Source organism: Glycomyces niveus (genome assembly GCF_017592475.1).
In the GTDB taxonomy this organism is placed as follows: domain Bacteria; phylum Actinomycetota; class Actinomycetes; order Mycobacteriales; family Micromonosporaceae; genus Glycomyces; species Glycomyces niveus.
In genome coordinates this window covers 350,704-407,880 of sequence record NZ_JAGFNP010000001.1, presented here as the reverse complement: position 1 = coordinate 407,880, position 57,177 = coordinate 350,704, and the positions used below count along the sequence as shown (strand labels likewise).

The 57,177-nt window shown below is 69.3% G+C and carries 48 protein-coding genes, 1 tRNA gene and 3 pseudogenes (2 of these 52 cut by a window edge); 21 read left to right on the top strand and 31 right to left on the bottom strand.

Annotated elements, in window-relative coordinates; translation table 11 throughout:
• Together J5V16_RS01920 and J5V16_RS01915 are read left to right on the top strand one after the other, a co-directional pair.
• On the top strand, positions 1–1,328 hold the 3' portion of the coding sequence (locus tag J5V16_RS01920; protein ID WP_208494253.1) for a sensor histidine kinase. 55 nt of this gene lie to the left of the window's left edge; the window shows 1,328 of its 1,383 coding nt (coding positions 56–1,383); the start codon falls outside the window, past its left edge; the stop codon is at positions 1,326–1,328.
• A 75-nt stretch (positions 1,329–1,403) separates the two neighbouring features.
• Positions 1,404–2,561 carry a low temperature requirement protein A gene (locus J5V16_RS01915; protein WP_208494252.1) on the top strand — a complete coding sequence of 386 codons (1,158 nt, stop codon included), beginning with the start codon at positions 1,404–1,406 and terminating at the stop codon, positions 2,559–2,561.
• Here J5V16_RS01915 and J5V16_RS01910 read toward each other — a convergent pair.
• The 3 genes from J5V16_RS01910 to J5V16_RS01900 are packed head-to-tail and all read right to left on the bottom strand — an operon-like array spanning position 2,527 to position 5,425.
• Positions 2,527–3,303 carry an ABC transporter ATP-binding protein gene (locus J5V16_RS01910; protein WP_408612360.1) on the bottom strand — a complete coding sequence of 259 codons (777 nt, stop codon included), beginning with the start codon at positions 3,301–3,303 and terminating at the stop codon, positions 2,527–2,529. The genes J5V16_RS01915 and J5V16_RS01910 overlap by 35 nt on opposite strands.
• A 17-nt stretch (positions 3,304–3,320) precedes the next feature.
• Positions 3,321–4,361 carry a FecCD family ABC transporter permease gene (locus tag J5V16_RS01905; protein ID WP_208494250.1) on the bottom strand — a complete coding sequence of 347 codons (1,041 nt, stop codon included), beginning with the start codon at positions 4,359–4,361 and terminating at the stop codon, positions 3,321–3,323.
• The gene (locus tag J5V16_RS01900; protein ID WP_208494249.1) at positions 4,358–5,425 is read right to left on the bottom strand and encodes a FecCD family ABC transporter permease; all 1,068 of its coding nucleotides are present in this window, start codon (positions 5,423–5,425) and stop codon (positions 4,358–4,360) included. Before J5V16_RS01900 ends, J5V16_RS01905 begins: the two co-directional genes overlap by 4 nt.
• Positions 5,426–5,521: 96 nt before the next feature.
• On the opposite strand from J5V16_RS01900, the gene J5V16_RS01895 reads away from it, so the two are divergent.
• Entirely contained in the window at positions 5,522–6,562 is a 1,041-nt protein-coding gene (locus tag J5V16_RS01895; RefSeq protein WP_208494248.1) for an ABC transporter substrate-binding protein, read from the top strand.
• A 156-nt stretch (positions 6,563–6,718) separates the two neighbouring features.
• Positions 6,719–7,750: an ABC transporter substrate-binding protein gene (locus tag J5V16_RS01890; protein WP_208494247.1), complete on the top strand. Its 1,032-nt coding sequence runs from the start codon at positions 6,719–6,721 to the stop codon at positions 7,748–7,750.
• A 56-nt stretch (positions 7,751–7,806) separates the two neighbouring features.
• Here the strand turns inward: J5V16_RS01890 and J5V16_RS01885 are convergent, their stop codons facing one another.
• The gene (locus J5V16_RS01885; protein WP_208494246.1) at positions 7,807–10,044 is read right to left on the bottom strand and encodes a hypothetical protein; all 2,238 of its coding nucleotides are present in this window, start codon (positions 10,042–10,044) and stop codon (positions 7,807–7,809) included.
• A gap of 208 nt (positions 10,045–10,252) precedes the next feature.
• Positions 10,253–12,577: a rhamnogalacturonan lyase gene (locus J5V16_RS01880; protein WP_208494245.1), complete on the bottom strand. Its 2,325-nt coding sequence runs from the start codon at positions 12,575–12,577 to the stop codon at positions 10,253–10,255.
• A 223-nt stretch (positions 12,578–12,800) separates the two neighbouring features.
• On the opposite strand from J5V16_RS01880, the gene J5V16_RS01875 reads away from it, so the two are divergent.
• Positions 12,801–12,875: transfer RNA gene (locus J5V16_RS01875), tRNA-Val, on the top strand.
• A 57-nt stretch (positions 12,876–12,932) separates the two neighbouring features.
• Complete coding sequence (locus J5V16_RS01870) at positions 12,933–13,214, top strand: hypothetical protein (protein WP_208494244.1); 282 nt, start codon at positions 12,933–12,935, stop codon at positions 13,212–13,214.
• A 123-nt stretch (positions 13,215–13,337) separates the two neighbouring features.
• Here J5V16_RS01870 and J5V16_RS25310 read toward each other — a convergent pair whose 3' ends face one another.
• Positions 13,338–13,784: a universal stress protein gene (locus tag J5V16_RS25310; RefSeq protein WP_307792840.1), complete on the bottom strand. Its 447-nt coding sequence runs from the start codon at positions 13,782–13,784 to the stop codon at positions 13,338–13,340.
• Between the two features lie 193 nt (positions 13,785–13,977).
• Here J5V16_RS25310 and J5V16_RS01860 point away from each other — a divergent pair, with 193 nt between their 5' ends.
• Positions 13,978–14,394, top strand: a complete 417-nt coding sequence (locus tag J5V16_RS01860) for a pyridoxamine 5'-phosphate oxidase family protein (RefSeq protein WP_307792839.1) — start codon at positions 13,978–13,980, stop codon at positions 14,392–14,394.
• A gap of 130 nt (positions 14,395–14,524) precedes the next feature.
• Positions 14,525–14,974: a universal stress protein gene (locus tag J5V16_RS01855; RefSeq protein ID WP_208494241.1), complete on the top strand. Its 450-nt coding sequence runs from the start codon at positions 14,525–14,527 to the stop codon at positions 14,972–14,974.
• A 355-nt stretch (positions 14,975–15,329) separates the two neighbouring features.
• Here J5V16_RS01855 and J5V16_RS01850 read toward each other — a convergent pair whose 3' ends face one another.
• A complete protein-coding gene (locus tag J5V16_RS01850; protein ID WP_208494240.1) occupies positions 15,330–15,494 on the bottom strand; it encodes a hypothetical protein in 165 nt (54 codons plus the stop codon).
• 279 nt (positions 15,495–15,773) lie between these two features.
• Here J5V16_RS01850 and J5V16_RS25670 point away from each other — a divergent pair.
• Positions 15,774–16,549, top strand: a pseudogene (locus J5V16_RS25670) (SDR family NAD(P)-dependent oxidoreductase).
• 76 nt (positions 16,550–16,625) lie between these two features.
• On the opposite strand, the gene J5V16_RS01840 reads toward J5V16_RS25670, so the two are convergent.
• On the bottom strand, positions 16,626–16,904 hold the full coding sequence (locus J5V16_RS01840) for an SHOCT domain-containing protein (protein ID WP_208494239.1): 279 nt from the start codon (positions 16,902–16,904) through the stop codon (positions 16,626–16,628).
• Positions 16,905–17,049: 145 nt separating this feature from the next.
• Positions 17,050–17,478: a pyridoxamine 5'-phosphate oxidase family protein gene (locus J5V16_RS01835; protein WP_208494238.1), complete on the bottom strand. Its 429-nt coding sequence runs from the start codon at positions 17,476–17,478 to the stop codon at positions 17,050–17,052.
• 411 nt (positions 17,479–17,889) lie between these two features.
• Between J5V16_RS01835 and J5V16_RS01830 the strand changes: the two genes are divergently transcribed.
• Positions 17,890–19,122 carry a SpoIIE family protein phosphatase gene (locus tag J5V16_RS01830; protein WP_208494237.1) on the top strand — a complete coding sequence of 411 codons (1,233 nt, stop codon included), beginning with the start codon at positions 17,890–17,892 and terminating at the stop codon, positions 19,120–19,122.
• Positions 19,123–20,154: 1,032 nt separating this feature from the next.
• On the opposite strand, the gene J5V16_RS01825 is transcribed toward J5V16_RS01830, so the two are convergent.
• Positions 20,155–20,757: a TetR/AcrR family transcriptional regulator gene (locus J5V16_RS01825; RefSeq protein WP_208494236.1), complete on the bottom strand. Its 603-nt coding sequence runs from the start codon at positions 20,755–20,757 to the stop codon at positions 20,155–20,157.
• Positions 20,758–20,929: 172 nt separating this feature from the next.
• On the opposite strand from J5V16_RS01825, the pseudogene J5V16_RS01820 reads away from it, so the two are divergent.
• Together J5V16_RS01820 and J5V16_RS01815 are read left to right on the top strand one after the other, a co-directional pair.
• A pseudogene (locus J5V16_RS01820) lies at positions 20,930–21,157 on the top strand (alkene reductase); the annotation flags it as partial.
• An 84-nt stretch (positions 21,158–21,241) separates the two neighbouring features.
• A complete protein-coding gene (locus J5V16_RS01815) occupies positions 21,242–21,952 on the top strand; it encodes an SDR family oxidoreductase (protein ID WP_208494234.1) in 711 nt (236 codons plus the stop codon).
• A 78-nt stretch (positions 21,953–22,030) separates the two neighbouring features.
• Here J5V16_RS01815 and J5V16_RS01810 read toward each other — a convergent pair whose 3' ends face one another.
• Genes J5V16_RS01810 through J5V16_RS01795 form a run of 4 tightly spaced genes read right to left on the bottom strand, consistent with a single transcriptional unit; the run spans position 22,031 to position 25,668 of the window.
• Complete coding sequence (locus tag J5V16_RS01810; RefSeq protein ID WP_208494233.1) at positions 22,031–22,825, bottom strand: hypothetical protein; 795 nt, start codon at positions 22,823–22,825, stop codon at positions 22,031–22,033.
• 32 nt (positions 22,826–22,857) lie between these two features.
• On the bottom strand, positions 22,858–23,727 hold the full coding sequence (locus J5V16_RS01805; RefSeq protein WP_208494232.1) for an alpha/beta fold hydrolase: 870 nt from the start codon (positions 23,725–23,727) through the stop codon (positions 22,858–22,860).
• Positions 23,728–23,778: 51 nt separating this feature from the next.
• On the bottom strand, positions 23,779–24,774 hold the full coding sequence (locus J5V16_RS01800) for an NADP-dependent oxidoreductase (RefSeq protein WP_208494231.1): 996 nt from the start codon (positions 24,772–24,774) through the stop codon (positions 23,779–23,781).
• A gap of 42 nt (positions 24,775–24,816) precedes the next feature.
• Entirely contained in the window at positions 24,817–25,668 is an 852-nt protein-coding gene (locus J5V16_RS01795) for an alpha/beta fold hydrolase (protein ID WP_208494230.1), read from the bottom strand.
• 87 nt (positions 25,669–25,755) lie between these two features.
• Between J5V16_RS01795 and J5V16_RS01790 the strand changes: the two genes are divergently transcribed.
• The 3 genes from J5V16_RS01790 (at position 25,756) to J5V16_RS01780 (ending at position 32,780) form a co-directional block, all read left to right on the top strand.
• Entirely contained in the window at positions 25,756–26,373 is a 618-nt protein-coding gene (locus J5V16_RS01790) for a TetR/AcrR family transcriptional regulator (protein WP_208494229.1), read from the top strand.
• Positions 26,374–27,175: 802 nt separating this feature from the next.
• Complete coding sequence (gene eccCb, locus J5V16_RS01785; RefSeq protein ID WP_208494228.1) at positions 27,176–32,041, top strand: type VII secretion protein EccCb; 4,866 nt, start codon at positions 27,176–27,178, stop codon at positions 32,039–32,041.
• Positions 32,042–32,246: 205 nt separating this feature from the next.
• On the top strand, positions 32,247–32,780 hold the full coding sequence (locus J5V16_RS01780) for a hypothetical protein (protein ID WP_208494227.1): 534 nt from the start codon (positions 32,247–32,249) through the stop codon (positions 32,778–32,780).
• Between the two features lie 717 nt (positions 32,781–33,497).
• Here J5V16_RS01780 and J5V16_RS01775 read toward each other — a convergent pair.
• Positions 33,498–34,255: pseudogene (locus J5V16_RS01775) on the bottom strand (transposase family protein).
• 492 nt (positions 34,256–34,747) lie between these two features.
• Here J5V16_RS01775 and J5V16_RS01770 point away from each other — a divergent pair.
• Positions 34,748–36,343: an asparagine synthetase B family protein gene (locus J5V16_RS01770; RefSeq protein WP_208494226.1), complete on the top strand. Its 1,596-nt coding sequence runs from the start codon at positions 34,748–34,750 to the stop codon at positions 36,341–36,343.
• A 371-nt stretch (positions 36,344–36,714) separates the two neighbouring features.
• On the opposite strand, the gene J5V16_RS01765 is transcribed toward J5V16_RS01770, so the two are convergent.
• Together J5V16_RS01765 and J5V16_RS01760 are read right to left on the bottom strand one after the other, a co-directional pair.
• Positions 36,715–37,530: an Ig-like domain repeat protein gene (locus J5V16_RS01765; protein ID WP_208494225.1), complete on the bottom strand. Its 816-nt coding sequence runs from the start codon at positions 37,528–37,530 to the stop codon at positions 36,715–36,717.
• 117 nt (positions 37,531–37,647) lie between these two features.
• The gene (locus J5V16_RS01760) at positions 37,648–39,696 is read right to left on the bottom strand and encodes a glycoside hydrolase family 30 protein (protein ID WP_208494224.1); all 2,049 of its coding nucleotides are present in this window, start codon (positions 39,694–39,696) and stop codon (positions 37,648–37,650) included.
• Between the two features lie 237 nt (positions 39,697–39,933).
• Here J5V16_RS01760 and J5V16_RS01755 point away from each other — a divergent pair, with 237 nt between their 5' ends.
• Positions 39,934–41,163: a PP2C family protein-serine/threonine phosphatase gene (locus J5V16_RS01755; RefSeq protein WP_208494223.1), complete on the top strand. Its 1,230-nt coding sequence runs from the start codon at positions 39,934–39,936 to the stop codon at positions 41,161–41,163.
• 4 nt (positions 41,164–41,167) lie between these two features.
• On the opposite strand, the gene J5V16_RS25305 is transcribed toward J5V16_RS01755, so the two are convergent.
• Positions 41,168–41,983 carry a helix-turn-helix domain-containing protein gene (locus tag J5V16_RS25305; protein ID WP_208494222.1) on the bottom strand — a complete coding sequence of 272 codons (816 nt, stop codon included), beginning with the start codon at positions 41,981–41,983 and terminating at the stop codon, positions 41,168–41,170.
• Between the two features lie 89 nt (positions 41,984–42,072).
• On the opposite strand from J5V16_RS25305, the gene J5V16_RS01745 reads away from it, so the two are divergent.
• On the top strand, positions 42,073–43,344 hold the full coding sequence (locus J5V16_RS01745; protein WP_208494221.1) for a glycoside hydrolase family 27 protein: 1,272 nt from the start codon (positions 42,073–42,075) through the stop codon (positions 43,342–43,344).
• A gap of 3 nt (positions 43,345–43,347) precedes the next feature.
• Here the strand turns inward: J5V16_RS01745 and J5V16_RS01740 are convergent, their stop codons facing one another.
• The gene (locus tag J5V16_RS01740) at positions 43,348–43,902 is read right to left on the bottom strand and encodes a GNAT family N-acetyltransferase (protein ID WP_208494220.1); all 555 of its coding nucleotides are present in this window, start codon (positions 43,900–43,902) and stop codon (positions 43,348–43,350) included.
• A 73-nt stretch (positions 43,903–43,975) separates the two neighbouring features.
• Positions 43,976–44,839 (bottom strand): GNAT family N-acetyltransferase, encoded by an 864-nt coding sequence (locus J5V16_RS01735; RefSeq protein WP_208494219.1) that lies wholly within the window; start codon positions 44,837–44,839, stop codon positions 43,976–43,978.
• 89 nt (positions 44,840–44,928) lie between these two features.
• Here J5V16_RS01735 and J5V16_RS01730 point away from each other — a divergent pair, with 89 nt between their 5' ends.
• Positions 44,929–45,654: an SDR family NAD(P)-dependent oxidoreductase gene (locus J5V16_RS01730; RefSeq protein WP_208494218.1), complete on the top strand. Its 726-nt coding sequence runs from the start codon at positions 44,929–44,931 to the stop codon at positions 45,652–45,654.
• Here the strand turns inward: J5V16_RS01730 and J5V16_RS01725 are convergent.
• From J5V16_RS01725 to J5V16_RS01700, 6 genes are all read right to left on the bottom strand, one after another.
• Entirely contained in the window at positions 45,651–46,802 is a 1,152-nt protein-coding gene (locus tag J5V16_RS01725; protein ID WP_408612359.1) for an RNA polymerase sigma factor, read from the bottom strand. The genes J5V16_RS01730 and J5V16_RS01725 overlap by 4 nt on opposite strands.
• Complete coding sequence (locus tag J5V16_RS01720) at positions 46,802–47,215, bottom strand: YciI family protein (protein WP_208494216.1); 414 nt, start codon at positions 47,213–47,215, stop codon at positions 46,802–46,804. The genes J5V16_RS01725 and J5V16_RS01720 overlap by 1 nt, the downstream gene beginning before the upstream one ends.
• A gap of 177 nt (positions 47,216–47,392) precedes the next feature.
• Positions 47,393–48,553: a Gfo/Idh/MocA family protein gene (locus tag J5V16_RS01715; RefSeq protein WP_208494498.1), complete on the bottom strand. Its 1,161-nt coding sequence runs from the start codon at positions 48,551–48,553 to the stop codon at positions 47,393–47,395.
• A gap of 16 nt (positions 48,554–48,569) precedes the next feature.
• The gene (locus J5V16_RS01710; RefSeq protein WP_208494215.1) at positions 48,570–49,691 is read right to left on the bottom strand and encodes a Gfo/Idh/MocA family protein; all 1,122 of its coding nucleotides are present in this window, start codon (positions 49,689–49,691) and stop codon (positions 48,570–48,572) included.
• Positions 49,688–50,458, bottom strand: a complete 771-nt coding sequence (locus tag J5V16_RS01705; RefSeq protein WP_208494214.1) for a ThuA domain-containing protein — start codon at positions 50,456–50,458, stop codon at positions 49,688–49,690. The genes J5V16_RS01710 and J5V16_RS01705 overlap by 4 nt, the downstream gene beginning before the upstream one ends.
• Before the next feature lie 64 nt (positions 50,459–50,522).
• Complete coding sequence (locus J5V16_RS01700; protein ID WP_208494213.1) at positions 50,523–51,542, bottom strand: LacI family DNA-binding transcriptional regulator; 1,020 nt, start codon at positions 51,540–51,542, stop codon at positions 50,523–50,525.
• A 132-nt stretch (positions 51,543–51,674) separates the two neighbouring features.
• On the opposite strand from J5V16_RS01700, the gene J5V16_RS01695 reads away from it, so the two are divergent.
• Positions 51,675–52,532, top strand: a complete 858-nt coding sequence (locus tag J5V16_RS01695) for an alpha/beta fold hydrolase (RefSeq protein WP_208494212.1) — start codon at positions 51,675–51,677, stop codon at positions 52,530–52,532.
• A 53-nt stretch (positions 52,533–52,585) separates the two neighbouring features.
• Here J5V16_RS01695 and argG read toward each other — a convergent pair whose 3' ends face one another.
• From argG to J5V16_RS01670, 5 genes are all read right to left on the bottom strand, one after another.
• Positions 52,586–54,034 (bottom strand): argininosuccinate synthase, encoded by a 1,449-nt coding sequence (argG, locus tag J5V16_RS01690; protein WP_208494211.1) that lies wholly within the window; start codon positions 54,032–54,034, stop codon positions 52,586–52,588.
• Positions 54,035–54,212: 178 nt separating this feature from the next.
• Positions 54,213–54,668, bottom strand: coding sequence for a hypothetical protein (locus J5V16_RS01685; protein WP_208494210.1), 456 nt, complete (start codon positions 54,666–54,668; stop codon positions 54,213–54,215).
• Between the two features lie 210 nt (positions 54,669–54,878).
• On the bottom strand, positions 54,879–55,247 hold the full coding sequence (locus J5V16_RS01680; RefSeq protein ID WP_208494209.1) for a hypothetical protein: 369 nt from the start codon (positions 55,245–55,247) through the stop codon (positions 54,879–54,881).
• A 143-nt stretch (positions 55,248–55,390) separates the two neighbouring features.
• The gene (locus tag J5V16_RS01675; protein ID WP_208494497.1) at positions 55,391–56,002 is read right to left on the bottom strand and encodes a VOC family protein; all 612 of its coding nucleotides are present in this window, start codon (positions 56,000–56,002) and stop codon (positions 55,391–55,393) included.
• A 162-nt stretch (positions 56,003–56,164) separates the two neighbouring features.
• The gene (locus tag J5V16_RS01670; protein ID WP_208494208.1) at positions 56,165–56,911 is read right to left on the bottom strand and encodes a GAP family protein; all 747 of its coding nucleotides are present in this window, start codon (positions 56,909–56,911) and stop codon (positions 56,165–56,167) included.
• A 146-nt stretch (positions 56,912–57,057) separates the two neighbouring features.
• Here J5V16_RS01670 and J5V16_RS01665 point away from each other — a divergent pair, with 146 nt between their 5' ends.
• On the top strand, positions 57,058–57,177 hold the 5' end (the start) of the coding sequence (locus tag J5V16_RS01665; protein WP_208494207.1) for a BNR-4 repeat-containing protein. 1,218 nt of this gene lie beyond the right edge of the window; 120 of the gene's 1,338 nt are visible here — the first part of the coding sequence; it begins with the start codon at positions 57,058–57,060; the stop codon falls past the right edge of the window.

Genomic DNA, 57,177 nt, shown 5'->3' with positions numbered 1-57,177 from the left:
TGAGCATCATCGGGTTCGTGACCGTGCAGACGGTGTCCTCGCACCTGGTCGACCAGGTCGACCAGAAGCTGCACGGCCTGATCAAGCAGGGCACCATCCCGATGGACGCCTCGGACGACAACGGTGAGATCCCCTACAAGGAGTTCGCCGTCCTGTTCTTCGACGCCTCCGGCGAGCGGGTCTCGGCGGTGCCCGCCGGGTACAAGAACGACCCGTACCCGCTGCCGGACATCACCACCCCTCCGGCGGACACGGACTACTTCACGGTCTCCAGCGTCGACGGCGAGATGACCTACCGGGCCGTGTCCACCGGCAGGGTCCAGATCACCGGGGCCGAGGGCACGTACACGATCGTCTTCGCCACCTCGCTCGAAGGCGTCGAGGCCACGAGCTCGACCCTCACCCGGACCGTCCTCATCACCGGGTTCACCGTCGGCGCGCTCGGCATCGTCATCGCCTGGATCGTCACCCGGCGAGGTCTGCGCGTGGTCGACCACATGGTGGCCGACGCCGAGACCGTCGCCTCCGGGAACCTCGACCACCGCATCACCGCCGCCGACCCGCGCACCGAGATGGGCCGGTTGTCGTTGGCGCTCAACCGGATGGTCTCGCGCCTCACCGACGCGATCACCCAGCGCGACCGCCAGCACGAGCGGCTGCGCCAGTTCGTGGCCGACGCCGGGCACGAGCTGCGCACCCCGCTCACCGCCATCGGCGGCTACGTCCAGCTCTACGAATCGGGCGCCACGCCACCGGGCGAGAAGCTCGACCGGGCCATGAACCGCATCGGCAGCGAGAACGCGCGCCTCGCGAAGCTCGTGGACGACCTCATGGTCCTCTCCCGCCTCGACGAGGAGGTCGGCGGCGACCGCGAGCTCGTCGAGCTCACCCAGCTCGCGCAGGACGCCGTGGACGACGCCGGGGTGGCCGACACGTCGCACCCGATCTCGCTCTCCGCGCCCCGGCCGCTCACCGTGGTCGCCAACGAGGGCCAGCTGCGGCAGGTGCTGGTGAACCTCCTGACCAACGCCCGCGTCCACACCCCGCAGGGCACCGCCATCGACGTCTCGGTCGCCGAGAACGCCGGGTGGGCGGTCCTGCGCGTGGCCGACCACGGCCCCGGCATCCCCGCCGAGCACCGCCAGAAGGTCTTCGACCGGTTCTACCGGGCCGACCCGTCGCGCTCGCGCGCCACCGGCGGCTCCGGGCTGGGCCTGTCCATCGTGTCGTCCATCGTGGCCGCGCACAGCGGGGAGATCCGCCTCGACAGCGAGCCCGGCGAGGGCACCGCGATCGAGGTCAGGCTCCCGATCGCGCGTCTCGAATAGCCTGGAAAGGGAAGGGCCGCAGGCGTCCTGTCAGGCCGCAGGAACGCCCGGGCACTGCTGCTACGCTCGGTGCTCGTGACACGCCTCCTCCCCGACTGGTTCGTCGAACGCATCAACCCCGTGCCCGACGAGGACGACCTCCCGGTCTCCACGCTGGAGCTGTTCTTCGACCTCATCTTCGTCTTCACCGTCGCCCAGTTCACCGCGCTCATCGCCTACGACCCGCTCATGGGCCTCATCCAGACCGTGCTCATGTTCGGGTTCGTGTGGTGGATCTACGCCGGCTACGCCTGGCTGACCAACGTCATCCCGCCCGAGCGGCCCGCCCGCCGCACTCTCCTGCTGTGCGCCATGGCCGGCTGGCTCGTCATCGCCCTCACCATCCCGGCCGCGTTCAAAGAGGAAGGCGGCGTCTGGATCGCCGTCGGCCTGCTCGTGGTCGTACTCGTCCACGGCCTCATGTACCTCCAGGCCGCACGCGCCTTCGGCCCGGTGTTCATCGCGAACCTCGTCGCCGTCGCCGCCGTCTTCGCCGCCGAGCTCGGCCCCGACGGCGTGTGGCGCTACGCGCTCTGGGCGGCCTCCGCCGTCATCGTGTGGACGGTCCCGATCTGGCACGGCCAGCGCGGCCTCAACCTCCACCCCGCGCACATCACCGAGCGGCACGGCCTCGTCGTGATCGTCGCCCTCGGCGAATCGGTGGTGGCCATCGGGATCGGCGCCGCCGGGCTGCCGATCGACGCGGACCTGCTCGTGGCCGCCGTCCTCGGGCTCGCGATCGGCGCGTGCCTGTGGTGGTCGCTGTTCGTCCACGACCTGCCCCAGACCGAGCACGCGCTCACCGCCACGAAGGACGCGGTGAAGCGGGTGCGGAAGGTCCTCGTGGGCCTGTCGTACGCGTTCATCCCGGTGCTCGTCGGCATCCTCGTCACCGCCGCGGGCCTCAAGCACGCCGTCGGGCACGCCATGGAACCGCTCGACCTCGCCTCCACACTGCTGCTCTCGGGCGGTGTGGCGCTGTTCCTGCTGGGCACGGCCGGACTGCGGGCCTCGATGCCGCTGCCGCGGGCCTGGGAGAGAGTGGTCCTCGCGGTCGCGGTGCTCGCGCTCGCCCCGCTCGGCCTGGTCAACACGGCACTCCAGTTGGGCGCCATCGTGATCGTCCTGGTCGCGGGGCTCGCAGTAGAGCGGAAGCTCGCTACACGGGCGCCGAAGCCAGCGCCTTCGGAATGACCAGCGGCGTCCCGGTCTCTGGGTCGTCGATGATCCGGCACGGCAGGTCGAAGACCTGGTGCACGGTCTCGGCGGTCACGATGTCGGCCGGGGCGCCCTCGGCGACGACCTCGCCGCCGCGCATCGCGATGAGGTGCGTGGCGTAGCGGGCGGCCTGGTTGAGGTCGTGGAGCACCGCGACGAGGGTGCGGCCCTCGCGGTGGAGCTTCGCGCACAGGTCGAGGACCTCGATCTGGTGCGTGATGTCGAGGAACGTGGTCGGCTCGTCGAGCAGCAGCAGCGGCGTCTGCTGGGCGAGGACCATCGCGATCCACACGCGCTGGCGCTGGCCGCCGGAGAGCTCGTCGACGCCGCGCGAGGCGAGTTCGCTGATGTCGGTGGCGGCCATGGCCTCGGCGACGACGCGCTCGTCTTCGGCGGACCACTGCTTGAGGATGCCCTGGTGGGGGTAGCGGCCGCGGGCGACGAGGTCGGCGACGGTGATGCCGTCGGGCGCGATCGGCGACTGCGGGAGCAGGCCGAGGCGGCGGGCCACGGCACGGGTGGGCTGGGAGTGGATGTCCTTGCCGTCGAGCAGGACCTGCCCGGCGGAGGGCTTGAGCATGCGCGCCAGGGCCTTCAGGAGCGTGGACTTGCCGCATGCGTTGGGCCCCAGGATGACCGTGAACTCCCCTTCGGGGATGTCGACGTTCAGGCCGGCGCTGATGGCGACGCGGCCGTAGCCGATGGTGGCGTCTTGCACGACGAGTGGACCAGCGGTCACGACATGACCCCCTTCTTGCGTTGAGCGATGAGCAGCCAGACGAGGTAGAGGCCGCCGACCACGCCGGTGACGACCCCTGTGGGCAGTTGGCGGTCGGCGATCCCGGCGACGGCGATCATGTCGGCGCCGGTGACGATGAGGGCGCCGATGATCGCGGAGAGCATGAAGCTCCTGGTGGATCCGGTGAGGCGGGCGGCGATGTGCGGGGCGGCGAGCGCGACGAACGCGAGCGGCCCGGCGACCGCGACGGCCCCGGCGGTGAGGACCGAGGCGGTGACGAGCGCGGCGACGCGGGTGCCGGTGACGTGCACGCCGAGGCCGGTGGCGCTCGCTTCGCCGAGGCGCAGCGCGTCGAGGCCGCGCGACAGGACCGTCACCACGGCCGCCCCGGCGGCGAGCACGATCGCGACGATCGCGGCCTGGTCCCAGCTGCGGCCCGAGAGGTCGCCGGTGAGCCAGTAGACCGCCCGGAACGCGTCCACGATCGTGGTGCGGGTGAGCAGGTAGCCGTTGACGCCCGCGAGGATCGCGGCGACCCCGATGCCGACCAGGACGAGCCGGTACCCGGACGGGTCGCCCCCGCGCGTGAGGCCCCAGATCACCAGGCCCGTGGCGAGCGCGCCGAACGCCGCGAACACGGCCGTGAGCTGGAGGCCGCCGCTGGTGAGGATGATCGCGACGAGCGCGCCCGAGGTCGCGCCCTGGGTGAGGCCGAGGATGTCGGGGCTGCCCAAGGGGTTGCGGGTGAGGTTCTGGAACAGCGCGCCCGAGAGGCCCATGCACGCGCCCACGGCGAGGCCGGTCGCGAGGCGCGGCAGGCGCAGGTCCCAGAGGATGAACTCGTCGCCCTTGGTGCCCTGGTCGAGCAGGGCCGCCCAGGTGCGGTCGAGGCCGAGCGCGGTCGAGCCGGTCGCGGCCGACCACATGGCGACCGCGAAGAGGACGGCGAGGGAGCCGATGATCGCGGCGACCGTGCGGTGCCGCACGCGGATCGAGTTGCCGCCCAAGCGGAGGACGGTCGAACCTTGGACGCTCACAGCCGGGCCACCTTCCTGCGGCTGACGAGGTAGAGGAAGAACGGGCCGCCCGCGACGGCGCAGACGATGCCCACTTGCACTTCGGCGGGGCGGGCGACGACGCGGCCGAGCACGTCGGCGGCGACGAGGAACGCCGCGCCCGTGACCATCGAGTACGGCAGGACCCAGTTCTGGTCGGGTCCGGTGAAGGCCCGCACCACGTGCGGCACCACGAGTCCGACGAACACGATCGGGCCGCACACGGCCGTCGCGGTCCCGGCGAGCACCGTGATCGCGGCGATCCCCGCGACGCGGAGCACGCGCGGGTCGACGCCGAGGCCGGTCGCGGTCGCGTCCCCGAGGGCCAGGGCGTTGAGCGGGCGGGCGAGCGCCACGCCGACCACCGCGGCGGCGCCGATGAGGAGCACGACCGGGAGCATCGGCGCCACATGCGCGTTCACCAGCGACCCGACCGACCAGAACCGCATCTGGTCGAGCGTGGCCGCGTCCATGAGCTGGATCGCCGAGACGTACGCGTACCCGGCGGCGGTCACGGCGGCGCCCGCCAGCGCGAGCCGCGCCGGGGTCGCGCTGGCGGCCCCGGCGATGAGGTAGACCGCGACGGAGGCGACGGCCGCGCCGAGGAACGCGAACACGATGGTCTGCGTGAACCCGAAGGAGCCGATGAAGTACGAGGCGGTCACGACCGCGGCGGCCGCGCCGGTATTGACGCCCAGGAGGCCGGGGTCGGCGAGGGGGTTGCGGGTCATCGCCTGCATGAGCGCCCCGGCGAGGCCGAGGGCCGCGCCGGCGGCGAGGCCGAGCACGGTGCGGGGCAGGCGCAGCTCGGTGACCACGGGGTAGGCCTTCGAGTCCGCGTCGGTGAGCCCGGCCCAGACCTGGCCGAGGTCCATCGCGCGGGAGCCGACGGCGACGCTGAGCACGGCGAGGGCGGCCAGGACCGCGAGGAGCGCGAGGAGCCCCAGGACCCGGCGGGCCGTGCGGGGACGCGGCACGGCCTCGGTTGCGGCCCTTGGCGAATCGAGCGCCGGGGCCTGCTCCCTGGCGCTGTGGGCGGTTGACAAGTGCGAACTCCGGAGGGATAGTGTCTGCGGTTTTGTTTAGGCTAACCTAACCGCGTCACCCCTGCCATGAACGCTCTCCCTTTGAAGGAGTTCCCCGTGCCACTCCGCCCTGTGCTGGCCCCCTCCGGCCTCAGCCGCCGCACCCTCTTCGCCGCGGGGGGCGGTCTCGGCGCCGCCTCCCTGCTCGCGGCCTGCGGCTCGGACGAGGAGCCGACCGGCGGCGGCGAGAACGCCGCGTCGGGGCCGTTCTCGTTCCTCGACGAGCGCGACCAGACCGAGGTCGAACTGGAGAGCGCGCCCACCACGGTCGTGGCGTTCACCGGCCTCGCGGCCGCCCTGCACGACTACGGCGTCGAGGTCGCGGCCGTGTTCGGGCCGACCACGCTCGCGGACGGCTCTCCCGACATCCAGGCCGGGCGCATGCCCGTCGAGAACCTGACCGTGCTCGGCAACGCGTGGGGCGAGTTCGACGTCGAGAAGTACGCGCAGCTCAACCCGCAGCTCATCGTCTCCCACTACTACGAGGGCTTCGACCTGTGGTTCGTGCCCGAGGAGCGGCTCGAGGAGGTCGAGGCGCTGGCGCCGGGCATCGGCATCGAGGTCTCGAAGCCGACCCTGGACCAGATCATCGACCGCCATGCGTCCCTTGCGAAGGCGCTCGGCGCGGACCTGGAGTCGGCGGAGAACGCCGCGGGCGTGGAGCGCTTCGGCGCGGCCGCGGGCGCGGTGGCGGCCTCGGTCGCGGACAAGCCGCTCAAGGCGATGGCGGTGGGCGCGTGGCCCGACGGGCTGTACATCGCCAACCCGCCCACGTTCAACGTGCTCGGCAAGTGCGTCGAGCTCGGCGTCGACTTCGTCGTGCCCGACAACCCGGACCAGAACGGCTACTGGGAGCTCTTGTCCTGGGAGAACATCGACAAGTACGAGGCCGACGCGATCTTCCTCGACATCCGCACCGGGAACATCGACCCCGAGACGCTCGCCGCCGACTACCCGACCTGGGCGGCGCTCCCCGCGATCGAGGCCGGGCAGCTGTACCGCTGGAACGGCGAGCCGGTGTACTCCCACATCGGCGGTGCCGTTGAGCTGGAACGGATCACCGAAGGGCTCGCCGCGGCGCAGCCGCTCAGCGCCTGACGCCGGCTGGCCGCGGGCCAGTGGCTGACGCCACGTGAGCACCCCAGTTCAGAAGGCCGGATTCTGATTAGGTTAGCCTAACCTCTGATCGGCCGGGCGGTGTCCGCGAGCCGTTCCCAGTCCGGCCCCTCAATGCCCTTCAAGAAGGAGAAACACATGGCTTTCGATGCCAAGCTCGGCCGCCGCGGCCTGCTCGCGGGCGGCGGCGCCCTCGGACTCACCGGCGTGCTCGCCGCCTGCGGCCAGGGCGGCGATGACTCCGGCTCCGGCGACGCCGCCGAGGCGCGGCCGTGGGAGTTCACCGACGACCAGCCCGCGACGGTGAAGCTCGACCAGACCCCTGCCAAGATCGTCGCGTTCACCGGCATGGCCGCCGCGCTGTACGACTTCGGCATCGAGGTCCCGGCCGTCTTCGGCCCCACCACGAACGAGGACGGCTCCCCCACCACCCAGGCCGGGAACCTCCCCGTCGCCGACCTCGAGGTCTTCGGCAACGTCTACGGCGAGTTCGACGTCGAGGCCTACGCCGCCTACGGCCCCGAGGTGCTCATGACGCACTTCTACTACGACCCCGCGACCCTCTGGTACGTGCCCGAGGAGAGCCACGACGAGATCACCGGCCTCGCCGAGGTCACCGCCCTCAACGTGGACGACGGCGCGAACACGCAGGACCAGATCATCGCCCGCCACGCCGAGCTCGCCGAGTCCCTCGGCGCGGACCTCGACTCGGAGTCGAACACCGCCAACAAGGAGCGGTACGACGCCGCCGTGGAGGCCCTCAAGGCCGCCGTCGCCGCGAACCCGGTCAAGGTGCTCGCGTGCTCGGCCGCCGCCGAGACCTTCTACGCCTCGAACCCGGCCACCGGCAACGACCTCCGCTTCTTCGTGGAGCTCGGCGTCGACATCATCGTGCCCGACGCGCTCGACGAGGCCACCGGCAACTACTACGAGCTGCTCTCGTGGGAGAACGCCGACAAGTACGCGGCCGACGTGCTCCTGCTCGACAACCGCGTCCAGGCCCTCCAGCCCGACGCGCTCACCGAGTTCCCGACATGGAACGCCCTCCCGGCCGTCCAGGAAGGCCAGATCGTCGGCTGGGAGGCCGAGCCGATGTACGCGTACGGCCTCGCCGCCGCCTCCATCGAGGCCCTGGCGACCGCGATCCAGAACGCGAAGAAGCTCGTCTAAGGGCAAAGTGAGAAGGGGCGGACCGTTCGGTCCGCCCCTTCGTCATGCCTTGCGCCTTAACGGATGTCGATCGTGACGATCGACGGGTCGTGGTCGGAGACGCCGTAGCGGCCGTAGGCGGGCTCCTCGCCGAAGTCGTACGCGTCGGCCGGGTAGTCCGCGTTGATGTGCGCGGACACCGCGGCCTCGACCTCGCGCAGCAGGGCGGGCGAGACGAACATCTGGTCGAGGGTCTGGGTCTGGCCCATGAAGGTGTAGGAGTACGCCGCCTCAGGGTGCTCCTCCACCATGAGGTCGTGCAGGCTCGACAGGCCCGAGTCCTCGTACAGGCCCGCGAGCTGGTCGGACGGGCCGACCCAGTCGCCCGAGATGACCTGGCCCTCGGCGAACGGGTCGTCGGGGCGCGGGAAGACGTTCAGGTCGCCGCCCGCCAGGACCTTCGCCCGGCGGTCGTGGTCGAGGATCGCGGCGCTGATCGCGGCCAGGTAGTTCGCCTGCTCGGTGCGGTGCAGCACGCGGGTGTTCGGACCCGAGGAGAAGTGGTTGTTGATCAGGTAGATCTCCGAGGCCTTGAAGCCGTGCTTGTCCTTGAGGAAGAACTTCGCGACCTGCGCGGGACGGCTGAAGACGTCGAAGCCGTTGCAGGCGAAGACGCCCGAGCTCTTGCACTGGTCGATGACCTCTTGCGGCAGGGCCGCGTTGAGGGCCTTCGGGTTCTGCACGTCGGCGTTGATCGCGTCGGCCTCGGTCGGGTACTCGACCATCGGCGCGGTGCCGAAGACCGGGTCCCAGCTCTTCACCTTCGACAGGCCGGCCAGCTTGGGCTGGTACAGGAAGCCGGTCATGATGCCGCGGGTGTCGGCCGAGTCGAGGTCGCCGGTCGCGGTGTAGGCCGGGCCGCCGTACTCGGCGATGACGAGCGCGAGCTCCTGAATGGAGTCGGGCGCGCCGTCGCCTCCGGTGTTGGCCTCGCCGGTGTTCACCAGGTCGCACACGAGGCGGTCGGCCCCGAGGTCGGAGTGCTCGGTCCACTCGGGGTTGACCGAGCAGACGTCCTGGGCCTCGCCCTCCTGGGTCATGAGGATCGCGGGGCTGTGCAGGTCCTCGACGATCTGGCCGGCCTGGCGCAGCAGCTGCGCCTCGTACTCCTCATAGGAGGCCGGGACGTAGTCGAACGGGGGCTTGACGTTGCCTTCGGGGTCCTCGGCGTCGGTGCAGCCGGTGTTCCCGGTGAAGTCGCAGCCCGAATTCGGGTTGTCGCGGAAGTCGTAGAGGTTCTCGATGTTGTACGAGGCGATGCTGGCCTCGCCCCGGCCCGCGGGCTCGACCGGCTCGTTCTCGGCCGGCTCGAGGCCGCCTTCGAGCGCGAGGTCGTTCGCGACCTGGATGGCGTACTTGGCGAACGAGAGGTACACGCCGCCGGTGTTCGCCTCGGTGATGACGTCGTACGTCTTGGCCGGGGCGATGATCGTCTCGTTCGTGCCCTCGGTGGCGCGAATGCCCATGTCGCCCATGACGAACAGGTAGCCGTTGCCGTCGTCGAAGTTCCCTTCGACCGTGTCGAGCGGGTGCGCGTCGCGGAAGGCGCGGGCGGCGTAGCCGTCCTGCTGCGCCGCTTCACTGTCGCCGCGCATCGCCCAGACCTCGCCGCCGCTGGAGTACACGTCGCGCCCGGCGGTCACGACCGAGTCGGCCGGGACGGTGAGCTGCATGCCGAGGTGGCGGCGGAAGTACTCGGTAGAGGCCTTCGCGTCGTTCGGCGGGTCGACTTCGACCGTGGCGACCTCGGCGAGCGGGTCCAGGCCGGACTCGACCACGTCGTAGACGAACGTGGAGCCGCCGCTGAACTGGATGTTCCCGAAGTAAGAGCCGACCACGGCGCGGACAACGATCTCGTCGCCGGCCTTCACGGTCCAATTCGCGCCCAGCTCGGCCTGCGCGGGCGAGCCGTTCAGGGTGCGGACGGTCGAGAACTTGTTGTTGAAGACGTAGATGCCGTCCGAGGAGAGCGGGTCGCCGTCCGTCGCGTCGGCCTTCTCCTGCAGGAAGAAGCCCTTGTTGCCGTTGGCTTCCATGGTCAGCTGCGTGACCACGCCCTGCACGTAAACCGTCTGGCCGGCCAGGGGCGAGGTGAAGTCGGTGTCGCCGTCGGCGATCGAGCCCTGGACCGCGCCGATGTGCACGATGTCGACGTCCGCGTAGGCGGACGAGGCGAAGAGGAAGCCGGAGGCGCCGACGATGACCGCGCCCGCGGCCGCCGCCGCGAGCCGGGCTCGCCGTCTGAGGGAACGCACAGGAGAGCTCCAATGCTGTCGTACGGGACCTCGGCGCGAGGGCGCCCGAGGCGGGATGATGGGGGCGGTCTTCACTCAACCGCAACAGCGGGTCGAAAGCAAGGCTTCAGAGTGAATTCCTCGTATCATCCCATGTCTATTTCCGCAGGGGGACGCAGCGGGGCGGGCCGCGCGAAGCGGCCCGCCCCTAAGAACCCGTAAGGTCCGGTCAGCCCCGATAGCGGGGCGCGTAGTAGTCCGGCACTTCGACTTCGCCGAAGTCCATGTCGGACCCCATGTAGAAGCCCGGGTACTGCGGCTGGTTGTAGGTGGTCTGCTGGTTCGCCACGCCGACCCGGTACTGCGGGTCGTGCATGAGGGTGAACAGCTTGTGGCCGGTCACGTCCGTGGCGGTGAAGACGCGGATCGCGCTCGAGTCCGCGGTGCGCACCAGCAGCTCCTCGCGCCAGTCGCCGAGCACGTCGGCGACCAGGCCCGGGTTGCCCTTGGTGTAGTTGTTGGTGAGCGTCCCGGCGGCGTCGAGGACCACGCCGTCCTGGTAGTCGCGGATCGTCGTCTCCTCGACGGTGGCGGCGTCCGCGCCGTGCACGAGCTGGGTCGTCAGGTCGGCGTCCCAGCGGATGCTCATGTTCGTGCCCGGCGTCGCGCCCTCGATCGGCTCGCCGGTCACGGTGAACAGCCCCTCCGGGTTCCCGGCCTGGTCGGGCGGGAGCGATGCCCACGCCTCCATGCCCGGGACCGACGGGTCGATGTCGCCGACCATGCCGCGACCGGTGTCGCGGCCGGAGTAGCCGCCCCACAGGACCTCGCCGGTCTCGGCGTCGCGCATCGCGTACCCGTACGGCGCCCACGCCCCGCCCTCGAAGACCGAGAAGATCTCCAGGCCCTCGCGGGCCGGGTCGAAGTCGCCCACGTGCAGGGCGTCGCCGTGGCCGAGCTTCGCGAGCGTGCCCGGGTTGTTGGCGTTCGGCGGCATCACCGCATACGAGGAGTACAGCAGCGAACCGTCGTCGTCGAGCGTCGCGGCGCCGTAGACGATCTCCTGCTTGCCGTCGCCGTCCACATCGGCCACGCTCAGCGAGTGGTCGCCCTGCGTGGTCAGCGTGCCCCACTCGGGGTCCGGGCCTTCGACGCCGTGCGGCGAGCCGTTGAACGGGTTCGACATCGGCGCGTGGCCGGAGTCGGCCTGCCAGCGCTGCCGCAGGTTCCGGCCGTCCCAGTCGATCGCGGTGATCGTCGTGCGGGTGTAGTAGCCGCGGGCGAAGATCGCGCTCGGGTGTTCGCCGTCGAGGTAGGCGACGCCGGAGAGGAACCGGTCGACGCGGTTGCCCGGCTCGATGCGGGCCATGGCGTAGTCGCCCCACTCGAGGCCGTCGTCGCCGCGGGCCACCGGGAAGTCGATGGTGTCCATCTCGAGACCGGTGCGGCCGTTGAAGACCGTGAGGTACTCCGGTCCGGACAGGACGAACCCGGCGAAGTTCCGCAGCTGGTTCCGGGTGGAGCGCGCGGGCGCGTAGACGTCGATGAAGTGGTCGGCGAGCGTCTCGGCGTCCTCCTTCGCGAGCGGGTACGCGAAGTCGAACTGCGCGTCGGCCCCGAGCGCGGCCTCGATGGTCGCGGGCCAGTCGCCCTTGACGACCTCGGGGTGCTCGTGCCAGCCCATGAACATCCGCACGAGGTGGTCGTAGTAGCCCGCGGCGGAGAGCCGGTAGTCGTCCTCATGCGTCACGCCGGCGGCGACGTCGTCCTCGGGCAGCGTGATGTACCGCTCCTCGTCCTCCACATAGGAGGTCGACTTGGTCCCCGGTGCGGTCTTGAGCATGACCTCGGAGATGCCGTCGCCGTCGAAGTCGTAGACGTCGAACTGGGTGTAGTGCGCGCCGGCCCGGATGTTCACGCCGGGCTCGATGCGCCAGAGGAGCTCGCCCTCCTGGGTGTAGGCGTCGAGGTAGACGGGGCCGGTGTAGCCGACCTGCGAGACGTCCTTGGAGTTCGAGGGGTCCCACTTGACGACGTACTCGTAGTCCCCGTCGCCGTCGAGGTCGCCGGGGCTGATGTCGTTGGCCTTGTAGCGGTACGCCTCGCCCGCGGGCGTGACGCCGTCGGCGGGCTTCTGCAGAGGGATGTCCAGGTAGCCCTCGGACCAGGGCGTGACCGTGTCCGAGACATCCGTGGGCCAGCCCCGCTCGTAGGCGACCACCTTGTACTCGGCGTCGGCGTCGCCCTTGGTGTCGAGGAAGTTGGTGGAGTCGGTGACGGTGGCGATCTTCCGGCCGTCCCGGTAGACCCTGAACGTGGCCCCGGTCAGACCTGAATCGTTATAACCCGACACCTCGTCGGCGAGCAGCCGCCAGCTCAGGAAGACGCCGTCGCCGGTCACGGCCGCGACGAGGCCACGGTCCAGCCGCTCGAGCTGGATGTCGTCGTGCCGACCGCCGCCGTGCGCCTGCGCCGAGGCGGTGACCCCGGCCCCGGCCAGCACACCGACGAGCGACACCGCGACGACCTTGCGAAACATAGTGGGAGGACTCATGGAAGGGGCTCCTCGGAAAACGCACGAGGCCTGCGAGAACGCGTCGGATGCAAGGAGGGGACGCACGGAGGCCTCAATTGAAACGATTTAACGCATCGAAGACTATCGACCTCACCCCGCCCCTGTCAAGCGCTCTCCAAGCCCGCCCCCTGTGACCGCCGGTACGCCCGACCCCCCACATTCGCCCCCCGCAACACACTCCGGTACAGTTCTACCTCGTCCCGGTCGATTAGCTCAGCGGGAGAGCACTCGCTTCACACGCGAGGGGTCACTGGTTCGATCCCAGTATCGACCACCAACAAACAGCCCCGACTGATTCAGTCGGGGCTTTCGCGTAGGAGCCAAAAAGGGAGCGATGGTCACCGGTCGCCTCCCATGGGGCAACACGGTGGTCGCCGGCATCGCACTGGGCGTCATCGTCGCCGTGCCGAACGCGGCACTCGCTGCGGCTGCGCTGCGCGGCAGCGCACGCTGCGGCCCGCTTTCGATCCTCGCGGGTGTGCTCGTGGTCGGCTGGATCGTCGTTGAGGTCGCCTTCATCCGCGAGTTCAGTTTCTTTCAGCCGTTCTATGCGGCACTTGGTCTGTCGCAAGTCTGGTGGGGCTGGCGCATCGGTCGGTCTGACACCAGAACCTGATGACGGCGCTCCGGCCGTCGTTTTTCAACTGCATCTCCTCGGGGCACATCGAGGAGTGGCGCTGGTGGTCTGGGCGGGCGGGCCGCCCGGCGGCCCCACGCCGGACGAAGGTTCGCGGAGCGGTCAGTCGGCGACGCGGACGACGACGACCGGGCAGGGGGCATGGTGGACGCAGTACTGGCTGACCGAGCCGAGCATGGCCCGGGCCACCTCGTCACGGCCGTGCTCGCCCACGACGAGCAGATCGGCGCCCGCGGCGTGCTCAAGGAGGACCGCGGCGGGGTCACCGAGCACGACCAGGCGCGTCACGGCGACGTCGGCGTCGCCCGCGGCGGCCGCGATCGCCGCGTCGAGGGCCGTGCCCGCCTCGGCGGCGATGTCGACCCCCGGCAGCAGGGGCACGGGCGCGCCGAAGCTGATCGGGTACTTCCAGGCGTAGACGGCTTCGACGTCGGCGCCGGTCGCCTTCGCCTGCTCAAGCGCCCAGCGCAATGCCGACCGCGCCGCCGGCGAGCCGTCGACGCCGACGACGATGCGCCGCCGAGGCCGATCCTCGTCTGGTTTGTCCACTCTCGTCCTCACGCTTTCAGGGTGCCGCAGGTCGCGGCCGGGTGTTGGGCCATTGCGCGGATCGCGTGCGGATGCCGTGCGCGACGGATCGGCGTCGCCTCCCGCCTCGTCCTGATAGCGTCGGGATCGAGGGGCATCGCCGCGTCCCGCCGGGGCGGTTCCCGTCGGGAGATGCGCCGGAGGGGGTGGGGACGTGGACACCAAGCGAATCCCGACATCACTGAGTCCTTCGCTCGCGCTGGGCCTGCTCGGCCACGAGGAGTTCGGGCGGGTGGCCTTCGTTTCGGAGGGCCTGCCGACCATCAGGCCGCTCAACCACGTCGTCGTCGAGGGCCTGATCATCGTCCATACAGGACATCACACTGCGTTCGCGCAGGCAGTGCTCGCCGACCCGGGGGTGCACGTGGCCTACCAGGCCGACGCGATCGACAAGCACACCCGGCTGGGCTGGAGCGTCCTCGTCGCCGGGACCGCGGCGGACGTGACCGACAGCCGCCGCACCGAGAGCCTGGGCCCGCGCGTCCACTCCTGGCTACAGCGCCCGCTCGACACCGTCATCGCCATCACCCCGCAAGAGGTCACCGGCTTGCGCCTCACCATCGAGCACTGAGCCTCGGACCGGGCCGTTGGTCAACGAGACCCCGTTACTCGTGCTTCGGTTCGTCTGTGCTCGGAGCTTTGTCGCGACTGAGGTGAGGTCCTGACGGGCGGGTTAGAGTCCGACTGAAAGGGGGATCGATATGACCGTTCCTGTAGCTGGCAACGGGGTTGTCATCGTCGGCGTGGACGGGTCGCCTTCGTCGCGGCGGGCGCTGCGGTGGGCGGTGGAGCAGGCCGGGGCGACCGGTAAGCGAGTAGTGGCGGTGCAGGCGTGGCAGGTTCCTGCGGCGTTCGGCACCGGGGCGATGGTGATGCCTGGGGTCGACTGGGGCGAGGAGGCCCGCACGGCGCTGGAGTCGACCATCGCGTCCGCCGTCGGAAAGGATTCGCGGGCGCGGATCGAGCAGCGGGTCGTCGAGGGGCACCCGGCATCGGCGCTCCTCGCCCAGATCGAGGATGCCAGCGCGGACCTGCTGGTCGTGGGCAGCCGAGGCCATGGCGGGTTCGTCGGCACGCTGTTGGGCTCAGTGAGCCTCCACGTCGTGGCCCACGCGCGCTGTCCGGTGGTCGTCGTCCACGACAAAGTGTGAGCGACAGGCGGTCCTCGGCCGAGCGGCCGAAACCGAACGAGTCGTACAGACCCGCACCGGAAGCGTCGATCTCGGCGGCCGACACGCCGTAGCCGCGGCCGCACAGCTCGGATGCTCGTCGCAGGTCAGCCTCTCGTAGAGAACGGACTCCTGCGGGCGGCACCCGATCCGGTCGGCGTGCCCGATCGTCCCGCCCCGGGCGAGGGCTCCGACCAAGATCTTCATGAACGTGCTTGCCCGAGCCGTTCCGACCAGGCCGACCACCTCGGGGCAGGCCAGTCCGAGGGCCGCGCCGTGCAGCACCGTTATCGCCGCGTCTGCGTCGGTCATCCCTCCCGCTTCGCGGCCTGACCGGTCATCCTCGCCGCTTCGCCGTGTTGGCGGCGTGTGCTCCGGTCAGGTCCAAGGCGATGGCCAGGATCAGCGTCGCCGTCCAGGCGTTCACCGGATCGAAGAGCAGCGGTTCACGGGTGCCCACGAAGTTCGCGATGAGCCAGATGATGAACCATATGAATGTCATGACCGGCGTTCCTTTCGGAATCGCACTCGGATTTCCCTAGCCCGGTGCGCCACCAGACCCTTGAGTGTCGACGTTGCAGGTCGGCGGGTCCCGGCTCTCCCAGTCTCGCAGGCCCTGCTGTACGCGATCGCCGCTTCGTGAAACTCAGCGAAGGCTCGCAAGCGAGCAGGGCCGACTCAGAGCGGGCTGAAGCGTTCTCTCCCTTAGACTCCGGAAGTCAGCCTTCCGAGTTTGGCTGATCTCCGGGACGGGAATCGGTTGGCGGACCACTCTGAAACCATGGAAGCAGCACCGAAGCGGGGTACCGAACGTCTGCAGGGGCGAGTCGCCCTGGTGACCGGCGCCGCGAGCGGGATCGGACGGGCGACCGTTGAACGCCTGGCTGCCGAGGGCGCATCGGTGGTCGCGACCGACGTCCAGAACGATCCCGGCGAAGCGGTCGCGTCGCGGCTTCGTGAACGGGGCGCACGGGCCGTCTTCCAGCACCACGACGTCGCCCACGAATCCTCCTGGCGGACCTGCGTCGAGCGAGCCGTCACCGAATTCGGAAGCCTCGACATCCTGGTCAACAACGCGGGCATCGGCGATATCGCCACCATCGAGGAGACCAGCAGCGACGACTGGGGCGCACGATCGCCGTCGACCAGACCGGCGTCTTCCTCGGCATGAAGACCGCAGCCGAAGCGCTCAAGAAGTCAGGACGCGGCTCGATCGTGAACATCAGCTCCATCTTCGGCGCCTCAGGCGGATTCGGGACCTCCCCGGCGTACCACGCCGCCAAGGGCGCGGTGCGGATCCTGACCAAGAACGCTGCCCTGCACTGGGCGAGGGAGGGGGTGCGCGTGAATTCGGTGCACCCCGGCTTCATCGACACGCCGATGCTTGAGGCCGCCAAAGGAACCGAGTACGAGACCGCGATGATCGATCTCACCCCGATAGGGCGCCTGGGCAGGCCCGATGAAGTCGCGGCATGCGTGGCGTTCCTGGCCGGCGACGACGCTTCGTTCATCACCGGCTCCGAGCTGTACGTCGATGGCGGCTACCTGGCCCGATAGCGCCCGAGGTTGCCGCACCCGGACCGTGGTGGGACGACCCGGGATCGGCTGCTGTCGCGCCTCCCTGGGGTCCGGTTCAGTCGCCTTCGAGCCGGGCGCGCACCTCGCTATAGGTGACGGAGTCGATCTCCCCGGCGGCGTAGCGCCGGTCGAGCGTCTCGCGCGGCGCCTCCCGATGCACGGGGCGTTGAGCTCCGTCAACGGTTCCCTGGCGCGATTCGATCGCCCGGCTGAGTCTGATAACCGCCCAAATGAACACCGCCAGAACAATGACCCAGAAGAGCATCATGAAACCCATCCACCACCAGAGACCGTCCCACATCTGGTCGCCCCGCCAATTCATCATCGTGCCCACCCCCATTTGCCGTTACTTCGGGCCCACATTCAGACTGGCCCCTCCCGGGCGCATGTTCTGGAGATCCGGACTATGGATCAGCCTGTCCGAAGCCGGCGTCTCGCCTTCGCTCAGACCGTCGTTCAGGAGGCCTTTGCAGCAACCCCTAGCGAGATCCCCCGGACCCTGCAGCGAGGCGCAGGCCCGTCACTTTATGCGGTTCGATCGCGATGACCATGTCCAAGGGGTGTTTCATCCAGGACTCGACTTGCAGCCCGATCTGCGCGGCGTGGGGTTCGCGGGAGATATCGGCGGCGGTGCCAGTGACGAGCACGCTCCAGCCGAGTCGGGTGCGCGGTTCGATCCGGTCGGCCTGGTAGGTCACTTGCAGGTCCGCTTGTCGCCGCACCGCTCGCCCGAGGGCTGAGGTGTGTCGCGTGAAGAGGACGATGCGGCTGTCGAGCAGCACGTGGTTGAGCGGCCTGATGGTCGGAATGCCGTCGGCGATGAATGCGATGCGTCCGAACTCGGCGCCCTCGAGCAGGCCAAGCGCGGCCTCAGCATCGAGTTCGACGGGGACCCGCTTGTTCTCCACCGCTTCCCCTCCGAGACAACCTGTGCCGATAGGGTCCGTCCGGCCACCGGCCGGATGCTTCGTGAATCGACCGTACCAAGGTTCCCGGCAGCAGACCTTCAAATGATCGAGCGCACGCCGCGGTGTAGCGCAACTGCCTCGGTGCCTGCCGAGCGCACCATTTGCAGAGCGGCTCAGTCTGAGCCAAGCGGCGATTCGGCGCCGAACAGTCCGTCGGCGATTACCCGGATCACGGTTACTCCTCGTTCGCCGGCTCCATGAGCTAATTCGCAACAAGGCCGGGCCTTGGCACGTTGGCGTCACGAGCCCGTACCAGTCGATTCTCGATCGGCCGTATTCTCATTGCGCCGCCGTACTGATGTGTAGCGTGACAACAGGAATCGGGGAGTCAGGGAGGCAGGACGGTCAGGAATGGCGGATGTGGATTACGCTGCGGTGTTCTTGGCGATGCCAACCCCGTGCGTCCTGGTCACAACTGAATTTGTGATCGTCGCAGCTAATCCGGCCTACATGAAGGCCACCGGAAGGGGAAGTGACGACCTGATTGGGCGAGGGCTGTTCGAGGTTTTCCCCGAGAGCAATCCCGACTTCCGCGGAGAGCGGAACGTCAGGGGATCGCTGAACCGGGTTATGCAGACCGGGAGACCGCACACCATGGCGCTCCAGCGGTACGACGTCCCCGTCACGGGGAGCCCCGGCGCGTTCGAAGAGCGCTGGTGGGCATTGGTCAATGCGCCGGTAGCCGGCCCGAATGGCCCGGTCGAATGGATACTCATCCGGGCCGAAGATGTGACCGCGTTCGTCCGATCCCAGGACCCTCGCCACCAGCCGCCGGTCGAAGAGCCGTCCGAGGCGATGGCGCTGGAGGCCGAACTCTTCGAACGCGCCCGCGAACTGCAGAACCTCAACGTCGAGCTGAGCGAGGCCCAGACGCGCGACCGCCAGGTCGCCGTCACGCTCCAGAAGGCCATGCTGGTAATGCCGGACCTCGAGAAGCATCCCGAGGTCGCGGTGCGATACCTGCCTGCCATCGAAACTATGAATGTGTGCGGCGACTGGTATGACCTGATCGACCTATCGGGCGACCGATTCTCGGTCGGAGTCGGCGACGTCATCGGCCATGGCCTGGAGGCCGCCGCGGTCATGGGGATGCTCCGCAGTGTGCTGAGCGCCGCTATGCGCGCTTTGGAGCGGCCCGCCCACGCACTAGAAGTCCTCGGCTTGTATGCGCACTCGATGGAGAGCGCCCTGAACTCCACGGCCGTCAAGGTGATGGTGGACCCTCGGAGCGGCTTGATCATCTACAGCAACTCCGGACATCCGCCCCCCGTCCTCGTCCACTCGGAGGGCGAATGCGAACTGCTCGACCAGGTCCTCGACCCGCCCCTGGGCGCACGACCCCAGCACGTTCCCTGTTCGCAGGCCGGGCAGCCCTACGCCGAAGGCGACACGCTCGTGCTCTACACGGACGGGCTCATCGAACGGCACGGCGAAGACCTCGACACGGGCCTGAACCGGCTATGCGATGCCCTGGCACGTCACTGCGGCCGAAGCCCGGACCAGATGGCCGATGCGGTGCTGAGGGACCTCGGTGTAGCTGGTGGCACGCATGATGACATCGCCCTGATCATCGTCCGGTTGTGATCGGTCGCGGCCCGCCGGAATGTCAGCAGCAGTTCGAGGTCGGCCAGGCGCCCCTCGAACACGGTGTACGCCTCTGCGGTGATCGCCTCACACCAGTGGGCGTAGACAACGGTCTCAGGTCCGGAGAACGCTCGAAGCACGGCGGCTAACGCGCAGAACGATTCCCAGTCGAGACTGCCTTCGGTGGGCGGTTTGATCGATGCCGGCCACGAGCCCTGACGTCGGGCCGAAGGAAAAGCATGGCGCGAGGGGAACGGGAGGATTGTGGCGTGGTCGAGCGGAACGATCGGATCGCCGGTGCGGTCGGACAGGTCCCGCCAGCGCAGTCGCTTTCCAGCCGGGCCCGGGATGGCCATCCCAGCCGAGCCCGCCACCTGGCACTTTGAGCTGGGGGTGGTCGTGTTCATCGAACGCTCTGGTCCGCCAAGGCTCCACCTCACCAGAGGCCAGGTGACGCCGGTGTTGTTGGTCGTGGGTCTCGTCGCTGTCCGGCTGTTCCTGTTCGTCAGTCACCTCAGCCTCAAGCACACCTCAAGGACAGCACGGGTTCGGCCCACACGCGAGTGCGACCGTGGCAACGCCGGTGTCTTGCGACTGTATGGCGGCGACGAGGTCGCATACCTGGGTCAGCATGACTTTGACCTGTGGTTTTGAGTTGTAATAAGCGACCGAAAGGTCCACTAACCAAATAACCCGGACATTCCAGCGGTTTCAACTCACGCCGAATGATCCGGGTTTGGTTATAAACCAACTGGTCACGGAAGACTTGGTTAGGCACCAACCAGATCACCGCCGGGGTGAACTCATCGTGTAAGCCCCGCTCATCCTCAAATCAAGACCTCCACCACGCACACCGGACATCGGTGTTCCTGCAGCCGAAAACCGGACTACCGCGAATATTGATCGCCGTCGAGCCGCCGGTCAACCGGCGCCGTACGCCGTCCAAAGTTAGAGGGTCTAGGCGGCGGGCGCCTACCGAGCGGGCGCGCTGTGAGCAGGCCGCGTCCGGTGTCCGACCTGTGGCCGCGTCAATCAGCGTGGCAAAAGGACTTGGATCTGCTCGCGGATTTCACTGAGGATGTCGTCGACGGTGTGGCCGATGTTGATGGTGGCGGCCATGCTGATGAACATGATCGCCGAGACGATGTGGGCGAGGGTCGCGGCGGCGCTGGGGTCGATGCGCTGGTCCCGCTGCAGGACGGTCGCGATCGCCTCCTCGGTCTGGAGGGTGAGCGCGAGGGCTTCGCGGTGGTGGGGTTCGGCGGGGTCGCCGAAGACCATCTCCCGCAGGTAGGTCCGGCCGTTGTCGATCTGTTTGCGGTTGCAGGCCACGACCGGGCTGATGATCGCCATCACCGCATCGAGTACGTCGGGGACGTCCTCGGCGGCGGCCCTGCCCTCGACGAGGGCGTCGGCGTACGTGGTGTTCTGCACCAGCAGGAGCAGCTCGCCTTTGTTCTTGGCGTAGAGGAACAGGGTGCCGGTGCCGATGTCGGCCTTGTCGGCGATCTGCTGGGTGGTGACCTCGTCGACGCCGCGCTCGGCGAAGAGCTCACTGGCCGCGGTTGTGATGCGGTCGAGCTTCTCCTGCTTGTTCCGCTCACGTCGCCCGACCCGTTGCGGGGCGGTTGGCATAGTGCATCCTTCCGGAATAGAATCTGATCTTGATCAGTTATGAGTATAGTCGTTACCGTGTGGGCTCGGAAGTGCCTCGGTTCATTCTCCCACGTCGGCGTAGGTCCGTGTGTTTCGCGGCTTGCGGCGGTGGCGTTCCTGACCGATCGATGCAAAGGACCATCTTCATCAGCCCACCGCGCTGTTGGTGCTCCGCTACGGGCGCACCCGCGAGCAGATCGCCGACGAGATCGAGGCGGGCCTGGCCGACATCGCGCCGCTGGGTCGTTTCGCCCTGGCCAACCCCGACATCGTCCAGCGGCTCCGCACAGGCGCCGAACTGAACGAGGTGGACCCCGCAACCCTCTACGGCGGCGGGGCGGCCGGCTACACCGATTACCTGGAACTGAAGTCCGCCTGACCACTGTGTGAGCGCCCGACCGGGCGCTCACACATCTCACCCGCGTCAACCGGCGCGGGTGCGCCACAAGAGAAAGCGACAGTCATGACCGCGATCAACGGAGCCGTCGTCCTCGTCACCGGGGCGAACGGCGGCATCGGCACGCACTTCGTCCACGACGCGCTCGCGCGCGGTGCGAGCAAGGTGTACGCCACCGCCCGCAACCCACGCGAATGGGACGACGAGCGGATCGTCCCACTCGCCCTCGACATCACCGATCAGGCTTCCATCCAAGCGGCGGTCGAGACCGCCGGAGACGTGACGGTGCTGATCAACAATGCCGGGGCCTCCGTCTCCAGCCCGGGCATCCTCACGCACACCGACGAGGAGATCCGCCGCAACGTCGAGACGAACTTCCTCGGCCCGCTGTTCCTCGCCCGCGCCTTCGCGCCGCTCCTGGCGGACAAAGCGCATGCGGCGATCATCGACATCCACTCCGCGCTGAGCTGGTACGCCGTCGGCGGCATCTACAGCGCCACCAAGGCCGCACTGTGGTCGGCGACGAACTCGCTGCGCCTGGAGCTCGCCCCCGAAGGCGTGCAGGTCGTCGGGGTGCACGTCGGCTACGTCGACACCGCCATGGCCGCGCACACCGACGAACCCAAGACTGATCCTGCGGATCTCGTGCGGATCGTGTTCGACGCTGTCGAGGCGGGAGAGCACGAGGTGCTCGCCGACGAGACCTCCGTGCAGGCCAAGGCCGGTCTCAGCGCTCCGCTCGAGGCCGTCTACCCGGAGCTCAAGCCGGCCGTCTGAGCGGTGACGACGACAGCGGCGGACGCCTCGCGTCCGCCGCTGTTCGCTCTCGTGACCGTCGCCGACGATCGTGGCCGGTCATTCCTGGTAGTTCGGAAGCATCCGCCCGCCCTTCACATAGGTGAGGGCCGCCTCGACTTCGTAGGCGTGGACGGCGGAGGCGAAGGCGGGAAGTTTGGACGACAGCTTCGCGACGGCGGCGTCGACGAAGAACGCGCTGCGCGCGTCGGCATCGGTGAAGCCGAGCATCACTGAGGCGTGGAATTGCCGGTCGGCCGGGTTGTCGTGCGCCACGTTCGGCGTGTTCCACAGGCCCCGGCGCCAGGGCATGAACACCTGGGTCCGCAGCTCTTTCAGCTCGCCCGTGGCCGCGAGTGCGGGGGCGAGGCGGTCGGTGAGGATCTTCCGGAACACACCGGTGCCGACCTCCTCCCGCTTGCTGACGTAGATCAGGGCACGGGCTCCCGCCCGCTCGCCGGGCCCCGCGACGTCGTACCAGCGCGCCGAGTACGGCGGCCCTGCGTAGAGCAGGGTGCGGCGGAACAGGTTCACCTCGTCGAGATAGGCGAGCTTGGTCTGTTTCCGGCCCAGCAAGGGCGAGAGCACGGACTTGAAGGTGACCTCGGCGACCCCGTCGATCTTGCGATCGGTGGGGATGGCGGTTTCGACACCGTCGACCTCGGGCCACAGGCCGGGGTTGTCCTCGGCCAGGTGGATCTGGCGGTACTCCTCGAGTCCCGGTGTGGCGCTGATGATCTCGGAGTGCGGGCCCTTCCAGCGGTCCATCCCCTGCTGCCGCGGCTGGTCGTCGCGCACCCACAGCAGGATCGATGACGCGAAGGGCTTCTTGACGAAGGCTGGTGCCGTTGTCATCGCCGATCCTCCTCGGTCGGTTCGGGTGCCGTTCATCGGTTCAGGAACTCGGCGGCGACGGGCGCGAAGTCCTCGTGGTACTGGAAGATCCCGCCGTGGCCGGAGTTCGGGTAGATGACCAGCTCGGAGCCCTTGATGCGCCGGTGCATGTCCTCGGACAGGACCGACGGCACCATGCGGTCGTTGTCGCCGTTGGCGATCAATGTCGGCTGGGTGAGCTTCGACAGGTCGTGCGGCGTGCCGCGGCCGTACTTCTTGATGGCCTTGAGCTGCGTCCGGAAGCCCTTCAGCGGCATCGGCGCGTCGCGGCCCTCGGTGCGGGCGCCGGTCGTCCGCTGGACGTACGCTTTCGCGGCCCTCTTGCCGGTGGCGTCGCGGTTGAAGAACAGGAACTCCCGCGGATCCGAGCGCGTCAGCGTCGCCTTCAGAATGTCGCGGTAGGTCATCCCGGCGACCTTGTCGATGTCCTTGCCGCCCTTCGGCCCAGTGCCGGTGAGGACGAGTCTGCGGACCAGGTCCGGGTGCTCGGCGATGAGCGCCTGGGCGATCATGCCGCCGAGTGAGAAGGAGAAGACGTCGATCTTGTCGAAGCCGAGCGCAGTGATGAACGCGTAGGCGTCCGCGGCCATCGCCTCGATGGTGTCGGGCACCTCGCCGGTGGAGGCGCCGACGCCGCGCTGGTCGAAGGCGATCACGTGACGGTCCTTCGCGATCGCGTCAACGATCTGCGGGTCCCAGTAGTCGAGCGTCGCGGCGAGGTGGACGAAGAAGACGACCGGGATCCCGCCCTTCGGCCCCAGCTCGCGGTAGACGAAGTTGACGCCGTTCGCGGTGACGGTGCGCGTGGGCGCCTCGACATAGGACGTGATGACCGCTTCGTTTTGGCTGCTGTTCGTGTTCATGATGGTGCTCCTCCGTGTAAGGCTGATGCTAGTGATGGTTGTTTGGGCAGGTCAGGCTTTAGTGATGACGGCCTTGCCTCGGATGCCGCCCCGCTCGAGCGCTTCGAGGGCCTCGGGAAGCCGGTCGAAGGAGGCGGTCTTGCCGACGATCGGGCGGATCGCGCCGCTGTCGATGAGGGCGGTGATCTCGCTGAGCTGTGCGCCGCTGGCACGCATGAACAGGAACTCGTAGGTCACGCCGAGCTTCTTGGCCCTGCGGCGGATCCCGGCGCTCATAGCAGTGACCGCCAGACGCACCACCGGGTTAGCACCGAGCTCACGCGCGGTGGCCGCATCCGGAGGACCCGCGATGCTGATCGCCTTGCCCCCGGGGCGCAGCACGCGCAGGGACTTCTCGAGGTTCTCCCCGCCGAGACTGTCCAGCACCAGGTCATACCCGCCCAGCAGCTCCTCGAAATCCTGGGCGCGGTAATCGATCACGATATCGGCACCGAGCTCACGCACGAAGTCCGCGTTGGCGGCACTGGCCGTCGTCGCGACCTGGGCGCCCAAGTGCTTCGCGAGCTGGATCGCGATCGACCCGACCCCGCCGGCACCGGCGTGGACGAGGACCTGCTGCCCGGCCCGCAGGTTGCCCTTCTCAACCAGGGCCTGCCATGCGGTCAAAGCGACCAGCGGCAGCGAACCGGCTTCCTCCATGGTGACCGATCGCGGCGTCAGGGCCAGATCGTCCTCGGCAACGGCGATGCGCTCGGCGAACGTCCCGATCCGGTCCTTGTCGGGCCGGGCGTACACCTGATCGCCGAGGTCGAACCCGCGGACCTTCGAACCGACGCCGATGACGGTGCCGGCAACGTCATTGCCCAGGACGAGCGGCAGCTGATACGGCAGGATCGTCTTGAGCTCACCGATCCGGATCTTCTCGTCGAGCGGGTTCAGACCGGCGGCCCCCACCTGAACGAGCACATCGCGCTCACCCACAACCGGCTCGGGCACCTCCGCGAGCTCCAGCGGGTCCTTGTACTTGCTGACGACGAACGCTTTCATGATGTTTCCTACTCCTACTGCTGTCGTTGGTTGTCGAGGTCGCTACCGGCGCAGGAAGTCCCGCGCGGCGTCGACGAACGCGTAGTGGTTCTGGAAGGCGACGCCGTGCCCGGAATCGGGGAACATCGTCACCGTCGCGGTCGGCAGGTGCCTGGCGAGTGCGGACGCGTTCGCCGGCGGGACCAAGAGGTCGCTGTCGCCGTGGACGATGAGCACCGGACCGGTGAACCGCGAGAGGTCAGCGGGTGCTTGTGCGCCCCACTGGTGCACCGCTGCGAGTTGCGCCCGAAAGACCCCTGCGGTGACCGCCTTGTCGCGACCGTTCGTGCGTTCCTTCAACCGCTTGAGGTACGCCCGGGCGGCCTGGCGGCCAGCCGGTGTGCGGGTGAAGAACAGCAGTGTCTTCGGATCCTTGAACATGATCGCGGCGCGCAACGTTCCCGCGATCGTCACGCGGGTCATGTCGGTGAGCCCCGGCCCGCCCGCGGGTCCGGAACCGGCCAAGATCAGTCGATCGACCAGCTGCGGCGCCTGCGCGATGACCGCCTGGGCGACCATGCCGCCCATCGATAGACCGAACAGATCCACCCGCTCATGGCCGAGCGCCCTGATGACGGCCACCATGTCCGCGGCCATCTCCTCCATCGATGCGCGGACGCGCCCGCCGGAGTCGCCGACGCCGCGGTAGTCCACGGCGATGACGCGGCGGTCCTGGGCGAGGCCGTCCACGATGCGCGGGTCCCAGTTGTCCAGGTTCGCTCCCAGGTGGACCAGAGCGATCAGCGGGACACCAGTTCGCGGACCGAGCTCGCGATAGGCGAACGAGGTACCTGCGACCGCGATGGTCCGCGTCGGCGCGCCTCGGTGACGCAGCGCGGTGTGTGGCTCCGACATGTCCTTCTCCCGGGCTCTCGCTTCACTCAGTTTTTCTGAGTATGCTCAAGTATGACTCGACTCAGCAACATTGTCAAGGAGGCCGCTATGCCCGCCAGAGGAATCCCGATGCGGCGCCGAGAACGCGCCAAGCAGGAGAAACGCGAGCGCATCATGGCGGCGGCGCAGGAGCTTTTCGCCGAGCACGGCGTGAGCGGAGTCACGACGCAACAGATCGCCGACCGAGCAGGCATCGCCATCGGGACCTTGTTTCGGTACGCGTCGACAAAGGCGGAGCTGCTGATCATGGTGCAGAACCAGAAGTTCGCCACCGCCATCGACGACGGGCTCGCCGCAGCCGCCGCCGCGGGACAAAGCCCGATCGAACAGGTGCTGACACTGATTCGCCCAGTGGTGACCTGCGTACGCGAGCACGTCGAGAACGGCCGCACTTACCTGCACGAACTCGTTCTCGGCAACCCCGCAGAGCCGTATCGGAAACAGGGACTCGCCCTCGCCGGCCGTCTAGAGGACGGCATCACCACTTTGCTCACCCGCGATGCACGCGTCGACACCGGCGAGGCGGCGACGGTGGCGCGGGTGATCACTGCGATCATCCACATCAGCACGACTGCCACCGCCTACCTGCATCGCAGCGACCAGGAAGTTCTCACCGACATCCGCGAACAGGTTCAGGCCGTCCTCAAATTCGGATCCAAACCTTAGGTATTGCAATCCAAACTCGTTTCACCAGCCCAGCGGGTGTACGCCCGCGAACCGGCCGGACGCGACCCTTCTCCGAGTTTTTCGGCCCGGGTGGCCTACGACCGTGAGGGCAAGGAGCTCTCCGCTGAGGTGGCGGGCGGCCGGATCCGCCCGCTCCTCAAATCACGCCAATTGCCGACAGGTTATTGATCGGGGCTTGCCGTTGCGGCAGGCCAGCGCGAGCTGGGACAATTGGGGTACCGGTTCGCGCCAGTCGCGGGCCGTGACATCTGAGATCAGGCCCTGTACGCGGGCCAGTATGGCTTTGACCTGGTGTTTTGAGTTGTAAGAAGCGACCGAAGGGTCCACAAACCCACATGGGCCCCCTCGCGGGGCCCATGTGACCGTTTACGATCGCCTGTGACCAGCAGTAGCCGGTCACAGGCGTCACGTTTTCTGGTGCTCCTTGCGTCCACACAGCGCCGACAGCGGGTTCGATTAGCTCGGCTCAAACGCCCGCTTCGTCGGACTCCTCGAACACGGCCGGAGTGCCGGGCACCTGGCCATGACCACCTTGCTCTCTCCGACGCGAACCACAGGAAACTGGTCGTCACATTGGCGATCGCGGTGTTCACCAGCACCTGGAGGAACGTCCGGAACCCGTCCTCGGGCACGACCCGTCCCGCAGCGGGCGGCTGCGGGGTCGACTCGATCATCGCGGTGGTCCTCTCAACAGATCCGGTTCCCATCGGACCGTCTCGCCACCAATGACCGACCGTACGCCCGGAATTCATCGGTGGCGGCGCCCCCGTACCGTCGATGCGTGCTCAAACGCCGCGAACGTCGCGAACCCTTCATCAACGCTGCCGTCCCCGCCTGGGACTACCCCCGCGCGATACCGGAGCCCGGGTACGGCCCCGGCAGGGAACCGCTGGACTGGAACGTGCGCTGGCCCGCGCGGCAGCACGAGGCGTTCCTCCGGGCCGGCATCGGCGCGGGTACCGAACTGGAGTTCAAGGCCGGTCCTGGGCACGGCCCCCACATCCTGTGCGTCGGCGCACCCGGCCTCGGCAAGACCGCGATCCTGCGAACCGTCCTCATAGGACTCGCTGATCGGTACTCGCCGGACCGCGTCCAGTTCGCGATCGCCGCCCTCGACGACCAGGTCCCCGGAGCGGACCTCCCACACGTCGCCACGGTCGTTGCGAGGCTCGCCGAACCGTCCCCGCAGCCGAGCCCGTTCCCGCGGGCGGTCGACGACGAGCTGTGGCGCCGGCGGCAACTGACCGACGCCGCCCTGGCCGAGGAACCCGCCCTGGTGCTCTTGATCGACGACGTCGACCGGGTCCTCACCGCACGGCCCGAATTCGCGGGCGTCCTCGACGAAATCGCCCGCACCGGCGAACGGATCGGCGCACACCTGCTGCTGTCGGCGACCGACCCGGCCGGCCTGGACACCCTCCGCTGCCTCCGCATCACACTGGACCGACGCGGCGCACGCCTCGGCGACCGGCGGTTCCGCAGGGCCGCATACACACCCGAGCACCTCCTCCGGTTCGCTTACACGTTCGCGAACTACCGCCATCCGGTCCGCTCACTGTGGAGCCCACCCGACGGGCTCACCGTCGAGCGGATGCGCGCGAAGGACACCACACCAGGCGCCGGCGTCGCGATCGGGCAGGCCACGACCGGCGCGACCTACGACCCGCGGCCCGACCGCGTCGAACCGCCGAGCCTCCCCGCCACCGCGACGATCGACTTCACCCGGCGCTCGCACCTGCTGATCATCGGAGCACCCGGCTGCGGCAAGACGACCGCGCTCCGGACGGTCCTGCGCGGGCTGTCGGAACTGCACACGGACGACGGCGTGGTCGTCCTCGACGTCGGCGAGGCGTACGGCGTCGAGGACCGGATCCTCGCCGAACTCGAACGGCGGGCGAACGACCAGGGCGCATGGAGCGGACCGCAACTCGTCCTCGTCGCCGACTTCAAGAAGACCCGACGAACCCACTCCTACCTGGAGCAGCTGGAAGCGCTGCTCCGACTCGGCCGCAAGATCGGCGTGCACCTCATCGCCACCGCGGAGACCGAACCTGACGAACCGGTCTTCCACGCACTGGCAGACCACGACGTCACGCGCATCCGACTGAGCGGCAACGAAGCGCACGAGCAGCGGTGGGACACCGTCGACTCCCGCTTCGCGGTCCACCCCGGCTCGCCCGCCCTCACCCGCACCCCGGTCGGCCAGGCCACGCTCATCGCAGACGACCGCCGCGAGATCCAGATCGCGGTCGACACCGAAGCGACCTCCCGCCCACCGCGGTTCCGTCCGCTGGAAGACCTCTTCACCGCCGCAGACCCCGCCTGGACCGCACCCCTCACCGCGGCGATCGGGACGACGCCCGAGGGCGAACCGTTTCACCTCGACATCCGCGGGCATGTGTGGTGCGGCGGTGCGGGAACCGACGCGCTGCTGCGCAAGATCGCCTTCGACCTCGCCACGCGGCACTCGCCCGCCGAACTCCAGTTCGTCACCGCCGAGATCGGGTCCGACGCCCTCGCCGACGCGGCCTCGCTGCCGCACAACGCCCGCCATGCGGTGCTCGCGGACCCGCAGGACATGCACCGCCACAGCGCCCTCCTCGACCAGGAGCTTCGCCGCCGACTCGCACTGGAACAGGACGGCGGCCTCGCCGGCGAGCCCCGGCTGGTGGTCTTCGTGCACCAGGCCGGCGACCCCGACGCGGTCGCCCCGGCGCTGGCCGAGACGCTCGAGCGGATCGCCGCGATCGGCGGCCGGCTGCGGGTATGGCTGGTCCTGGCCGAGACCTCCCGCCCGGGCTGGGAGCATCGCGGCGTCCACCGCCTCGCGTTCAACCGCGTGAGCCTGGGGCACAGCAGACCGGTCGACGTCGAGAAGCGGCTCCGAGGCACCGACATCGACGTCATGCTCTGGTACGACGGCCGCAGGCACCTCTTCAAGAGCACCGACGCGGTCCGCGTCGGCCACGAGGACGACGTGTTCCTCTTCCACCACTGCGACGCGACCCCCGAAGAGATCCACAATGCGCACTCGCGGTGGGAGGGGGCGCCGCCCGCACCGCCACTGGGCCGGACGGACGGGCTCCTCACCTACAGCGACATGCTCCGGGTCGGCATGGTGTTTCCCAAGCGCGACAGCCCGGTCCCGCTCGGAGTGATCGAACCCGACCCCGCCGGGAGCGACCGCCGGCGGCCCTTCGGCCTCGATTTCGACGAGCGCCCGCATTTCGTCGTAGCCGGGCCGGAGGGAAGCGGCCGTTCCACGGTCCTGCGCACCGTCCTCAGCAGCATCGCCACGCGCTACACGCCGGAACGGGCCGCAGTGGTCCTGCTGCACGACGACGACCTCGCGGGCGCGATCCCCGACGAGTACGTGCTCGCCCGCTCCTCCGGCTTCGCCACCCCCGAGCAGCTCATCGACGTGCTCCGCTCGCTGCGCAGGCGAATCGAGCACCCGGGACCCGACGACCAGCGGGTGTTCATCGTCATGGACGACTACGAGCGGTTCGACACCGAGCACCAGCCGCTCCTGGCCCTGCGCGACATCGTCCCGCACGCCGCGGCGATCCGGCTGCACCTCGTCCTCTCCGGCGGCCCCGGCATCCTCGGCAGGAAGGACGTCTTCTCACTCCAGGCGCCGCAACTCGTCATCCGCGACGCCCCGGTACCGGGGTCCACACTGGGCAGCCTCCCTCCGCTCACCGGCGTCGGCCGCGGCGTGTTCTCGCCCGGCGAGGTGCAGCTGCGGCTCCCCTGGAACGGCCTCGTCGCCCCGGACCCGCCCCCGGACCAGCCCGCACCGCGACCGGTCGGCCTCGCCGAACTCCTGCGATTCCAGCCGGAGGAGTTCCGACCGGACCTGGACTGGTGGGACAAGTCCGAACAGGAGTACCTGCGAGCCGCGATCGGCTTCACCACCGACGGCGAGCGACTCCTCCTGGACCTCAAGAGCTCCGAACGGGACGGGATGGGCCCGCACGGCCTGCTCATCGGCTCTGACAGACAGGAGGTGCTGCGCACCGTCATCGGTTCACTCGCCGGCACGCACACGCCCGACGAGGTGAACCTCCTCTTGGTCGACTTCAACGACAGCGGGACGTTCGCGGGACTGGACGTCCTGCCGCACGTCTCGGCGGTCATCACCAACCTCGCCGACGAGATCGAGCTGGTCGACCGCATGGCCGACGCGCTCGAAGGCGAACTGGTGCGCCGCCAGGAAGTGCTGCGCGCCGCGGGCAACTACACGAACCGCTGGGAGTACGAGAAGGCCCGCAAGGCCGGGCAGGCGATGGACCCCATGCCGACCCTGCTCATCATCGCCGACGAGTTCTCCGAGATGCTCGTCGCCAAGCCCGAGTTCATCAACCTGTTCCTCCAGATCGGCCGCATCGGCCGCTCCATCGGCGTGCACATGCTCCTGGCATCGCAGCGCCTCGAGGAAGGCAAGCTCAAAGGCATGGACGGGTTCCTGCGCTACCGGATCGCGCTCCGCATGTCCTCCGCGGAGGAGTCCCGCACGGTCATCGGCTCGGCCGCCGCATACAAGCTGCCGCCGGAACCGGGCCACGGCTACCTCCAGGTCGGCACCCAGGAGCTGGTGCGCTTCCGCACCGTCGATCAGGGCGCGGAGCACGAACCGGGCGCCGACGTGGGAAGCGCACTGCGGGCGCTGGCCGCCAGGGCCGCCGGGAAGGGGCGCCCGGCCTACCGGATGTGGCTGCCGCCGCTGGCCGAACCGCCGACCCTCGACCAATTGATGCCGTGGCTGAAGGCGCACCCGGATCGCGGACTGTCCCCGACGGGGTTCGCTCCGGAGGGGAGGCTCCTCGCGGCCGTCGGCGAGGAGGACCGCCCGTTCGAGCACCGCCGCGTCGCGTGCCTCGTCGACCTGTCGGGCGATCAGGGCAGCGTGGCGATCGCCGGCGAGCCGAAGTCCGGGAAGTCGAACCTCCTGTGCGCCATGATCGGCTCGATGGCCTTGATGTATACGCCGCGTCAGGTGCAGTTCTTCTGCCTGGACTTCGGTGGCGGCACCCTGCGCGGCCTGGAGGAGCTCCCGCACGTCGCGGGCGTCTTCGGCCGGCAGGAGGAGGAAGGCGTCCGGCGCACCATCCAGGAGGTCGACACGATCCTGGACGAGCGGGAGGCGTTCTTCACCGAGAACAAGATCGCGAGCATGGGTTCGTATCGGCGCATGAAGGAGCAGGGCCGGTTCGCCGATGACCCCTACGGGGACGTGTTCTTGGTGATCGACAACTGGATGACGCTGAGGGAGGATTTCGAGCCGTTCGTGGACCAGGCGCGGGCGATCGGGAACCGCGGTCTGGCGTACGGGGTGCACGTGCTGGTCACCTGTACCCGGTGGGGCGACATCCGCATGAACATTCGTGACATGTTCGGTCTGAAGCTGGAGCTGAAGCTCTCGGACGACACGGAGTCCGAGATCGACCGCAAGGCGGCGGCGAACGTGCCGAAGAACCGGCCGGGGCGGGGGCTGTCGCTGTCAAAGCTCCACTTCCTCGCCGCCGTGCCGCGCATCGACGGGATCCGGGACGGCGACGACTTCCAGCCGGGTGTCGAGGACTTCATCACCAAGGTCAAGCAGGCATGGCCGCACCCGCCCTGCCCAAAGCTTCGGACGGCCTGAGCCGGGACGGGGCGCCCGTCGCACTGGCGGGCGCCCCGTCCCGTCGGTCGGTCGCCACATGGAGCAGGACGGCCGGGGTCGGCGCCCCAGTGCAGGACGCACGGCAGTCCCCGGAGGCGGGAACGGGAACGGGCCGATCGATCGGACGGACTGATACCGCACCGATCAGACCGGCGCAGCCGGTTGATTCGGAAAGGAACGATTGTTGAAGATCAGGTGCACGTGCGGGTTCGTCATCCGCGACAACACCGAGAACCTGCCATACAAGGCGTACATCTTGCCCGACCAGGATATCGATGTCGCCTGTGTTGGCGAGGAACCGAGTCCAGCGCAACTGCGACTCTGGGACCATACGGCCGGCCAGTTGACGATGTTGTGGCAGTGCGAGGTATGCGGCCGCATCTACTTCGACGGCCCCTCGGGCAAGGTCTTCGGGTTCAAGCCGGAGTCGACGCCGGCACCAACGAATCTGCTGCGCTCGGTGTGGGGCGAGGGATGGGCAGGGCTGGTCCGCGGAGACTGGGACACTCGCAGCGACGGCGTCGGACACGGCGAGCTGACCTGGACCGAAGACGCAGGTGAAGGCCATTTCGAGGAATTCGAGGACGTGGACCGCCTCAAGCAGCGCTACGACGAAGTGTTCGCGGATCTGCACCGACGCAGCCTCGTCCGGGACGCACTCTTGCTGATCGATGGTACGACCGTCCACACCTGGCCAGGCGCCGACCAGCTCCAATAACACCGGTGGTGCCACTGGTACTACCGGGCAGCGAGGTGATGGAAGCGTTCCGGGCCGCCGCCTCGGAAGTGCACGGCGCACCGCGGCCGGGGTGTCAGGGAGTTCGTGGGTGATCCGTGATGGCGGTAGATTCTCGGGCGTCTCGAACGAGGCGTCTGAGGCTCCGGACGCTGATGTCGTGTCTTGCGGCCAACTCCTTTTGCGGCGTACCGCGTGACGATCGCTTGACGCTGCTCGGCAGTCAGTCGCCGATGCAGGATTCGCGGCGTCATCGAGGGCGTGACGATGACCGGGAGCTCGCTGCCGGATCGTGACTGCCATGAGAGACCTGATGACGACTCGTCCGCCTCTTGCACGTTTTCGAGCCTTTCGAGAATGGCGTCTAGCTGGGGTTTTGGTTTCGCATAAGCGTGCAGTACCTCCACACCACCGGCCCCCTCACGGGGCCCATGTGACCGCTTGTGATCGCCTGTGACCAGCACTATTGGTCACAGGCAATCATGTTTCCTTGCGTTCCTTCACCGTCCATAGGGCCGATTGCGGGCTCGATTGCCTTGAAGTCCGCTGTGAACGCTTTGCCCGTCTGTGACTGGCTGTGACCGGTCCAAGGCGGGTATCTTGCGTTCCTGGTTGAGGCCGCCCCGCTACAACCGGTGCCAGAGACCGGCGGCCCTTCACTGAGCCGTCGCATCCGCTCTCACTCACCTTGAGCTTGTTTCAACCTGCTGAGCGTTCGTAGTCGTTGAGGACCTGGAGGGCTTTGGCGATGTGGGTGGTCCAGGCGGGGTCGCAGCGGAGCTGGTCGAGGATCGCCCATTTCTTGAGTTGGGCGAACATGCGTTCGCCGGGTCCGCGGAGCCGGGCGTGGAGGCGGTTGTGCTCCTTCTGCCAATCGGGCTTGCCCTTCCCTTTGAACGGCGTGATGACCAGGTTGCGGTCGAGTCCGTCGTAGCCTTTGTCGCCCAGGGCGAACAGACCATGCTCAGCAAGGAGTCGGGGATCTGCCAGATCCGGGCGGCCTCGGTGTCGTGGATCGCGCCGCGGATCGCACCGGAGATCCACAGCAGGTTCCCTCGCGCATCGGCGATGGCCTGGAGGTTCATGCCGTGCCGTTTGTGCTTGCCGGAGTATAAGGGCCGGTCGATGTGGACCAGGGTGCCGTCGAGGATCACGAAGGCCGCACCTGACCGTCGCGCATGCTGCGGGGCGTCTCGGATCCCTGGGGCGAGGGCGGCGAGCAGCAGGATGGTCTCGCGGGTGCGCCGCCATGCGGTCGCTGCCGAGATGCCGAACCCGGCGGCGAGGCTCCGCAGTGCTTCGCCTTTACGCAGGTAGGCGAGGGTGAGTAGGGCTTGCGTGCCGGGGTCGAGGACTCGCCAGCGGGAGCCGATGGTCTTGCGGTGGGTGCGGATGAGGCCGGCCATGCGGTTGAGGGTCGAGGTGGACAGGGGCAGCGCGGCAGGGTAGAAAAGCACGAGAGCTCCTGGTAGGCAACGGACTTCAGCACCTGCTGTTCTATCAGGGGCTCTCCCGCTGCCTTGGACCGGAACGGCCCGTCCTCACGACATCCGTTGTACCGCAACAGATCTCAGGCACCTTGAAACAAGCTCATTGAATTGTGCGCGCGGTCTTGTTTGTCTTCGCTCCGACCTCGGTCTGGGCGATCGTTATCGGCGGGTGGTGGGTGAGCGCCGAGGCGAATACCCCCGCTTCCACATGCACTTCGCCCCCCAGTCCTCCTGGCTCTACCAGGTCGAACGTTGGACTTCCCTGTTGCAGGGCAAGGTGCTCGCCCGTTGCGAACACGACAACCTCGACGAGCTCAAGACCAGCATTGGACCAAGCACTGCAAAAGCCGATCAAAAACCACTAATGGACCAAATCGGTTGATAACATCATCAAGGAGTACTTCAAGATCTAAGACCGACTTACCAAACAAACGTATGAGTCATGACAGTAGGTCCGCCATGTCGCGGCGACGCGTCCAAACCCTGCCCCGAGCCTCCGACGACACCGTCATCCCTGACCCCGAGCAACGGCACCTGCTCTGGGCCCGTGGGTACCTCTACGCCCGTGAGCCGTCGGAGCCACCCCACCCCTGGTGGCGCTCGCACGAGCTCGGTGGCCGCACGCTTCACTTCGACCCGCGGCTGGAGCTGAGCGTCGCCCGGCACGGCGAGACGTTCGTGGCGGTGCTCGGCATCGCGGTCGACCTCTCCGAGTGGCTCACCGGCCTCGGCGACATTGCCGAGATGCTGCTCGACCACCGCCTGCGCTCGCGCAGCGCCATGATCCGGGCTCTCGACCGGGTCTGCGGCCGTTACATCGTGATCGACGGCCGCGGCGAGCACGCCTGGATCCAGGGTGACGCGTCGTGCTCCCGCCCGGTCTACTACTCGACTACCGCCGACGCGTACGCCTCGCACGCGCACCTCCTCGCCGCCGTGACCGGGTCGCCGCGGCATCCGCGCTTCCCCGACCCGAACGGGCTCGGCAAGAGGACCTACGCAATGCCCGGGAACTGCACCCCGTGGCGTGACGTCCGTGTGCTCACCCCGAACACCGACCTGTGCCTCACCACGGGCGAGATCTCGAGGTTCTTCCCCCGGAGCAGGATCGAGCACCGCGACCCGCTGCTGATCATCGACCACCTCGGGCCGCTTCTCGAGCGGCAGCTCGAACTGCTGACTCGCGAGCACCGGCTGCTCATCTCGCTGACCGCCGGGCTCGACAGCCGCACCACCCTGGCGCTGTCGCGGAGCGTAGCGGACCGGGTCGAGTACTTCTGCTACGAATTCCCGGAGGTCCGCGAGGGTCGATCCCCCGAGAAGCAGCAGGACTCCGAGATCTCCAGGCAGCTCGCCGAGCGCGTCGGGGTCACCTTCCACACCGTCCCGATGCCGTACCGCTACCCGGAGGAGCCGCTGCTGTCGGTCACACGGGCCAATGCCACGCTCTTCTCCCATCCGGCCCTCGGGCTCTCGCATCTGACGAGCGGCCTCGACGACCGACTGCACATACGCTCGAGCCACTTCGAGGTCGCCCGTCGCTGGTTCCGCAGGCACGGTGCGACGCAGATCCCGGTGGACGGCAAGGAGATGGCGCGCCTCCTCACCGAGTACCACGGCAACGAGGCGCCGTTCGTCGAGGAGTTCGATCGGTTCTACGCCCTGACCGACTTTGAGTCCACTGAGGACCTGTGTGACCAGCACGACCTGTTCTACTGGGAGCACCGCGCCGGGACGTGGGTCCCGCACTTCCTGGCCGAGAGCGACGTGGCTTACGAGAACTACACGATCGTCAACGCGCGCCATATCTACGAGTGGTTGATGTCGGCCCCGCACCGCCTCCGCAGCAACGCCGCCGTCCAGCGAGGGCTCATCACCAGGTACTGGCCGGAGGCGATGGAGTTCCCCATCAACGGCCAAATGAAGGAGCACTTCCCGGCGCAGGTCGCATGCGCCCCAGACCGCGCCTCGAGCAGGAACTGGAGCATGTCGGGACTGGCGGCGAGCCTCAAGCAGTTCTTGCGCGGCAACTCGGCGAGCAGGCACTTCAGGTAACCCCACCAGGCGCAGTGGTCGATCGAGAACTCCAGCCATCACATCAGAGACTGCCTTCGCAGGGGACGCCTCCACGCACCGCGCCCCGTGCCATGGCCACCTTCCGAAACCTCGCGATCGGCGCGCTCAAGACCTTGGGTGCAGCCAACATCGCCAAGACCACCAGGGCAATCCGCAATGAACCCGCCTACACCCTTGGGACCCTGGCTTTCTGCGTGTGCATACAGGTCAGATTGCTCTGGTCCGGAGAACGGTTCCGGACGTCCGGGCCTTCGAAACGAGGCGCTTGACACTGCGATCGCTGATGCCTACTGGACCGCGAGGTTCCTCTGCGATGTGCCAGCGGCATACGCCATGACGATCGCCTCTCGCTATTGCGGCGAGAGCCGCCGATTGAGCGAGCCTGGCGGCACCTGCATTGCACCAGCGAATACGGGCTTCCTACCGGGATACGCCCGCCGGGCCGGTGTTGCTTCTGGTTTCGGGGAGCGCTTGGCAGGGCCCGGTTGCTCGTCCTCGTCTCCTTCAAAGGGCGGGTCGCCGCCGTTCAGGTCGCTCGGGGGCGGGTTGGGGCCGTCCGTGCCACCGGGAGTGTCCCCATCGCCATCGCCATCGCCGTCACCATCGCCATTGCTGTCGTCTCCGCCGTCTTCGTAAGGCGGGTAATCGCATTCGGTGTAGGTCACGGTGACGGTGACGGGCTCGGAGTAGGAGGCCGGGCAGAGGCCATCGCCTTGGTAGTGGGCGACGATCGCGTGCTCTCCTTCGGCGAGTGCGTCGGTGGCGAGGACGGCGACGCCGTCTTCGAGCTCGGCGGTGCCGATCGTGTCTTCCCCGGCGAGGAAGGCGACGGTGCCGGTCGGTGTGCCCGTGGTGCAGGTGACCTGCGCGGTCAGGGTGACCTCGTCGCCGAGTTCGGTGTTGGCCGGGTCCGCGGTCAGGGTGGTCGTGGTCTGGGGGGACTCGGCGATGGCGAGGCTGTGGTAGCTGCCGACGCCGATGGCGACGAAGGCGAATGCTTCCGGCTGCACGACTTGCACCGGCTCGCTGCGGTTGGTGGTGGTGCCGTCGCCGGCTTGGCCGTAGCGGTTGTAGCCCCAGCCGTAGACCGCGCCGTCTGAAGTGAGCGCGATGACGTGGTCGTCGCCTGAGTCGATGTCGGTGACCGTGGTGCCCTCGGGTCTCATGCGCACTCCTCGAGCCGGCGCCGACCGATCGGCACCCCGCTCGAAGCTAAGCCCATGCGAAGCGGTCGCAGTCGGGAATCACGTACATGAATCCACAATAGGGATAGTTCATGCTCCCTATGTGTACCGAAGCCGCGGCCGGTACAGCCGCTCCCCCGCGTCGGTTCGCGGCAGCGGGTCGTCGGAGTCGAGTTCCTTGACGACCAGATCGGCGAAATGGGGTGTGCTGAAAGACGGTTCGGTCCCTGCCAGCAGGCCCGCCATACCGGCGCCGTGGGTCTCGTCCACTGCCTCGAGGACTTGTCCGCCGTCGAGCAGGGCGGTGATGCGAGCGCCTTCGAACCTGAGCGTCAGACGCCGCCATTGCTCCGGGCCTGGGGCGGCCGTCGCCTCGGCGAGGGTGTGCTCGCCGCCGGGGCTGCGGCCTCCGGCGGCGATGAGGGCCTGCTGTTCGGCGTCGCCGATGAGCTCGTTCGGGTCGCCCTTGCCGTTGACGCAGACCAGGCGGCAGGCGCCGTCGGCGGCGAGTTGGAACAGGTAGCACTTGGGGATGAAGCCGTAGCCGGTGCCGACCTCGTTGATGCGACCCATGAGGGCGGCGCTCTGCCCGGCCTCGAGCCGGACGTCGACGCTCACCTCGTAGTCGCTCCAGGTCGCGTCGCCGATGATCGTGTACGGCCGCCAGTCCGGGGCCCACGAGAGCGTCGGTGCCGGCACGACCTGCCGCAGGCAGGTGCCGGTGCCCTCGGGGGCGGGGACGAGCTCGAAGGCCCCCGCGATGTCGGCGGTGAAGCGCGGCAGGTGCCCGCGCGCGGCCGGGTCGCCGTAGCCGGTGAAGGTGTCGCGGTAAGGGAAGGGGAACGGCGCGCTGGCAGGCACGTCGGCGAAGCCGCCCTTGCGCTGGCCGGTCGTGGTCGACAGCGAGTACACCGAGTCCGGTGCGAGGTCGATCTCGACCGCGCCGTCTTCGATCGCCAGGTGGCCCATGTGGCGGAACTGCTCGGCGGCGTCGCTGCGCCACACCGTCACCGGGCCCTGCGCCAGGTCGCCGGGGACGCGCACGCGCAGCCGCTGCGGGGCGGCGGCGTCCTTGGTCTCGGCGATGACGCTGAAATCGCCTGCGGGCGAGCGGAGTGCGACGACGCTGCCGCCGCTGTCGAGGAACGCGCAGGCTTCGTCTACATAGGTCCATCCGAGTTCGGTGAACTGGCCGTAGTGCGCGTAGCCCCAAAGCGCCTCGCGCACCCGGTAGTGGCCGCTCCACGGCTCGTGCGCCAGGATCATGGCCGGCTCCACGGCGTACGGCTCGATCGGATACACCCCGGCGATGTCGTACCAGAGGACGGTCTTCGTCGCCTTGCTGCGCAGGTAGTTCTCGTTGAAGCACGCCACGATGCCGATGAGGCAGTCGAACCCCGGCAGGTAGACGTGGTCCTCGGTGTTCCAGATCGGCTTGCCGGCCGCCTCGGCCCACTCCTGCACCGCCGCCGGGGCGTGCACGCCGTTGCCGTACATCACGTGCGCGCCGATCACGTCGATCGCCTTGGCGGCGTCAGGGTCGCGCCGGAGTTGATCTACGAAGTCGAACTTGTCGTCGGGCCAGTTGTCGAAGGCGTGCAGCAGCACCGATGCGAATCCGGCCTCGTCGAGCGCCGCCCGGAGGCGTTTGGCGAAGTCGAGGCTCACGCCCTTCTCGTTGCGGCATCCGATCGCATCGAGGTCGAGCCCGTGCACGTCGCGCAGCAGCCTGGCCCAGGAGACGTAGTAGTCGGCCATGTCCTGCGACCAGAACTCGCCCTCGCCGATCCAGCCCGGAGCGCTCCAGGCGACCGCGTCCAGGCTCAGCGCCGGGTTGCGGCGCTTCGCCTCCTTCATCGCCCACCACGTGTAGCCGCGGTACGCGTTCAGGTCGCCGCGGGTGTGCATGTGGCTCGGCATCGAGCCCTGGGTCGAGTTGCCGTCGCCGGGGACCTCGACGAGCATCGCGCTCACCGACGCCCCGAACTTCGGCGCGAACACGAGATCGAGGATCTGACCGCGCTGCGGTTCCGGATAGTCCTTGAGCAGCACCGAGGTCGCCCCGCCTCCGTTCACCGCCCCGATCCCGTCGAACCTGCGGTCGCCCGGGCCTTCCCGGAGCTCCACCACTTGGACTGGTCGTTGCACGCGCGCTCCAAAGGGGCGAGGGGTGGCCGGAGGGGCCGGCCGCTTAGTTGGGAGACCGAACCTAACAAGACGACTCTGGGCGGGGCAAGAGGTGCGCGCACTATTTTGTTTACCAGGTTGACGATGACAGGTGCGGCGAGCGGGTCTGGTCGCGGTTTCCGGGTTCTCGAGGCCGGGTACTGGTATTAACGGTAGTAGAGGGGCTGATGGGGCCCTAGGCGCTAAGGCGGTCGGAAGATGCCGGATCTGGACTACGCCGCATGGTTCGCGACGATGCCCTCCCCGTATATCGTGGTCACCGCTGACCTGGTGATCGTCGAGGCCAACCAGGCGTATCTGGAGACCACCGGGCGCACGCGGGAGGATCTCGTGGGGCGCCGGCTCTTCGACGCGTTCCCGGAGAGCGAAGGCACCGCGGGGAGCATGCGGAAAGTCCTGGAGTCGCTGGAGCGGGTACTCGAGAGCGGCAAGCCCGATTCGATGATCCTGCACTACGACATCCCGGTGGCGGGCCGGCCCGGAGAGTTCGAGGAGCGCTGGTGGTCGCCGGTGTTCACCCCGATCCTCGGGGCGGACGGGAAGGTCGAGCACATCTTCATCCGCTCGGACGATGTCACCGAATTCGTGCGGTCGAGCGCCCTGAGCCACCAGATGCCGAGCGTCGAGCTCTCCGACCGGATCGCCTTGGAGGCCGAGCTGTACGACCGCGCGCGGGAGCTGCACGACCTCAACGAGGAACTGCGGCAGGCGAACTTGCGCGACCGCCAGGTCGCGGTCACGCTGCAGGAGGCCATGCTGCTGACGCCGGACCTCGCGAAGCACTCGGACGTGGCGGTGCGGTACCGGCCGGCCATCGAGTCGTTCAACGTGTGCGGCGACTGGTACGACCTGGTCGACTTGACCGGGGACCGCTTCTCGGTCGGGGTGGGCGACGTGGTCGGGCACGGGCTGGAGGCCGCCGCGGTCATGGGGATGCTCCGCAGCGTGCTCAACGCCGCGATCCGGGCGTTGGAGCGGCCCGCGCACGCGCTCGAGGTGCTGACGCTGTACGCCCGCTCGATGGAGGGCGCGCTCAACACGACGGCCGTCGAGGCGCTGGTCGACCCCAGCAGCGGGCTCATCATCTACAGCAACTCCGGGCACCCGCCGCCCGTGCTGGTGCACCCCGACCGCGGCTGCGATCTGCTGAACCAGCACGTCGACCCGCCTCTGGGCGCCCGGCCGCAGCACGTGCCGTGCTCGCAGGCGGGCCATCCCTACGCTCCGGGCGACACGCTCGTGCTCTACACGGACGGCCTCATCGAACGGCGCGACGAGGGCATCGACATGGGCCTGGACCGGCTGTGCGAGGTCCTGACGCACCACTGCGAGCAGAGTCCGGAGGACATGGCCGACGCGGTGCTGGACGAGCTCGGCGTCGCGGAAGGCGGCCGCGACGACATCTCGCTGATCGTCGTGCGGCTGTGAGCGGTCAGCGGAGGGCGGCCCGGTACTGGCCGGGGGTCGTGCCGGCGAGTTTGGCGAACTGGGCGTAGAAGGTGCTGCCCGAGCCGAAGCCGGCGGCGTAGCCGACCGCGGTGCAGTCGAGGTCGGTGGTGGCGAGGAGGCGCTGGGCCTCGGCGACGCGGCGGCGCAGGAGGAAGTCGCCCAAGGTCATGCTCCAGGTCTTGCGGAAGAGCGTCATCGCGTACTCGGGGTTGAGGTGGACGGCGGCCGCCACGTCGGCCGCGCCGATGGGGTCGCGGAAGCGGTCCATGATGAACGCCGCCATCTCGAGCGGGCGCGAGCTGGGGCCGGTGGCGGCGGGCCGGGTGCGGGCGGCGCGGAGCGTGCGGCGCATGAGCGCGTGGACTTCGAGGAGGGCGGCGACGCCGTCGCCGAGCGCGAGCTCGGACTCCCAGCGGCGCCACACGCTGGCGGCGTCCACGTCCGGCGGGACGGTGGCGAGCGCGGGGCGCCCTTCGAGGAGGGAGCGGAGGTCCGGCGCGGGGAGGTCCCAGGTCAGGAACGTCGCGAGCGGCACGTGGACCCAGCAGATCCCGGCGGGCTCGCCGGGAAGGGAGAGCAGGCGGTGCGGCAGGGCCGCCCAGAAGACGGCCGACTGGCCCGCCTCGACGCGGACGCGGCGCTCGCCCATGAGGTATTCGATGGCGCCGCTGGTGACGACGTTGAGTTCGATGTCGTCGTGGCTGTGGGCGCGGCCCATCGCGGGGGCGGTCCCGTGCGCGACCCAGAGCCCGGTGTTGGCGGAGTCCACCGCCGTCTCGCGCTTCACGTGATTGCCCACGAGGGGCGATGCTAGCCGAGCAAAGGATCCCGGAGGAACGGCTAAGCGGGCCGGATTCGCGTTCGCTTCGTCACGGTTACCGTGGTGCCATGACGACGAACTCCGCGCGCAAGCGCGCCGCGCAACTGCCGCCCATGGGCTGGAACAGCTGGGACTGCTTCGGAGGGTCGGTGACCGAGGACGAGGTCGTCGCCAACGCCGAGTTCATGGCCGCCCACCTCAAGGCGTACGGCTGGGACACGATCGTGGTCGACATCCAGTGGTACGAGCCGAACCCGGGCGAGCACCGGTACAACGACGTCGCCGATCCGGTCCTGGACGCATGGGGCCGCCAGCTGCCCGCGCCGAACCGGTTCCCGTCGGCGAAGGACGGGTCCTTCAAGCCGCTCGCCGACCGCGTCCACGCGCTGGGCCTCAAGTTCGGCGTGCACATGATGCGCGGCATCCCGAAGAAGGCCGTCGAGCTCGACCTCCCGGTCCTCGGCGGCGACACCACCGCGTCCCGGATCGCCGACCGCGGCAACGCATGCACCTGGAACCCGGACAACTTCGGCATCGACCACGCCGCGCCCGGCGCCCAGGCGTACTACGACTCCCAGGTGGCGCAGTTCGCCGAGTGGGGCGTGGACTTCGTCAAGCTCGACGACGTGCTCCACCCGCCGACGCAGGCCGTCGAGATCGCCGCCTATTCGGAGGCGATCGACCGGTGCGGGCGGCCGATCGTGCTCAGCCTCTCGCCGGGCAAGGCGCTGTCGCTCGCGCACCTGGACGAGCTGCGGCGGTACTCGGAGATGTGGCGGATCTCGGACGACTTGTGGGACGACTGGTACGGGCTCAAGGAGATGTTCCAGCGCGCCGCGCGCTGGGCGCCGCACCAGGAGCCCGGTTCATGGGGCGACGCCGACATGCTGCCGCTGGGGCACGTCGGCATCCGCGCGCACGTGGGCGAGGACCGCTTGTCGCGGTTGACGATCGAAGAGCAGCGCACCATGCTCACGCTGTGGTGCGTGATGCGCTCGCCGCTGATGTTCGGCGGGCACCTGCCCGATACTCCGGCCGACACGCTCGAACTGCTCCAGAACGCCGAAGTGCTCGCGCTGCTGGGCAACCAAGGCAGCCGCGAGGTCGTGCGCGACCACTCGCTCGTGGTCTGGCAGGCCGACCTGGGCGACGCGGACGCGTGCGCGGTGTTCTGGCTCGGCGACGAGCCCGCGGACCTCGAAGTGCACCTGGCCGACGTCGGCAGTGCGGGCCGCACCAGCGCCCGCGACCTGTGGGAGGGCGCCGAGGTGCCCGTCAAGGACGGTGCGGTGCGGCTGCAGGTCCCGGCGCACGGCGCGAAGCTGCTGCGCCTGGAGTAGGCCTCAGGCGTCGCGCGCGGCCCGCCACTCCGGGGCGAGGACCGACCAGATCTCCATGTCGTAGCGTTCGCCGCGGTGGAGGTAGGCCTCGCGCGCGACGCCTTCCCTGGTCATGCCGAGCCGCTTGGCGACGTTGATGCTGGGGGTGTTCTCGGTCGAGGCCCACCAGTCGACGCGGTGGATCCCGCGCACCTCGATCGCCCAGTCGATGATGACGCAGACCGCGCGGGTCACGAGTCCCTTGCCGACGGCGGCGGGTTCGAGCCAGCATCCGGCTTCGGCGGTCTCCATGCGGAAGTCCATGCTGCGGAAGAGGACGCCGCCGACGAGCGTGCCGTCGAGCCAGATCCCCCACATCCGGCCGGTGTCGGCGGCGGCCTTCTCGGCGAAGGTCTCCAGGACCCGGCGGGCCGCGTCAGCGTCGGGAATGGCGTCGGCCATGCCGACGTGCCGCCCGATGAACTCGCGGCCGCGGTCGATGTGGGCCGCGAACTCGTCGGCCAGGTCAGGCGTCAAGGGGCGCAGTTCGGCGCCTTCGCCTAGGGAAGTCTTGAGCATGTGTTCCTCCGGGTGCGACCGCGCGGCGACAGACGACATGCTCTCACATCGCATGGCCGCGGGGCAGGGCCAGTTATCCCTCGCGGTGGCGGTCGAGGCGTTCGGGGAGCGGTTCGAATCCGGCGGAGCGGTACGTGGCGACCGCGCCGGTGAGGGTGCTCGGGGTGCACACGAGCGCGCTCGATGCGCCCAGGTCGCGGAGCGCGGCGGCCGCGGCGACGCAGACGGCCTTGCCGTGGCCGCGTCCGCGGTGGTCCGCGTGGACGCCCATCGGTTCGATGATGCCGGGCCTGCCGGGTCCGGCGGACCAGACGGTCACGGCCGCAACGGCATCGGGGCCGTCGTAGCCGATGAGGCAGCGGGCGTCGGCGTATTCGGGGCCGGAGGCCATCGCACGCCAGTGGTCGGCGGAGAACGTGGAGCCTTCGAACGCGGACCGGTGCAGTCCGGCGCGCAGCTCGGCCTGTCCGGGTCCGGCCGTTTCGATCCGCAGGCCCGGGTCCTCCACGGGTGCGGTCAGGTCGCGGCGCAGCGGCGTCCAGGCTTCGTCGGTGCCCCAGCCGATGGCGGCGAGGTGGTCGTGGAGGGCCGCGCCGGTCGGCACTTCGACGTTGACCTTGCCCGCGGGAAGGACGCCGCGTTCGGGGTCGGCGATGTCGGCGGCCATCCGCTCGGCGAGGGCGGCGTCGTGGAGGCGTTCGGGCGCGGTCGTCACCCGCAGCACATCGTCACCGTCGAGGAACCCGAACGCGAGCACCCGGCCGTCCTGGCTCCAGGTCCGCACGGCCGCGGCCGTCGCGTCGGCGCCGAAGCGCCAGAACCAGCCGAGGTCGCCCGGGTGCAGCTGCATCGGCGCGTCGTCGGACTGCCATTCGCGCAGTGCCGCAAGCGCTCGGCCCAGGTCGGCGGTTTCCGGCGTGTTCAGTTCGATTCCCATTCCCAGATGACACACCGCCGGGCCGGTCGGCCGCAACCGCTTATCGGGCGCGGTATCTTCGGCCTCGTAGGCTCGACGAAAGGACGCCCATGGCGCTCATCCTGATCACCGGGGCCTCGACGGGGCTCGGCGAGGCCGCCGCCCGGACGCTGGCCGACGAGGGGCACGATGTCGTCGTCCACACTCGAAGCAAGGACCGGGTGCCGGACATCGGGTCGCTGCACGGGGCCGTCCACGGGGACCTCTCGCGCATGGACGAGACCCTGTCGGTCGCCGCGCAGGCCGACGCGTTCGGCCGGTTCGACGCGGTGGTCCACAACGCCGGCGTGTACCGCGATCCCTTTGCGCTGCAAGTGAATACGATCGCGCCATATCTGCTGACGGCGGCGATGGCGAAGCCGCGCCGGCTGGTCTACCTCAGCTCCGGTTACCACCGGGACGGCTCGACCGACCTCGGAGCGATCGACTTCGCCGAGACGCGGGTGCGGCCCGGCGCGTACGAGGACTCGAAGCTGTACGTGACCACCCTCGCGTTCGCGGTCGCGCGCCGCTGGGCCGACACCGTCGCGCACGTGGTGGATCCGGGCTGGGTCCCGACGCGCATGGGCGGCCCGGGCGCGCCCGGGGACCTCGAGGCGGGGCACCGGACGCAGGAGTGGCTGGCGACGGCCCCTGACGGCGCGATCGAGCCGCGCACCGGCGGCTACTGGTACCACCGCAAGGTCAGCCGCTCGCACCCCGCGGCCTCGGACCCGGACTTCCAGCACGAACTGATCGAACGGCTCGAGGCCCACACCGGTGTGAAGCTCGGCTAGGCCCGGTTGAGCCGCGCGGCCTGCTTGAGCAGGTGCGTGTGCTCGGCCATGACCACAGTGGCCTGCGCGGCCGCCTGGTAGAGGCGGGCGGCCTCCGCCCGGTTCCCCGCGCGCTCATGGAGGTACGCGGCGACGGCGTCGCGGCGCGGCAGGCCCGGATCGAGCGCTTCGACCAGGCGCAGCCCCGCGAGCGGGCCGTCGACGTGGCCAACCGCGACCGCGCGGTTGAGCGCCACGACCGGGCTGCCCGGGGTGAGCCGCTCGAGCTCGTCGTACCACTCGAGGATCTGCGGCCAGTCGGTCTCCTCGGCCGAGGCCGCGTCGTCGTGGAGAGCCGCGATCGCGGCCTGCGCCTGGTACTCGCCGACCCGGTCCATCGCCAGCGCGTGCTGCAGCAGGTCGACGCCTTCGGCGATCATGCCGGTGTCCCAGAGGGACCGGTCCTGTTCGGCGAGGGGCACGAGTTCGCCCGCGGCGGTGCGGCGGGCGGGGCGGCGCGCGTGGTGGAGCAGGAGGAGGGCGAGCAGGCCCGCGGCCTCCGGGTCGTGCGGCACGGAGGCGACGAGCTGGCGGGCTAGGCGGATCGCCTCGGCCGACAGGTCCTCTTCGGACTCGTCGCCGGCGAAGCCCTGGTCGAACATCAGGTAGAGGACGCGCAGCACGGCCCGCACGTCGCCCGGTTCCTCGAACCGCTCCCCCGCGAGGGTGCGCTTGGCGCGCGAGATGCGCTGCGCCATGGTCGTTTCGGGAACGAGGAAGGCGCGGGCGATCTGGGCGGTGGTGAGGCCTCCGACCGCGCGGAGCGTCAGCGCGATGGCGGACGCGGGCGAGAGGGCGGGATGGCAGCAGCGACTCAGGAGCAGGAGCGTGTCGTCGGCCTGCCCGACGGGGCCGGGGGCCGGTTCGCGGTGGGCCGCGACCTCGCGCAGGACCCGGGCGGACGCGGAGCGGCGCGCGTCCAGGAACTTGCGCCAGGCCACCGTCACGAGCCAGGCCTTGGGTTCGTCTGGGGCGCCGCCGTCCCAGCGGCGCACCGCTTCGGCGAGCGCTTCCTGGACGGCGTCCTCGGCCGCCGCGAAGTCGGCTCCGCGGCGGACGAGGGCGCCCAGCACCTGCGGGGTCAGGTCCCGCAGGAGGTGTCCATCGATCACTCTTCGACCGCCGGCGCTTCGCCGTAGAAGGGGCGCACCTCGAGCCATTCGTGGAGCGGCTCGCCGTCCTTGCCGGGCGCGGACGAGAGGTGGGCGGCGGCCTCGTAGGCGCGCTCCTTGGAATCGACGTCGATGACCATCCATCCGGCGATGAGGTCCTTGGTCTCGGCGAACGGGCCGTCGGTGACCGGCGGCCTCCCTTCGCCGTCGTAGCGGACGAACTCGCCCTGCGGGGCGAGGGCCTGCGCGTCGACGAATTCGCCGCGCCGCTTGAGGTCCTCGATCATGTCGTCCATGAACCCGATGTGAGCGGTGATCTCCGCGGGAGTCCAGTCGTCCATGGGCGTGGCGGCGTTGGGGTGCGGCTTCGGTCCGCCGCGGTAGTGCTTGAGGAGCAGGTACTTGGCCATGACGGCCTCCTTCGGTTCGGGCGGCTCGTTCGCCGCTGACAACCCTAGGACGGAGCCGGTCGGCGGTTCTCGACATCCCGGCGGGATGTTTCCAGAAGTTTTTTCGAGCGGGGCGAATCCGCAGGTGGGGACGGTGAAGGCCCGGCCGATCCCGGCCGGGCCTTCACGTCGCGTGCGTCAGATCGCCGTCCAGCGGCTGTCGTCGGCGGCGCTCGCCTCGACCGCCGCGAGGACCTTCTGGACCCGCAGGGCGTCGGCGAACGACGGGGTCGGCTGCTCGCCCTTCGCGATGGCGCCCACGAGGTCCACGACCTGGTGGGTGAAGGCGTGCTCGTACCCTAGCCCGTGCCCGACCGGCCACCAGTTGCCCGTGTACGGGTGCTCGGGCTCGGTGGCCTGGATGCGGCGGAAGCCCGCGTTCGGCCCGTCTTCGGCGTCGTAGAACCACAGCGAGTTCATGTCCTCGAAGTCGAACGCGAGGGAGCCCTTGGTGCCGTTGAGCTCCAAGCGCATCGCGTTCTTGCGGCCCAGCGCGAACCGGGTCGCCTCGAACACGCCGACCGCGCCGCCAGGGTTTTCAGCGGTACCGGCGAAGCGCGCGGTGAACAAAGCGGCGTCGTCCACGGTGACCGGGCCCTTGGGTCCGTCGGCGCCGCCGACGCCGCCCAGGCCCACGAAGTCGCCGCCGACCGGGCGCTCCTTCACGAACGTCTCCAGGATCGCCGAGACGCCCGTGATCGGGGAGCCCGCGACCCACTGCGCGGCGTCGATGATGTGCGCGCCGATGTCGCCCAGGGAGCCCGAGCCCGACTTCGACTTGTCGAGGCGCCAGGTGAGCGGCGCGTTCTCGTCGGTGAGCCAGTCCTGCAGGTACTGCGCGCGCACGTGCCGGATCGGCCCGAGCGCGCCCGATTCGACCAGGCGCTTCGCCAGTGAGAGGGCGGGCGTGCGGCGGTAGGAGAACCCGCACATCGCCAACGCGCCTTTGGCTTTCGCGGCCTCGGCGACGGCGGTCATCTGCTCGGCCTCCTCGACCGAGTTCGCGAGGGGCTTCTCGCACAGGACGTGCTTGCCCGCCTCGAGCGCCGCGATGGCGATCTCGGCGTGCAGGTTCCCGGGGACGCAGATGTCGATGAGGTCGATGTCGTCGCGCTCGATGAGGCGGCGCCAGTCGGTCTCGCTCGACTCCCAGCCGAGCTTCGACGCGGCCGCCGCGACCCGCTCGGGGTCGCGCCCGGCCAGCGCGGTCATGCGCGGCGCGAGCGGCAGGTCGAAGAAGCGCGGCGCGGTGCGCCACGCGTGGGAGTGGGCGGCGCCCATGAAGGCGTACCCGATCATGCCGACGTTGAGGGATTCACTCACTGTCGCTCCTCTTAGCGCTCAGGGCCTCCCGTACGGAAGGCCACGATTTCAGGACGGCGAGCACCTCCGGGTCGCGCTCGTTCGCGATCGCGGCGGTGTAGGAGCGGTCGAGCACGTCGTCGATCGCGACTCGCCGCCCCTGCGCCGCACTCTGCGTCGCGGCCTCGACCATAGCGAGGCTCATGATGTTCGCGTGCACACGCCCCATCGGCTCACTGCCGTGGCGCAGCGCGGCGATGAACTGCCGCAAGGAGCCCGCGATGTCCCGGCCGTGGTCCTGGCCGGGGTCGTAGGGCTCGTCGGGGGCGGCGGTCGGGTCGTTCTCGCCGTCCCAGAGGACCGTGCCGCGTTCGGCCGAGACCCGCCAGGAGCCGTTCCAGGAGGTCTCGTGGCCGGGGCTGCACCAGGATCCGTTGAACGTGAAGCGGGCGCCGCCGTCCATCGCGAAGACCGCGTTCGCGGCCGCGTCGCCGGCGTACCAGCTCCAGGCCGGGTTGTACTCCTCGCAGGAGACCGAGACGGGGTCGGCGTCGAGGAGGTAGCGGGCCATGTCGAACTGGTGGATGGCCATGTCGAGCAGGAGCGGGCTGGCCATCTCGTCGCGGAAGCCGCCGAAGTGCGGCGACTGGAAGAAGTCGACCGAGACGACGCCGACCGCGCCGAGCCCGGCGAGCCGCTGCTTGGCCTGGTGGAGCGCCGGGTGGTAGCGGCGGTTCTGGCTGACCATGAACAGCTGCCCGGTGTGCTCGGCGAGCGCCGCGAGGGCGAGGCCTTCGGCGACGGTGGCGGCCACCGGCTTCTCCCCCAGCACGGGCAGGCCCGCGTTCAGGGCCGCGACCGTGACCGGGTGGTGCGCTTCGGGGATGGTGGCGTTGACGAGCGCGTGGGCGCCGGTGCGCTGCGCGAGTTCGATCGCGTCGGTGCCCGTGGCGAGGCCGGGGATGCCGGTGTCGGCGGCGGCCGACTCGGCCGATGCGGGGAAGAGGTCGGCGATGCCGACGAGCTCGGCGTCGGGGCTGGACTGGATGTTGCGCGTCCAGGCCCGGCCCATGCCGCCGGCGCCGGCGACGACGAGTCGCAGCGGCCCTTCGGTGTCGAGTGTCTTGAAGCTCATCGTTCGAAGGCCCCTCGGTAGCCCTGGCCGTTGAAGAAGTCGTCGGTGTCGTAGCGCAGCAGGGTCGGCGTCTCGCGCTCGCGGTCGGGGCGGGCCCATTCGATGCCGTTGGCGATCACGTGGTTGACGTCGGGGTGGTGGTAGACCGGGAAGTCCTGGTCGCCGGGGCTGAAGTAGAAGATCCGGCCGAAGCCGCGGCGGTAGGTCATGCCGGAGCGGAAGACCTCGCCGCCGGTGAAGCCGGAGATGAAGATGAGCTCGTCCGGGGTCGGCACGTCGAAGTACTCGCCGTACATCTCCTGCTCGGGGATGACGATCGGGTTGGGGATGCCGCGGGCGATCGGGTGCTGCGGGTTCACCGTCCACACCAGTTCGCGGTCGTGCTCGCTGCGCCAGCGCAGCGTGCAGGTGGTGCCCATGAGCTTGGTGAAGATCTTGGACCAGTGTCCGGAGTGGAGGACGACGAGGCCCATGCCGGCGAGCACGTGGCGGTGGACGCGCTCGACGACCTCGTCGGCGACCTCGCCGTGGGCGGCGTGGCCCCACCAGACGAGGACGTCCGTCTCGTCGAGGACGTCGGAGGTGAGCCCGTGCTCGGGTTCGTCGAGGGTGTGGGTGGTGATCGTGGCCTTGTCGCCGAGCCAGGCGCTGACGCCCTTGGCGATCGCGCCGTGCATGCCGTCGGGGTAGCGCTCGGCTACGGAGGGCTCGACCTGCTCGTGGCGGTTCTCGCCCCAGACGACGACTCGGATCGGTGCGGTTGACATGTGTCTCCTTTGATGGGTTTCAGGTGTTGTGAGCTTAAAAACCGTTGGGCGCCAAGGCGCCTGCCTAGGCTCTCGGGTCGGTGCTCGACCGTTCGACGAGCGTGGGCGGCAGCAGCAGGTGCTCGGGGGTCTCGGGCTGCTCGATGACGAGGCGCACGAGGGCGGCGGCGATGGCGGCGGACGGCTGCCGGACGGAGCTGATGCCGACGGCGCCGAACGAGGTGAGGGTGGTGTCGTCGTAGCCGGTGACGGCCACGTCCCGGCCCGGCGCGAGGCCGCGGCTCTGGAGGGCGATGACGGCGCCGGCCGCGAGGGGGTCGGAGACGCAGATGATCGCGGTCGGCGGTTCGGGCGCGTCGAGGAGGGCCGCGGCGACGCGGACGCCGGTCTCGAGGTCGCGGCCGCAGTGCACGATCCGGCCGAGGGAGGCGGTGAGGCCGCGGCGCTCGCACGCGTCGCGGTAGCCGATCTCGCGCTGGGCCATGGTGACCACGCCGGTGTCGGCGCCGATGAACGCGAGTTCGCGGTGGCCCCGGTCCGCGACGTGGTCGACGGCCATCGCGATGCCTTGGGCGGCATCGGCTTCGACCCAGCTCCAGGGACTGGCGAAGGCGTCGCCGGTGCGGCCGTAGGCGGCGAAGGGGATGCCGCGCTTGCGGAGCCCGGCCGGGCGCAGGTCGTCGGGGCCGAGGTTGGAGATGACGAACCCGGCCGCGGACTGGCCGAAGTACAGGTCCTCGCAGGCGGTGAGGAGCGCTTCGGTGTCGCGCTCGGCGACGAGCGTAAGGTTGCGGTCGACGGCCTGGCAGCTCTCGGCGAGGTCGTGGACGAACGCGTCCATGTACTGGTTGCCGACGGCGTCCTGGGCGGGCAGGGCGTAGGCGATCTGGCGCGGCTGCGCGAGGCGCAGGCTGCGGGCGACGAGGTTGTTGCGGTAGCGCAGCTCGCGCATGGCGTCGTGGACCCTCGCGCGGGTGGCCTCGGAGACGATCTCGGGGCGGTTGATGACGTTGGAGACGGTCATCGCGGAGACGCCGGCGAGGTCGGCCACGTCGGCCATGCTCGCCTTGCGGGTGCCGCCCATGCGCCGCCTCCTCCCTGAAGTGTCCCGGTCCGCGACAGATTTTAAGCATAAAAATGAGCGAGGGTCAATCCGGCCGATGAATTCGGGGAACGCTGGTCGTCAATACCGGTGACAACCACTGAAGGAGACGTCATGACCGAGCCCCAGAGCCGCACCATCGAAGCCCCCGGCGCCGTCCTGCACTACGACGTGCGCGACGGCGACGGACCGACCCTGCTGCTCATCGGATCGCCGATGGCCGCGCCCGGCTTCGCCACGCTCGCGGGCCACTTCGCCGACCGCCGCGTCGTCACCTACGACCCGCGCGGCTCCGAGCGCAGCCGCCGCACCGACGGCGCGGCGGAGAACACTGTGGAGGAGCACGCGGATGACCTGCACCGCGTCATCGAGGCCGTCGGCGGCGGGCCGGTCGACGTGTTCGCCAGCAGCGGCGGAGCGGTGAACGCCCTCGCGCTCGTGGCCCGCCACCCCGGCGACGTCCGCGCCCTCGTCGCCCACGAGCCGCCCGCGGCGGCCGAGCTGCCCGACGCCGAGGTGATCCTCAAGGCCTGCGAGGACATCCGCGACACCTACCTCGCCACCGGGTTCGGCCCAGCCATGGCGAAGTTCATCGCTCTGGTCTCCCACCAGGGGCCGTTCACCGAGGCGTACCTGGACCGGCCCGCGCCCGACCCGGCCGCGTTCGGGCTGCCGACCGAGGACGACGGCGACCGAGACGACCCGCTCCTGGGCCTGAACATGGTCACCTGCAACGCCTACCGGCACGACATCGCGGCGCTCGGCGCGGCGCCGACGCGCATCGTGCTCGCGGTGGGCGCCGACTCCGGCGAGATCCTGCCGGCCCGCGCCGCGCAGGTCGTGGCCGAGGCGCTCGGCACCGCGCCCGTGCTGTTCCCCGGCGACCACGGCGGCTTCCTCGGCGGCGAGTACGGCCAGACCGGCAAGCCCGACGAGTTCGCGGCCGCCCTCCGCGAAGTCCTGGAGGGGTAGCGCGAAGCGGCGCCCCGGAGTCGTGGACTCCGGGGCGCCGCCGCGTCTGCGTGCTAGTCGGTGCCGAACTCGATCGCGGCGTGGTCCAGCAGCGCTTCGTCGTCGGGGGCCTCGCCGCGCGAGGCGATCGCGACCGCGCCGCCGGAGGGCATCGCGCCGATCAGGCCGGTCGAGGCGGCCTGGGCCGCACCGATCGGGGTCGGGTGGGCGCTGCCGACCATGCCGATCCCGGCGTACTGCTCGAGCTTCGACCGCGAGTCGGCGATGTCGAGGTTCCGCATGGTGAGCTGGCCGATCCGGTCGTTCGGGCCGAACGCCGAGTCCTCGGTCCGCTCCATCGAGAGCTTGTCCGGGTGGTAGCTGAACGCCGGCCCGGCGGTGTCGAGGATCGAGTAGTCCTCGCCGCGCCGCAGCCGCAGGGTCACCTCGCCGGTGACGGCGGTGCCGACCCAGCGCTGCAGCGATTCGCGGATCATGAGCGCCTGCGGGTCGAGCCACCGGCCCTCGTACAGCAGCCGCCCGAGCCGCCGGCCCTCGGCGTGGTAGATCGCGAGGGTGTCCTCGTTGTGGATGGCGTTGACGAGCCGCTCGTAGGCGGCGTGCAGGAGCGCCATGCCGGGGGCCTCGTAGATGCCCCGGCTCTTGGCCTCGATGATGCGGTTCTCGATCTGGTCGGACATGCCCAGGCCGTGCCGCCCGCCGATCGCGTTCGCCTCCAGGACCAGGTCGACGGCGGTGCCGAACTCCTTGCCGTTGATGGTGACCGGCCGGCCCTGCTCGAAGCCGATCGTCACGTCCTCAGGCTCGATCTCGACGAACCGGTCCCAGTGCCGCACGCCCATGATCGGCTCGACGGTCTCCATGCCGGTGTCCAGGTGCTCGAGGGTCTTGGCCTCGTGCGTGGCGCCCCAGATGTTCGCGTCGGTCGAGTAGGCCTTCTCCTTGCTGTCCCGGTAGGGCAGCTGCCGGTCGGTCAGCCACTCGGACATCTCGGTCCGGCCGCCGAGCTCGCTCACGAAGCCCGCGTCGAGCCACGGCTTGTAGATCCGCAGCGAGGGGTTGGCGAGCAGGCCGTAGCGGTAGAACCGCTCGATGTCGTTGCCCTTGTAGGTGGAGCCGTCGCCCCAGATCTGCACATCGTCCTCGAGCATCGCCCGCACCAGCAGGGTGCCGGTCACCGCCCGCCCGAGCGGAGTGGTGTTGAAGTAGGTGCGCCCGCCCGACTTGATGTGGAACGCGCCGCAGGCGAGGGCGGCCAGGCCCTCCTCGACGAGCGCGGCCTTGCAGTCCACGAGGCGCGCGATCTCGGCGCCGTAGGCCTCGGCCCGGCCGGGCACGGAGGCGATGTCGGGTTCGTCGTACTGGCCGATGTCGGCGGTGTACGTGCAGGGCACCGCGCCCTTCTCGCGCATCCAGGCGACCGCCACCGAGGTGTCGAGGCCGCCGGAGAAGGCGATGCCGACGCGTTCGCCGACCGGGAGCGAGGACAGAACTTTAGACATGGTTATGAGTATGCATGATGCTGAATTTTCATGCAACTCGGGGTGCGGGGCCGTTCCACGCTCCGGGACGCCGACCTGGCCCGATACGCCTGGGGCATGGCGAGCCTCACTCCCCTCGGGCATGGAGGCGCGCAAAAGAACGGGCCGCCCCGGTGGGGCGGCCCGTTTCGGAGTCGATCTAGACGGCCGTCGTGCGGGCGGCCTGCTGGGCGCGGAGCGCGGCGAACATGGGCTTGCGGGACGGCGACTCGGCCAGGCCGCTGTGGAGGACCGCGGTGATCGCGACCGAGGCGGCGGCGTCGTCGGCGGCGGCGACCCCGGCGGCGACCATGTCGAGGATCTCGTCCGCCGCGGCGGAGACGAGCTCGGGGTCGGCCTTGCGGGAGGCCTTGGAGAACCCGAAGGCCAGGTCCTTGTCGGCGGTGACGTTCCAGACCGCGCAGGTGTGCAGGCGGGTCCCGTAACCGGTGCCCTCGATCCAGCAGTCGACCGCGTAGACGAAGGTCCGGGCGTCGTGGTCCCACAGCAGTTCGGCGTCGAGCATGTCCGAGAGCGCGGCGAGGCGCTGCGCCTTGGGGTACTTGGACTCGAGGACGGCCGTGGCCTCATCGCTCGAGAGATAGCTGTAGGTCATCCTTCAACGGTAGCCGCCCCGGACGGCGTTCCCGCAAAGCCCGGACCGCTCGTTTCGGCGATCCGGGTGGGTGCTTCCTCACCAGAGCCCATGAAAACGGACATTAGACGCTTTTGGTCCTCATATATCCGGACTCGGGGAGTGCACTGGAACGGGCGCGGACCGCGGGAAGCGGTCGCGCCCGGTCGGTCGTGCGGCTTGCGGGAGGCGCTACTGGTTGACGACGTCGCAGTAGGGCTTCACGGTCTCGACGATCGTGGGGCCTTCGGCCTCTTCGACGCCGAAGAGCTCGGCGGCGTCGCGGGCGAGCTGCTCTTCATCGGCGTTGGCGGCCACGTCGCCGCAGATCTCCTTGGCGTTGTTCAGGATCTCTTCGGGCGAGGCGTCGGGGACGATCGCCCACAGGTCCGTGGCGAGGTCGGTGGGCATCTCGGAGGAGAGTTCGTCCAAGGAGGACTGCCATTCGCCGGGGAGGGTGGGCGAGTCGGTCGGGATCTCGAGGCCGCCGTCTTCACTGCAGGCGCTGAGGGCCAGGAGGGCGCCGATGGCGAGGGCGGCGAGGGTTCGTCGTGCCGTCATTGGTTGCTCCGTTCGCGTGATGTCCGGCCACGCTAACAGCCGGGGGCAACGAATTGTCCGAACCGCCCGCGCTTGCCGGATACGTCACCGCCGCCGCGGCACGGGCCTCGGGCCCGTGCCGATCCGCTTGCGGCGCTGGTCTTCTACGCGGCTTCCCACTCGAAGCCGTCGGCGTCGGTGAAGGTCTCGGCGCCGCCGAAGACGATGCGGTGCGAGCCGTCGCCTTCGGGCGAGACGAACGAGGTCTTCGCGGCGAACTTGCGGCTGTACAGCGAGAGCGAGACGGTGTCGCCGGGGGCCTCGAACTCGACGTACTTGCGGCCGAAGCTCTTGGCGACGGTGAGGCCGTGATCGATGTAGAACTGCTTGGTGGCGGCGACGTCGGCGACGCCGATGCCGACGTTCACGGACTCGACCTCGCGGTTGACCGGGCCGGTCTGCTTCTTCTGGGAGGTGGCGATCTTCCAGATGTTGCCGGAGGGGTCCTTGAGGACGCAGCCGTAGCCCCACAGGCTCTTCTCGGGGGCCTTGATCGCGGTGGCACCGGCGGCGACGGCGGTCTCGGCGAAGCTGTCGACGGTGCCGGGCTGGGCGACCACGAGGGAGAGCGCGAAGCCGCGGAAGCCGGTGCTGGGGTCCTTAGCGGGCCGCACGCGGAGCCACGAGTCCTCGCCGAGGTCGAAGGCGGCGGCGTAGAAGGCCTCGGCGGCGGCGGTGTCGTCGACTTCGAGGGTGACGGTCTGGATGGCGTTCACGGTGTTCTCCTTGACATATGCGCTGGTCTTGCTCATGTCCACAACGATATTTCCGGGAGGGGGCACCGCGCTTCTCGATTCCTGATCACCTCGTGGACCGGGCCCGAAGCGGACGCGCCGACGCCCCGGCGGGCGTCGCCGGGGCGCGCTTTCGAGGAAGGGTCAGCGGTTGAGCAGGATCTCGAAGAGGCCGAGCCGCCAGGCCGCGTCGCGGGCGACGAGGAACCCGACGATGCCGAGCACCCAGCCGGTGGTGGACGCGGCGTTCTTGACCATCCAGTCGTTGATGCGCCGCAGCACCGGTTCGACGGCGTTGCGGGCGACCAGGCGGGCCGCGAGCAGCACGAGCGCGGGCAGGACCATGACGAGGCAGTACCCGGCCATCGTCGCGGTGATCCCGGCGGCCCCGATCCCAGCGGAGGTGACCATGCCGATCGCGGCGAGGTACGGGAGCATCGTGGCGACCTCGATGGTGGCCGCGCCGAGCGCGAGGCCCATGAGCGGCAGCACCGAGGCGCGCGTGCGCGTGGCGCCTTCGCCTTCGGCCCCTTCGATGCCGAGGGCCTTCTCGCGCCAGCGCGCAGTGCGCCCGCCTTCGCCTTGCTGCTTCTTGGAGTCGAAGCGGAAGGACAGCAGGAGCAGGCCGACGCCGAGGACGAGCTGCGTCCACAGTGCGGGCCTCGTGTCGAGGACGGCGCCGATGTCGTCGATGAACGTGGTGGCGCCGACGGCGATGAGCAGGCCCACGGCGAAGTAGAAGACGGCGATGGTGGCGAGGTAGGCGAGCATGCGCCCGGCGCGGACGCGGCCGGGGGCGAGGAGCAGCCAGATCGGGATGAGCAGGGTCCCGAAGCTGGTCGAGTCGATGAGCGCGAGGGCCGCTAGGGAGGCGGCGAGTGCGAGGTCCATGTGCCGAGCGTAGGGACGCGGTGGGGACGGGCGCGTCGGTCGCGGGATCGATGTTTCGTTGAGGGCCTGCACCTTTGGTGGCACGCCGTTGGGTGCGGTCGGGGCCGCACTGGCACTGGATACCGCTTTCCGATATGTTCTCCTCGATGCGTTCGCACCGCGCGGACACGCCCAAGGAGGCCGTCATGCCCTTGATCGCCGAGCCGGTCGTCGTCAATGACAACGGCGCATGGTGCTGGTTCCAGGACGAGCGCGCGCTCGTGGAC

Bases quoted from the DNA above. Each gene is read 5' to 3' on its own strand.
- J5V16_RS01870 (WP_208494244.1), top strand. From the start codon at position 12,933: ATGGTCACCGGTCGCCTCCCATGGGGCAACACGGTGGTCGCCGGCATC.
- J5V16_RS01825 (WP_208494236.1), bottom strand. From the start codon at position 20,757: ATGCCAACCGCCCCGCAACGGGTCGGGCGACGTGAGCGGAACAAGCAG.
- J5V16_RS01695 (WP_208494212.1), top strand. From the start codon at position 51,675: ATGACCGAGCCCCAGAGCCGCACCATCGAAGCCCCCGGCGCCGTCCTG.
- J5V16_RS01745 (WP_208494221.1), top strand. From the start codon at position 42,073: ATGACGACGAACTCCGCGCGCAAGCGCGCCGCGCAACTGCCGCCCATG.
- J5V16_RS01765 (WP_208494225.1), bottom strand. From the start codon at position 37,530: ATGAGACCCGAGGGCACCACGGTCACCGACATCGACTCAGGCGACGAC.
- J5V16_RS01705 (WP_208494214.1), bottom strand. From the start codon at position 50,458: ATGTCAACCGCACCGATCCGAGTCGTCGTCTGGGGCGAGAACCGCCAC.
- J5V16_RS01680 (WP_208494209.1), bottom strand. From the start codon at position 55,247: ATGACGGCACGACGAACCCTCGCCGCCCTCGCCATCGGCGCCCTCCTG.
- J5V16_RS01880 (WP_208494245.1), bottom strand. From the start codon at position 12,577: ATGAGTCCTCCCACTATGTTTCGCAAGGTCGTCGCGGTGTCGCTCGTC.
- J5V16_RS01815 (WP_208494234.1), top strand. From the start codon at position 21,242: ATGACCGCGATCAACGGAGCCGTCGTCCTCGTCACCGGGGCGAACGGC.
- J5V16_RS01670 (WP_208494208.1), bottom strand. From the start codon at position 56,911: ATGGACCTCGCACTCGCCGCCTCCCTAGCGGCCCTCGCGCTCATCGAC.
- J5V16_RS01715 (WP_208494498.1), bottom strand. From the start codon at position 48,553: ATGATCGGGTACGCCTTCATGGGCGCCGCCCACTCCCACGCGTGGCGC.
- J5V16_RS01770 (WP_208494226.1), top strand. From the start codon at position 34,748: ATGTCGCGGCGACGCGTCCAAACCCTGCCCCGAGCCTCCGACGACACC.
- J5V16_RS01800 (WP_208494231.1), bottom strand. From the start codon at position 24,774: ATGAAAGCGTTCGTCGTCAGCAAGTACAAGGACCCGCTGGAGCTCGCG.
- J5V16_RS01685 (WP_208494210.1), bottom strand. From the start codon at position 54,668: ATGACCTACAGCTATCTCTCGAGCGATGAGGCCACGGCCGTCCTCGAG.
- J5V16_RS01795 (WP_208494230.1), bottom strand. From the start codon at position 25,668: ATGTCGGAGCCACACACCGCGCTGCGTCACCGAGGCGCGCCGACGCGG.
- J5V16_RS01740 (WP_208494220.1), bottom strand. From the start codon at position 43,902: ATGCTCAAGACTTCCCTAGGCGAAGGCGCCGAACTGCGCCCCTTGACG.
- J5V16_RS01830 (WP_208494237.1), top strand. From the start codon at position 17,890: ATGGCGGATGTGGATTACGCTGCGGTGTTCTTGGCGATGCCAACCCCG.
- J5V16_RS01700 (WP_208494213.1), bottom strand. From the start codon at position 51,542: ATGGGCGGCACCCGCAAGGCGAGCATGGCCGACGTGGCCGACCTCGCC.
- J5V16_RS01805 (WP_208494232.1), bottom strand. From the start codon at position 23,727: ATGAACACGAACAGCAGCCAAAACGAAGCGGTCATCACGTCCTATGTC.
- J5V16_RS01735 (WP_208494219.1), bottom strand. From the start codon at position 44,839: ATGGGAATCGAACTGAACACGCCGGAAACCGCCGACCTGGGCCGAGCG.
- J5V16_RS01855 (WP_208494241.1), top strand. From the start codon at position 14,525: ATGACCGTTCCTGTAGCTGGCAACGGGGTTGTCATCGTCGGCGTGGAC.
- argG (WP_208494211.1), bottom strand. From the start codon at position 54,034: ATGTCTAAAGTTCTGTCCTCGCTCCCGGTCGGCGAACGCGTCGGCATC.
- J5V16_RS01755 (WP_208494223.1), top strand. From the start codon at position 39,934: ATGCCGGATCTGGACTACGCCGCATGGTTCGCGACGATGCCCTCCCCG.
- J5V16_RS01810 (WP_208494233.1), bottom strand. From the start codon at position 22,825: ATGACAACGGCACCAGCCTTCGTCAAGAAGCCCTTCGCGTCATCGATC.
- J5V16_RS01890 (WP_208494247.1), top strand. From the start codon at position 6,719: ATGGCTTTCGATGCCAAGCTCGGCCGCCGCGGCCTGCTCGCGGGCGGC.
- J5V16_RS01790 (WP_208494229.1), top strand. From the start codon at position 25,756: ATGCCCGCCAGAGGAATCCCGATGCGGCGCCGAGAACGCGCCAAGCAG.
- J5V16_RS01850 (WP_208494240.1), bottom strand. From the start codon at position 15,494: ATGACATTCATATGGTTCATCATCTGGCTCATCGCGAACTTCGTGGGC.
- J5V16_RS01720 (WP_208494216.1), bottom strand. From the start codon at position 47,215: ATGGCCAAGTACCTGCTCCTCAAGCACTACCGCGGCGGACCGAAGCCG.
- J5V16_RS01710 (WP_208494215.1), bottom strand. From the start codon at position 49,691: ATGAGCTTCAAGACACTCGACACCGAAGGGCCGCTGCGACTCGTCGTC.
- J5V16_RS01730 (WP_208494218.1), top strand. From the start codon at position 44,929: ATGGCGCTCATCCTGATCACCGGGGCCTCGACGGGGCTCGGCGAGGCC.